The sequence below is a fragment of the Candidatus Bathyarchaeota archaeon genome, from assembly GCA_025059045.1.
Lineage (GTDB): Archaea > Thermoproteota > Bathyarchaeia > Bathyarchaeales > DTEX01 > JANXEA01.
Genome location: JANXEA010000014.1, coordinates 57,672 through 114,030, shown reverse-complemented (window position 1 = coordinate 114,030; position 56,359 = coordinate 57,672). Strand labels below are relative to the sequence as shown.

At 47.0% G+C, this 56,359-nt stretch carries 59 protein-coding genes and 3 tRNA genes (1 of these 62 running past the window's edge); 35 read left to right on the top strand and 27 right to left on the bottom strand.

Going from position 1 to position 56,359, the window contains the following annotated elements; all coding sequences use genetic code 11:
- The coding region (locus tag NZ952_06000; GenBank protein MCS7120735.1) for a hypothetical protein at positions 1-341 on the bottom strand (341 nt) is incomplete at its 3' end.
- Between the two features lie 180 nt (positions 342-521).
- Here NZ952_06000 and NZ952_05995 point away from each other — a divergent pair.
- From NZ952_05995 to NZ952_05985, 3 genes are all read left to right on the top strand, one after another.
- Entirely contained in the window at positions 522-797 is a 276-nt protein-coding gene (locus NZ952_05995) for a hypothetical protein (protein MCS7120734.1), read from the top strand.
- Between the two features lie 198 nt (positions 798-995).
- Complete coding sequence (gene melA, locus NZ952_05990; protein MCS7120733.1) at positions 996-2,300, top strand: alpha-galactosidase; 1,305 nt, start codon at positions 996-998, stop codon at positions 2,298-2,300.
- A 27-nt stretch (positions 2,301-2,327) separates the two neighbouring features.
- Positions 2,328-2,804, top strand: coding sequence for a hydrogenase maturation protease (locus NZ952_05985; GenBank protein MCS7120732.1), 477 nt, complete (start codon positions 2,328-2,330; stop codon positions 2,802-2,804).
- Between the two features lie 10 nt (positions 2,805-2,814).
- On the opposite strand, the gene NZ952_05980 is transcribed toward NZ952_05985, so the two are convergent.
- From NZ952_05980 to NZ952_05960, 5 genes are read right to left on the bottom strand one after another with little or no spacing between them, the layout of a single operon-like run.
- Positions 2,815-4,263, bottom strand: coding sequence for a Ni/Fe hydrogenase subunit alpha (locus tag NZ952_05980; protein ID MCS7120731.1), 1,449 nt, complete (start codon positions 4,261-4,263; stop codon positions 2,815-2,817).
- The gene (locus NZ952_05975) at positions 4,256-4,801 is read right to left on the bottom strand and encodes an NADP oxidoreductase (protein MCS7120730.1); all 546 of its coding nucleotides are present in this window, start codon (positions 4,799-4,801) and stop codon (positions 4,256-4,258) included. Before NZ952_05975 ends, NZ952_05980 begins: the two co-directional genes overlap by 8 nt.
- 1 nt (position 4,802) lies before the next feature.
- Positions 4,803-5,507: a bidirectional hydrogenase complex protein HoxU gene (hoxU, locus tag NZ952_05970; protein ID MCS7120729.1), complete on the bottom strand. Its 705-nt coding sequence runs from the start codon at positions 5,505-5,507 to the stop codon at positions 4,803-4,805.
- 21 nt (positions 5,508-5,528) lie between these two features.
- Positions 5,529-7,160 (bottom strand): SLBB domain-containing protein, encoded by a 1,632-nt coding sequence (locus tag NZ952_05965; GenBank protein MCS7120728.1) that lies wholly within the window; start codon positions 7,158-7,160, stop codon positions 5,529-5,531.
- Positions 7,157-7,633 (bottom strand): NAD(P)H-dependent oxidoreductase subunit E, encoded by a 477-nt coding sequence (locus tag NZ952_05960; protein MCS7120727.1) that lies wholly within the window; start codon positions 7,631-7,633, stop codon positions 7,157-7,159. Before NZ952_05960 ends, NZ952_05965 begins: the two co-directional genes overlap by 4 nt.
- 212 nt (positions 7,634-7,845) lie before the next feature.
- Here NZ952_05960 and NZ952_05955 point away from each other — a divergent pair.
- A tRNA-Ile gene (locus tag NZ952_05955) sits at positions 7,846-7,938 on the top strand.
- Between the two features lie 233 nt (positions 7,939-8,171).
- Here NZ952_05955 and acs read toward each other — a convergent pair.
- The 4 genes from acs to NZ952_05935 all read right to left on the bottom strand — a co-directional run bounded on the left by acs (position 8,172) and on the right by NZ952_05935 (position 13,631).
- On the bottom strand, positions 8,172-10,145 hold the full coding sequence (gene acs / locus NZ952_05950; GenBank protein ID MCS7120726.1) for an acetate--CoA ligase: 1,974 nt from the start codon (positions 10,143-10,145) through the stop codon (positions 8,172-8,174).
- A gap of 137 nt (positions 10,146-10,282) precedes the next feature.
- Positions 10,283-12,175 carry a hypothetical protein gene (locus NZ952_05945; protein ID MCS7120725.1) on the bottom strand — a complete coding sequence of 631 codons (1,893 nt, stop codon included), beginning with the start codon at positions 12,173-12,175 and terminating at the stop codon, positions 10,283-10,285.
- 135 nt (positions 12,176-12,310) lie between these two features.
- Positions 12,311-12,385 (bottom strand) — tRNA-Val (locus NZ952_05940).
- A 928-nt stretch (positions 12,386-13,313) separates the two neighbouring features.
- Positions 13,314-13,631, bottom strand: coding sequence for a hypothetical protein (locus tag NZ952_05935; protein ID MCS7120724.1), 318 nt, complete (start codon positions 13,629-13,631; stop codon positions 13,314-13,316).
- Between the two features lie 166 nt (positions 13,632-13,797).
- Here NZ952_05935 and NZ952_05930 point away from each other — a divergent pair, with 166 nt between their 5' ends.
- From NZ952_05930 to NZ952_05890, 9 genes are all read left to right on the top strand, one after another.
- The gene (locus NZ952_05930) at positions 13,798-15,447 is read left to right on the top strand and encodes a TCP-1/cpn60 chaperonin family protein (protein ID MCS7120723.1); all 1,650 of its coding nucleotides are present in this window, start codon (positions 13,798-13,800) and stop codon (positions 15,445-15,447) included.
- 133 nt (positions 15,448-15,580) lie between these two features.
- Positions 15,581-16,744 (top strand): MFS transporter, encoded by a 1,164-nt coding sequence (locus NZ952_05925; GenBank protein MCS7120722.1) that lies wholly within the window; start codon positions 15,581-15,583, stop codon positions 16,742-16,744.
- An 88-nt stretch (positions 16,745-16,832) separates the two neighbouring features.
- Complete coding sequence (locus tag NZ952_05920; protein ID MCS7120721.1) at positions 16,833-17,390, top strand: pyruvate ferredoxin oxidoreductase subunit gamma; 558 nt, start codon at positions 16,833-16,835, stop codon at positions 17,388-17,390.
- Positions 17,383-17,670, top strand: a complete 288-nt coding sequence (gene porD / locus NZ952_05915; protein MCS7120720.1) for a pyruvate synthase subunit PorD — start codon at positions 17,383-17,385, stop codon at positions 17,668-17,670. The genes NZ952_05920 and porD overlap by 8 nt, the downstream gene beginning before the upstream one ends.
- A 2-nt stretch (positions 17,671-17,672) precedes the next feature.
- A complete protein-coding gene (gene porA / locus NZ952_05910) occupies positions 17,673-18,851 on the top strand; it encodes a pyruvate ferredoxin oxidoreductase (protein MCS7120719.1) in 1,179 nt (392 codons plus the stop codon).
- Complete coding sequence (locus NZ952_05905) at positions 18,852-19,772, top strand: thiamine pyrophosphate-dependent enzyme (protein ID MCS7120718.1); 921 nt, start codon at positions 18,852-18,854, stop codon at positions 19,770-19,772.
- Positions 19,773-19,928: 156 nt separating this feature from the next.
- Positions 19,929-21,122 carry a nicotinate phosphoribosyltransferase gene (locus NZ952_05900; protein ID MCS7120717.1) on the top strand — a complete coding sequence of 398 codons (1,194 nt, stop codon included), beginning with the start codon at positions 19,929-19,931 and terminating at the stop codon, positions 21,120-21,122.
- Positions 21,123-21,203: 81 nt separating this feature from the next.
- Positions 21,204-21,512 (top strand): translation initiation factor, encoded by a 309-nt coding sequence (locus tag NZ952_05895; GenBank protein MCS7120716.1) that lies wholly within the window; start codon positions 21,204-21,206, stop codon positions 21,510-21,512.
- A 24-nt stretch (positions 21,513-21,536) separates the two neighbouring features.
- A complete protein-coding gene (locus NZ952_05890; GenBank protein ID MCS7120715.1) occupies positions 21,537-21,770 on the top strand; it encodes a hypothetical protein in 234 nt (77 codons plus the stop codon).
- Here NZ952_05890 and NZ952_05885 read toward each other — a convergent pair.
- A complete protein-coding gene (locus NZ952_05885) occupies positions 21,767-22,672 on the bottom strand; it encodes a transcription initiation factor IIB (protein MCS7120714.1) in 906 nt (301 codons plus the stop codon). The genes NZ952_05890 and NZ952_05885 overlap by 4 nt on opposite strands.
- Before the next feature lie 333 nt (positions 22,673-23,005).
- Between NZ952_05885 and NZ952_05880 the strand changes: the two genes are divergently transcribed.
- From NZ952_05880 to NZ952_05865, 4 genes are all read left to right on the top strand, one after another.
- Positions 23,006-24,115: a nucleotidyltransferase domain-containing protein gene (locus tag NZ952_05880; GenBank protein ID MCS7120713.1), complete on the top strand. Its 1,110-nt coding sequence runs from the start codon at positions 23,006-23,008 to the stop codon at positions 24,113-24,115.
- A 60-nt stretch (positions 24,116-24,175) separates the two neighbouring features.
- Positions 24,176-24,601 (top strand): hypothetical protein, encoded by a 426-nt coding sequence (locus NZ952_05875; GenBank protein MCS7120712.1) that lies wholly within the window; start codon positions 24,176-24,178, stop codon positions 24,599-24,601.
- Between the two features lie 61 nt (positions 24,602-24,662).
- Positions 24,663-24,738 (top strand) — tRNA-Gln (locus tag NZ952_05870).
- A 166-nt stretch (positions 24,739-24,904) separates the two neighbouring features.
- Positions 24,905-25,363 (top strand): pyruvoyl-dependent arginine decarboxylase, encoded by a 459-nt coding sequence (locus NZ952_05865; GenBank protein MCS7120711.1) that lies wholly within the window; start codon positions 24,905-24,907, stop codon positions 25,361-25,363.
- A 6-nt stretch (positions 25,364-25,369) separates the two neighbouring features.
- Here the strand turns inward: NZ952_05865 and NZ952_05860 are convergent, their stop codons facing one another.
- The gene (locus NZ952_05860; protein MCS7120710.1) at positions 25,370-25,867 is read right to left on the bottom strand and encodes a 50S ribosomal protein L15e; all 498 of its coding nucleotides are present in this window, start codon (positions 25,865-25,867) and stop codon (positions 25,370-25,372) included.
- A 180-nt stretch (positions 25,868-26,047) separates the two neighbouring features.
- On the opposite strand from NZ952_05860, the gene NZ952_05855 reads away from it, so the two are divergent.
- The 4 genes from NZ952_05855 (at position 26,048) to radA (ending at position 28,804) form a co-directional block, all read left to right on the top strand.
- Positions 26,048-27,226 carry an AAA family ATPase gene (locus NZ952_05855; GenBank protein MCS7120709.1) on the top strand — a complete coding sequence of 393 codons (1,179 nt, stop codon included), beginning with the start codon at positions 26,048-26,050 and terminating at the stop codon, positions 27,224-27,226.
- Complete coding sequence (locus NZ952_05850; GenBank protein MCS7120708.1) at positions 27,216-27,512, top strand: hypothetical protein; 297 nt, start codon at positions 27,216-27,218, stop codon at positions 27,510-27,512. The genes NZ952_05855 and NZ952_05850 overlap by 11 nt, the downstream gene beginning before the upstream one ends.
- Before the next feature lie 105 nt (positions 27,513-27,617).
- Positions 27,618-27,836, top strand: a complete 219-nt coding sequence (locus NZ952_05845; GenBank protein ID MCS7120707.1) for a hypothetical protein — start codon at positions 27,618-27,620, stop codon at positions 27,834-27,836.
- A 2-nt stretch (positions 27,837-27,838) separates the two neighbouring features.
- Positions 27,839-28,804 carry a DNA repair and recombination protein RadA gene (gene radA / locus NZ952_05840; GenBank protein ID MCS7120706.1) on the top strand — a complete coding sequence of 322 codons (966 nt, stop codon included), beginning with the start codon at positions 27,839-27,841 and terminating at the stop codon, positions 28,802-28,804.
- On the opposite strand, the gene NZ952_05835 is transcribed toward radA, so the two are convergent.
- On the bottom strand, positions 28,805-29,866 hold the full coding sequence (locus NZ952_05835) for an L-threonylcarbamoyladenylate synthase (protein ID MCS7120705.1): 1,062 nt from the start codon (positions 29,864-29,866) through the stop codon (positions 28,805-28,807).
- 135 nt (positions 29,867-30,001) lie between these two features.
- On the opposite strand from NZ952_05835, the gene NZ952_05830 reads away from it, so the two are divergent.
- Positions 30,002-30,412, top strand: a complete 411-nt coding sequence (locus tag NZ952_05830) for a hypothetical protein (protein MCS7120704.1) — start codon at positions 30,002-30,004, stop codon at positions 30,410-30,412.
- An 84-nt stretch (positions 30,413-30,496) separates the two neighbouring features.
- On the opposite strand, the gene NZ952_05825 is transcribed toward NZ952_05830, so the two are convergent.
- The 4 genes from NZ952_05825 to dph2 are packed head-to-tail and all read right to left on the bottom strand — an operon-like array spanning position 30,497 to position 33,129.
- Entirely contained in the window at positions 30,497-30,787 is a 291-nt protein-coding gene (locus NZ952_05825; GenBank protein MCS7120703.1) for a DNA-directed RNA polymerase subunit L, read from the bottom strand.
- 21 nt (positions 30,788-30,808) lie between these two features.
- On the bottom strand, positions 30,809-31,390 hold the full coding sequence (locus NZ952_05820) for an exosome complex RNA-binding protein Csl4 (GenBank protein MCS7120702.1): 582 nt from the start codon (positions 31,388-31,390) through the stop codon (positions 30,809-30,811).
- Positions 31,391-31,447: 57 nt separating this feature from the next.
- Positions 31,448-32,089, bottom strand: coding sequence for an METTL5 family protein (locus tag NZ952_05815; GenBank protein MCS7120701.1), 642 nt, complete (start codon positions 32,087-32,089; stop codon positions 31,448-31,450).
- A 26-nt stretch (positions 32,090-32,115) separates the two neighbouring features.
- A complete protein-coding gene (gene dph2 / locus NZ952_05810) occupies positions 32,116-33,129 on the bottom strand; it encodes a diphthamide biosynthesis enzyme Dph2 (GenBank protein MCS7120700.1) in 1,014 nt (337 codons plus the stop codon).
- A 236-nt stretch (positions 33,130-33,365) separates the two neighbouring features.
- Between dph2 and NZ952_05805 the strand changes: the two genes are divergently transcribed.
- Complete coding sequence (locus NZ952_05805) at positions 33,366-33,695, top strand: hypothetical protein (protein ID MCS7120699.1); 330 nt, start codon at positions 33,366-33,368, stop codon at positions 33,693-33,695.
- Positions 33,696-33,896: 201 nt separating this feature from the next.
- Here the strand turns inward: NZ952_05805 and ppsA are convergent, their stop codons facing one another.
- From ppsA to NZ952_05790, 3 genes are all read right to left on the bottom strand, one after another.
- The gene (ppsA, locus tag NZ952_05800; protein MCS7120698.1) at positions 33,897-36,296 is read right to left on the bottom strand and encodes a phosphoenolpyruvate synthase; all 2,400 of its coding nucleotides are present in this window, start codon (positions 36,294-36,296) and stop codon (positions 33,897-33,899) included.
- Positions 36,297-36,301: 5 nt separating this feature from the next.
- Entirely contained in the window at positions 36,302-36,814 is a 513-nt protein-coding gene (locus NZ952_05795; GenBank protein ID MCS7120697.1) for a 50S ribosomal protein L16, read from the bottom strand.
- Positions 36,815-36,886: 72 nt separating this feature from the next.
- On the bottom strand, positions 36,887-37,456 hold the full coding sequence (locus NZ952_05790; protein MCS7120696.1) for a hypothetical protein: 570 nt from the start codon (positions 37,454-37,456) through the stop codon (positions 36,887-36,889).
- A 288-nt stretch (positions 37,457-37,744) separates the two neighbouring features.
- On the opposite strand from NZ952_05790, the gene NZ952_05785 reads away from it, so the two are divergent.
- Complete coding sequence (locus NZ952_05785; GenBank protein ID MCS7120695.1) at positions 37,745-38,905, top strand: aldo/keto reductase; 1,161 nt, start codon at positions 37,745-37,747, stop codon at positions 38,903-38,905.
- 68 nt (positions 38,906-38,973) lie between these two features.
- Here NZ952_05785 and purB read toward each other — a convergent pair whose 3' ends face one another.
- Positions 38,974-40,344, bottom strand: coding sequence for an adenylosuccinate lyase (purB, locus tag NZ952_05780; GenBank protein ID MCS7120694.1), 1,371 nt, complete (start codon positions 40,342-40,344; stop codon positions 38,974-38,976).
- Between the two features lie 159 nt (positions 40,345-40,503).
- On the opposite strand from purB, the gene NZ952_05775 reads away from it, so the two are divergent.
- On the top strand, positions 40,504-41,571 hold the full coding sequence (locus NZ952_05775; GenBank protein ID MCS7120693.1) for a histone deacetylase: 1,068 nt from the start codon (positions 40,504-40,506) through the stop codon (positions 41,569-41,571).
- Positions 41,572-41,576: 5 nt separating this feature from the next.
- On the opposite strand, the gene NZ952_05770 is transcribed toward NZ952_05775, so the two are convergent.
- The 5 genes from NZ952_05770 to NZ952_05750 all read right to left on the bottom strand — a co-directional run bounded on the left by NZ952_05770 (position 41,577) and on the right by NZ952_05750 (position 46,490).
- Positions 41,577-41,759, bottom strand: a complete 183-nt coding sequence (locus tag NZ952_05770; protein MCS7120692.1) for a 4Fe-4S binding protein — start codon at positions 41,757-41,759, stop codon at positions 41,577-41,579.
- A 102-nt stretch (positions 41,760-41,861) separates the two neighbouring features.
- Positions 41,862-43,604 carry a hypothetical protein gene (locus tag NZ952_05765; protein MCS7120691.1) on the bottom strand — a complete coding sequence of 581 codons (1,743 nt, stop codon included), beginning with the start codon at positions 43,602-43,604 and terminating at the stop codon, positions 41,862-41,864.
- 165 nt (positions 43,605-43,769) lie between these two features.
- Entirely contained in the window at positions 43,770-44,114 is a 345-nt protein-coding gene (locus tag NZ952_05760) for a DUF2095 domain-containing protein (GenBank protein MCS7120690.1), read from the bottom strand.
- Between the two features lie 44 nt (positions 44,115-44,158).
- Complete coding sequence (locus NZ952_05755; GenBank protein ID MCS7120689.1) at positions 44,159-45,700, bottom strand: radical SAM protein; 1,542 nt, start codon at positions 45,698-45,700, stop codon at positions 44,159-44,161.
- Positions 45,701-45,851: 151 nt separating this feature from the next.
- Positions 45,852-46,490, bottom strand: coding sequence for a 30S ribosomal protein S3ae (locus tag NZ952_05750; GenBank protein MCS7120688.1), 639 nt, complete (start codon positions 46,488-46,490; stop codon positions 45,852-45,854).
- A gap of 148 nt (positions 46,491-46,638) precedes the next feature.
- On the opposite strand from NZ952_05750, the gene serS reads away from it, so the two are divergent.
- The 10 genes from serS to NZ952_05700 all read left to right on the top strand — a co-directional run bounded on the left by serS (position 46,639) and on the right by NZ952_05700 (position 54,841).
- Positions 46,639-47,925, top strand: a complete 1,287-nt coding sequence (gene serS / locus NZ952_05745) for a serine--tRNA ligase (GenBank protein ID MCS7120687.1) — start codon at positions 46,639-46,641, stop codon at positions 47,923-47,925.
- 252 nt (positions 47,926-48,177) lie between these two features.
- Positions 48,178-48,816 (top strand): 30S ribosomal protein S5, encoded by a 639-nt coding sequence (locus NZ952_05740; GenBank protein ID MCS7120686.1) that lies wholly within the window; start codon positions 48,178-48,180, stop codon positions 48,814-48,816.
- 5 nt (positions 48,817-48,821) lie between these two features.
- Positions 48,822-49,301: a 50S ribosomal protein L30 gene (locus NZ952_05735; protein MCS7120685.1), complete on the top strand. Its 480-nt coding sequence runs from the start codon at positions 48,822-48,824 to the stop codon at positions 49,299-49,301.
- A 13-nt stretch (positions 49,302-49,314) separates the two neighbouring features.
- Entirely contained in the window at positions 49,315-49,755 is a 441-nt protein-coding gene (locus NZ952_05730; GenBank protein MCS7120684.1) for a 50S ribosomal protein L15, read from the top strand.
- A 57-nt stretch (positions 49,756-49,812) separates the two neighbouring features.
- Positions 49,813-51,243 carry a preprotein translocase subunit SecY gene (gene secY / locus NZ952_05725; GenBank protein MCS7120683.1) on the top strand — a complete coding sequence of 477 codons (1,431 nt, stop codon included), beginning with the start codon at positions 49,813-49,815 and terminating at the stop codon, positions 51,241-51,243.
- A gap of 8 nt (positions 51,244-51,251) precedes the next feature.
- Positions 51,252-51,749 (top strand): EMC3/TMCO1 family protein, encoded by a 498-nt coding sequence (locus NZ952_05720; GenBank protein ID MCS7120682.1) that lies wholly within the window; start codon positions 51,252-51,254, stop codon positions 51,747-51,749.
- 29 nt (positions 51,750-51,778) lie between these two features.
- A complete protein-coding gene (locus NZ952_05715; GenBank protein ID MCS7120681.1) occupies positions 51,779-52,408 on the top strand; it encodes a cytidylate kinase family protein in 630 nt (209 codons plus the stop codon).
- A gap of 65 nt (positions 52,409-52,473) precedes the next feature.
- Positions 52,474-52,758, top strand: a complete 285-nt coding sequence (locus tag NZ952_05710; protein ID MCS7120680.1) for a hypothetical protein — start codon at positions 52,474-52,476, stop codon at positions 52,756-52,758.
- A complete protein-coding gene (locus NZ952_05705; GenBank protein ID MCS7120679.1) occupies positions 52,751-53,521 on the top strand; it encodes a lipoate--protein ligase family protein in 771 nt (256 codons plus the stop codon). The genes NZ952_05710 and NZ952_05705 overlap by 8 nt, the downstream gene beginning before the upstream one ends.
- Positions 53,522-53,644: 123 nt before the next feature.
- Complete coding sequence (locus NZ952_05700; protein ID MCS7120678.1) at positions 53,645-54,841, top strand: NAD(P)/FAD-dependent oxidoreductase; 1,197 nt, start codon at positions 53,645-53,647, stop codon at positions 54,839-54,841.
- A 62-nt stretch (positions 54,842-54,903) separates the two neighbouring features.
- Here the strand turns inward: NZ952_05700 and NZ952_05695 are convergent, their stop codons facing one another.
- Positions 54,904-56,359: the 3' portion of an aldehyde ferredoxin oxidoreductase gene (locus NZ952_05695; GenBank protein MCS7120677.1), read on the bottom strand. The gene runs 422 nt beyond the window's last position; the window shows 1,456 of its 1,878 coding nt (coding positions 423-1,878); the start codon falls outside the window, past its right edge — the gene reads right to left on this strand; it ends in the stop codon at positions 54,904-54,906.

Sequence of the window (56,359 nt, the reverse complement as noted above, 5' to 3'; positions counted from 1 at the left end):
GGAAGCGATCTTCCTATTGGGTGCATGAAATAGGCTAGAAGCATAAACGCGTAGAGGAGGAGGACCCCGCGCCATTTGCCTCTGGCTAAGAATCCAGTGGCAAGTACACCTATAGGCTCAGCGACTATGCCGAAGACCAGGTATTCATTGGGCCTGATGGATCTGGCGATGGCCCCTCCTATCAGCGCGGTAAATGCCCCAGCATATGGACCAAGTATGATTCCCTCAAGGGGTTCAAGATAGATGGCCCAGTTTCTCCAGAGCCCAAATGACATTAAATATAGAATGGCATGTAATGAGGCAAAAACAGCGATGAGCGCCGCGGATCTTGAGGGGATCATAACAGCCCAATAGGTGCAGCTAATAGAAAAGTGTTATCGATAAGAATGGGTTGTTGCAATTAGTAAGAGGCTCCATAGTGCATGGTTAATCCGCACATTACTTCATGCCAAAAAATTGGGGCTTAGAATATAGGGTTGCAACCAATATTTTAAATACATGTTATGCCTGAATATTGGGTCATGGATATAAAGAAAAGGCTGTTCAGGCTTTGCTCCTCTTTCGGATACAAGCGTTACTTCACGTTACTCATGTTCATAACAGAAGGTATGGCGTGCATTAATATAGTATTGATGTTTCTCTTCAGGGAGTTCTTGGCGGCTATAGTGTTGTGCGGCTTCATAGCTCTAATCTTCACTGTGATAACGATGGGGCTTCATATACTTGTTCGCATTGAGGAGACTAGGGAGTGGATGGTGGCGCAGAACATACAAAACAGCGCCAAGAACATGACATGAGCAATGAATAGTTTAATCAAGAAGACTTTTTCCCAATATCAACTTGAATGGGCACCATCATATTATTGTAGCTGCTTGTTTAACGAACTTTGCCGTCCATTCTGCATGCTGAACGATTTTTTAAGCGAGCTTAGAGGATGAAAGACTATTTAGAAGATCACATAAAGTTCTTAGCGAATGGTGTGGAGCTGAACCAGCATGATTAGGATTACTTATCTTGGGGCTGGAAGCGGCTTCGTCCCAGTTCTCAGTAAGGACATCTTCCAGATTCCTGGGCTTGACTGTGGGGAGCTATGTCTCGTAGATATTGATCCGGAAAGGTTGGAGCTTTCTCAGAAGGCAACGGAAGTAGTTAATGAGAAATTGAAGAAGAGGTGGAGAATTATCGCCTCTACTGATCGGGAAGAGGTTATGGCCGGTTCCGACTTTATAATTAACTCAATCGAGGTGAGCGGGCTTCAAACGGTTAAGTATGATTATGAGATCCCTCTAAAGTATGGTGTTGATCAGTGCATCGGGGACACGACTGGTCCAGGAGGGATAATGAAGGCTCTCAGGACAGTTCCCGTGTGGCTTGAGATTCTTAAAGATGCGGAGAGGCTCTGCCCAAATGCTTACGTGTTAAACTATACGAATCCGATGTCGATCATGATGCTTGCTGCTTTTCGCGCTTCGAAGATGAAGGCTGTGGGTCTATGCCACTCTGTTCAGGCAACATCGATGGATCTGGCCCGATACCTTGGCGTCCCCTATGATGAACTTGAATGGAGGTGCGGCGGAATCAATCATATGTCATGGTTCACGGAGCTTAAGCATGACGGCGTGGACATGTATCCTACTTTGAAGAGGAGGGCAAGGGAGGACCCATCACTATACGAGAAGGACCCGGTGAAATTCGAGATTCTATTCCACTTCGGATATTTTGTCACGGAGTCGAGTGGTCACATGTCAGAGTATGTTCCATACTTCAGGAAGAGGCCTGACCTCATAAAGAGGTATTGTAGGGAGGGATATCTTGGCGAAAGCGGTTTTTACGCCAAGAATTGGCCGCGATGGAGGGAGGCTACGGATGAGAGGCGGAGAAGGATAATTGCTGGATTAGAAGAGCCTAATCTAACGAGAAGTGTTGAGTATGCATCCCAGATCATTGAGAGCATAATATTTGACCGATACAATGTTATATATGGAAACGTTGCCAACACTGGGCTTATAACCAATCTTCCCCAAAATGAGGTTGTGGAGGTCGCCTGCCTAGTTGACGGTCAGGGTATCCATCCAATGTACTTTGGGGAGCTGCCCCCTCATCTCGCAGCGCTCAACAGGGCTCAGATGGCCGTATACGATTTGACGGTCAGGGCCATAATGAACGGGAGCTACGAGATGGCTGAGCGGGCGTTGATGCTTGATCCGTTGACGGCATCTGTCTGCTCCCTTGAAGAGATAAGGAGAATGTTCGCTGAGCTCTACCAGGCGGAGAGAGATTATCTGCCGAAATTGGATTAGGCATGCGGCTTAGAGGCGGGATCGCATATGCTGCTTGATGATCTAAGAGAGTGGCTTGCCGGGGCGGGCAGGATTGTTGTTTTGGGTGTTGGGCATCCTTTACGCATGGATGATTTTGTCGGTGTTGAGATAATACGTAGACTGCGGGGGAAGGTGTCGGAGAGGGTTAGGCTTATTGAATGTGAGGACTCTCCGGAGAGCTTCCTTAATGATGTAATAGAATTTTCTCCGAGCCATATTCTCATCGTAGATGCTGGGGAGCTCGGCTTGGGGCCTGGTCAAGTGAGACTTGTTAGACCCGAGGAATTGCCCCAGACCCGCGCCTATTCTACACACTCTCTCCCTTTAAGTATATTCTGCACACTTATTGCTAGAGAGCTTGGGGTAAAGATTGCCCTCTTGCTGATTCAGCCAATGAAGACCGATCTTGGCGAGGGATTAACACCTCAGGTCTCTGCTTCAATGCATAAAATAGTTGATTTACTCGTCACAATTCTACAATAAGATCTGTCCATTAACGGCTGATCTGATCTAAGATGTGCCCCTCATCATCCACCAGCTTAACCTGCAGGGGCATCCTTCCCACCTCATGGGTGGCACAGCTTAGGCATGGATCTAAGGCTCTGATCACTGCTTCAATCCTGTTCAGCAAGCCTTCATCCAGCCGTCCTCTGCGGATATACTTCTTCGCAACCTGGGCTATTGCCTTGTTATAGGCTAGGTTATTGTGTTCCGTCGCTATGATGAGATTCGCCCAGGTTATTAGGCCTTCCCTGCTAATCCTGTAATGGTGGATTAGTGTTCCCCGCGGCGCCTCGGCGACGCCTATCCCCTCCATCCTATTTGCTGAGGCCTTTGCCTGCACATGATCTGAATGTGTTGCCGGGTCTTTTAAGATCTCATCAACCTTCTCAATGCAGAAGAGGATTTCGATTAGACGTGCATAGTGATACATGAATGTGCTTTGGACAATTCCATTCCTTCCGAACTTCCTATATTCTTTGAGCTCAGCGTCCGCGAGAGGTGTTCCGCATCTAGAGGAGACGTTAAGCCTCGGCAGCGGGCCGACCCTATATATGCCGTCAGGGTAGCCTACGAGCTTTAGGTAGGGCACCTTCATGTATGTCCAGGGCTCCACCGCTTCGCCTATATACTTGGCATAGTCCTTCGGGTCTATATTATCCTCGACGACGCTGCCATTCGGGTCAACTATCCTCAGCGGGCCATCATAATGTTCAATCTCGCCATTCTGGGTCACCATCCCAAGATAGTAGGTTGGAAAGTTGCCGAAGCTTTCAATCTCCTCATCTAATATTTCCAGTCTTTCTTTGAAGTTTGATAATGTTTCAGAGACAATTCTCAATGCTTCAGGAAGGTCTCTTTGAATGGCTTCAGCCTTTTCCCTCTTAAGCGGTGAACTTACACCGCCAGGCACAACCCACTCGCTTGAGTGGATCCTCCTTCCTGACAGGCTTTCTATGATCTCTTGGCCGAACTTCCTCAGCTTGATCCCGTCGCGTGCAATCTGGGGATACTTCTCCATCATGTAGAAGATGTTTCTCTTGGCGGGTTCTGCATCCATCCCAAGAAGGATGTCGGGTGAAGAAAGGTAGAAGAAGCTTAGGGCGTGGCTTTGAATGATCTGACCCATATGCATGAGTCTTCTAAGAAGTACCGCAGTCTGCGGAATCGTGACCGCTAGAATATCATCGCATGCCTTCACAGATGCAAGTAAGTGGCTGACTGGGCAGATTCCGCATATCCTCGATGTTATGCTGGGCATCTCATAGAATGGGCGTCCCTCGCAGAACTTTTCGAAGCCTCTGAAGTCTATAACTTGGAACCTTGCATCCTTCACTGATCCTTCTCTGTCTAATCGAATTGTTACTTTTGCGTGCCCCTCTATCCTGGTTACAGGGGCTATTGTGATTTCATGTTCTGATGGCCTAGGACTTCTAACCATACTTGCATTTTCCCTCCATGTTCGGTCTTCTTCCAGCCAGAATCTCGGTTAAGATGTAGTTTATCAGATCTGCTGATGGGGGGCATCCTGGGACATAGAAGTCTACCTCGACAAATTCATGTAATGGCCTTGCATTCTCAAGAAGTTTCGGGAGATCTTCACTCGGGATCTGCGGCTTATTATCCACATTCTCCATATATGCTCTTTCAAGGACCGATTGCACACTTTTTTCGAGAGCATTCCTCAAGCCCGGTATGTTCCCTGTCACGGCGCAGTCTCCCAGTGAGACCAGAATCCTAGTTCGCGCTCTTATATTCCTTAAGAGGTCTGCGTCCTCCTCATTTCCGACGGCACCCTCCACCAGTGTCACGTCAACGTCATCGGGGAATATTTTTGCATCCATTAGCGGGCTGTAGACCAATTGAATCTTCTCGGCTAATTCTATGAGGCGCTCGTCCTGATCGAGGAAAGACATGTGGCAACCTGAACAGCCAGATAACCAGGCGGTTGCGAGCTTGACCTTCCTTTTCTCCCCCATGCTAACGTTTCCTCCTCTCTAGAATAAAGGATGGAATGTTCTTTGCCCTTGTCGTGGAGACTGGTTCACCTTTGATGTATATCGCGCCTACTGGGCAGACCTTAGCGCATTTTGCGCATGAGGTGCAGGACTCTGAGGAGCCCCATGGGTCGTCTAGATCAACAATTACCTGCGAGTCTTTCCCCCTCATCTTCAAATCTAAGGCGTGAACACCCTCAATTTCGTCGCAGACCCTTATACATCTTGTACAAAGTATGCATCTGTTCGGATCCAGAAGTAATCGGCTATGTGATGAATCTACTCTGTACCCGGTCCAGCGCCTGTTAAATCTGAGATGATCCACGCCGAGTTTTTGGGCTAATTCCTGCAGCTCACAGTTCCCATTAGCGACGCAGACTGCGCATGCATGTGCGCTCTCTGAAAGCAAGAGTTCAACGATCATCTTCCTGTACTCTCTTAGCTTAGGCGATTCTGTTATGACCTCCATTCCAGGTGCGACTGGGGTTGTGCATGCAGCGAAGAGTTTAGTCGACCCTTTAATCTCGACGATGCAGAGGCGGCATCCCCCGAAGGCTGAGAGACCCTCAAGATGGCATAGCGTCGGTATCTCTATCCCAGACTTCTTGGCAGCTTCGAGAATCGTTTCACCGTTTAGCGCAGTGACCTCCTTTCCGTCAATCTTGAGTTTAATGGTTACTTCACTCATTCTCCTTAACCTTCCATAATATTATTCTTTGAAGCATCTTCCTGAGGGGCACTTCTTCTCAACGATGTGCGCGGCATACTCGTCTCTGAAGTATCGAAGCGTTGTTAGTACGGGATTGGGCGCCGTTTGGCCGAGTCCACATAAGCTTGCTTCCTTTATCATGTTGCAGAGCTCCTCGAGAGTCTGAAGGTCTCTCATCTCCGCCTCTTTATTCATTATCTTATCGAAAATTGATTTCACCTTGAATAGTCCGACCCTGCATGGCACACATTTTCCACATGACTCGTCTACACAGAATTCTGTGAAGAATTTTGCGGTGTCAACCATGCAGGTTTCATCGTCCATCACTACAATGCCGCCTGAGCCCATTATGGCCCCAGCCTTGGTTAGAGATTCATAGTCGATCGGCAGCGAGAGCATCTCCTCAGGAAGGCATCCTCCTGAGGGCCCACCAACTTGAACGGCCTTAAATCTCCTTCCTTCTGGGACGCCGCCGCCGATCTCGAAAATTACCTCGCCTAATGTGATTCCCATAGGAACCTCGATCAGCCCAGGATTGTTAACTTTCCCGGTTAGAGAGAAGCATTTTGTGCCGCTGCAGCCAGGTGAGCCGATCTTTGCGAACCATGCCCCCCCATTCATGATGATAACTGGGATATTCGCCAATGTCTCTACATTCTGGATGAGTGTTGGCTTCTTCCATAGGCCTGAGGTAGCAGGGTATGGAGGCCTCGGGGTGGGCATGGCCCTTCTACCCTCAATTGAGGCCAATATCGCCGTCTCCTCTCCTGCCACGAAGGCCCCTGCTCCCAGTCTCAGTTCAATATCGAAGTTCAGGTTTAATTCCAGAATATTTTGTCCAAGGAGGCCGAAGGACCTCGCCTGGTCAATCGCCTTTCTAAGGGTCTGGATTGCAAGGGGGTATTCCGCTCTGACGTATATGTAGCCTTGCTCAGCGCCTACTGCGTAGGCAGCTATCAGCATACCCTCCAGTATTGAATGTGGATCCGCTTCGGCAAGTGTTCTATTCGCGAAGACGCCGGGATCCCCCTCATCCAGGTTTGCGACGACATATTTAGGTCTGCCAGTGGCCCTTGCTACAAAACTCCATTTCTGGCCTGTTGGGAAACCAGCCCCGCCTCTTCCTCTAAGACCGCTCGCGGAAACTTCGTCAATGACGTCCTTCGGCGTCATCTTCTCCAGGCATTTTATCAGTGCGAAGTATCCTCCAACAGCCAGGTAATCCTCAATCCTGAATGGATCAATCTTGCCAGCGTTTCTCATCACGATTTTAACCTGCTTCCTGAAGAAGGCCTCATTCTTGTAGAGTAGCCGCTCGACAGGCTTTCCCTCTACTATGTGGCTCCTAACAATCTCTTTCGCATCTTCTGGTTTAACATTCTGGTAGAGGTAGTCGCCTGGTTCTACAACTACTGCTGGACCAACATAGCATGTTCCGACACAGCCAGTTCGACAAGTCCTGCATATATCATCTACTCCGAACTCTTTCAAGGCATCTTCGAAGGCTTTCAAAACCTTTGTTGCGCCGAGCGGGAGGCAGCCCGTTGAGCAGCATACGTTTATTCTATAGCGGATGGATTCTCTCTTTCTGTGTTCCTCCTCTGCGATTTTCAGTAATTCGGCGACTTTCATTTCCAGGCCTCCAGACGCTGCCTAATCTTATTTATCGTAAGATCTTTCGTCGCCTTTCCGATATGCTCATCATCGATAATAACGTTTGGGGCCATGGCGCATGCGCCGATGCATCTCGTGATGAATACTGAGAGTCTGCCGTCAGGGCTTGTTTCGCCGCGTTTAACATTGAATTCACGTTCGACTGCGGCGACTATTTCTTCGACGCCCCTGACGAAGCAGGCGGTTCCATAGCAGAAGGTCACTACATGCGCCCCTGGCTTCTTAAGCTTAAAGAAATTGTAGAATGTTGCGACACCGAGGACGTGGCTCGGCGGAATCTTCAGCGCATTGGCAATATGAAGAAGGATCTCCCTGTCCAGGTAGCCGTAAATCTCCTGTGCGGTGTGCAGTATCTCCAGAAGGGAGTCTTTCCTGTAATTGTGTTTGGCGATTGATTGGTCAAGTAAGACGATCCGCCTATCCGCCTTCATATTAGAATGTGCCCCTCATCCCGCCGGATTGACATTAGCGAAGAGAGTAATATTATTTAAGGATTATCATCTTAATAGAGGAGTCGGGGGAGGAAACGCTTAGAAGCATATTAGTTTTTTAATCAAATGTTAGTGAAAAATGTCCAAAAAGGCCTAGGCGCGGAGGAAAATTCTTAAGTAAGGAGCTGACCGATATTTTCTATGACAGTTATGGGCCCGTAGCTCAGCACGGTTAGAGCGGCAGGCTCATAATGCCTGGATGAGAAACCTGTTGGTCGGGCGTTCGAATCGCCCCGGGCCCACCAAGTTTTGGCGGGTCCTCTTTTCCTATGCTGTCCCAGATTATGTGTAGGCTATGTCGTTTTTGCTTGCTTCACACTTGGCCATAATTGTTTGAGCGATTAAAGTCCGCGGAGACCTTTATTCCGCGACAGGCAGCCGCAAAATACTTGATCAATCTTATTCAGGAACTGCTAACTATGCTCTTTGCAATAAATGATATTACATAAAAAAAAATTAATGGGGTTGTCGAGGATGTTTATGGTGATCCTTTATAGCCTACTTTCTGCTTAAGCGCCTCTACTGACTCTGGGTTCATTAGGGTTGAGATGTCGCCTATTGGCTGATTGCTGGTTAAGGCTTTAAGAATCCTCCGCATGATCTTTCCGCTCCTGGTTTTTGGTAGATCGTCGACAATTATGACCCTTTCCGGTCTGGCTGTCGGGCCTATCGCCTTGTCCACTTGCTTCTTCAGTTCAGCCTCAAGCTCAGGCGTCGGGTTGTATCCTGGCTTTAGCGTGACGAAGGCCACTGGAACCTCGCCCTTGATGTCATGCGGCGCCGCGACAACCGCGCATTCTACGACCGCCGGGTGAAGTGCTATCGCATTCTCAACTTCTGCCGTTGATAATCTATGGCCTGCAACTTTCATGACATCGTCGACTCTTCCAGTTATCCTAATGTTGCCCATGGAGTCGTAAATGTACGCGCCGTCGCCTGTGAAGTAATAGTTTTCGCCGTATGGGCCGAAGTACTGCTCCTTGAACCTCTGCGGATCCTTATAGATGGTTCTGAACATTCCTGGCGAGAAGGGATCCATCTGGACGAGGAATCCGCCTTCACCTATACCCGTCGGCTTTCCCTCCTCTGTTAGGACGGCAAACCTTGTTCCTGGGAACGGCCTTCCGGCTACGGTGGGTATGAATGGGCCTATTCCCGGCAGGGAGTTTATGAGCGTCGCGCCTGTCTCTGTCTGCCACCACGTGTCAATTATTGGGCATCTGCCACCGCCTACGACGTTGAGGTACCATAGCCAAGCCTCCTCATTAATCGGCTCGCCGACCGTGGCAAGGATCCTTAGGCTGCTTAGGTTATGCTTCTTAACCCACTCATCGCCGAATCTCATCAGCATCCTGATTGCGGTTGGCGCGGTGTAGAAGACTGTGACCCCATACTTCTCAACTATTTCCCACCATCTGTCAGGGGCTGGATAATCTGGTGCACCCTCATATAGTACGAATGTTGCGCCGTTCATGAGGGGTCCATAACAATTGTATGTGTGGCCTGTGATCCATCCGATGTCGGCCGTGCAGAAGAAGACGTCATCGTCGTGTAGGTCGAAGTCCCATTTTGTTGTCCAGTATGCCTGGACGGTGTATCCTCCAACATGATGCTCAATGCCCTTCGGCTTACCTGTCGTTCCGCTTGTGTATAGTATGAAGAGCATGTCCTCGCTGTCCATGACTTCTGGCTCGCAGTACGCTTCCGCATCCTTCATCAATTCATGCCACCAGTAGTCTCTGCCCTCAACCATCTTGACTTCGCTGCCAAGCCTCTTAACGACAACGACTTTTTCTATAGATGTCCCCTCAACACCTGCATCAGCGTTCTCCTTTAGATTGACGGGCTTTCCTCTTCGGTAGTATCCGTCCGCAGTTACCAGGACTTTGGCCCCAGCGTCTATCATTCTGTCTCTGAGGGAGGCTCCGCTGAAAGCTGAGAATACGACGCTGTGAACAGCTCCTATACGGGCGCAGGCAAGCATTGCTATCTGAACCTCTGGGATCATTGGCAGGTATATGCCGACCCTGTCGCCCTTCTTGACGCCCAGCTTCTTCAGTACATTGGCAAACTTGTTTACCTCTCGGTAAAGGTCGTAATAGGTTAGGATTCTAGTCCGCTCATCAGTTGGTTCAGGCTCCCATATTATAGCCGCCTTGTTTCTCCTCCATGTTTCTACATGCCTATCAACGGCGTTATAGCAGATGTTCAGTTTTCCGCCTATAAACCATTTATAGGATGGGGGGACCCGCCTGTAGGTTTCGGTCCACTCTTTGAACCATGTTATCCCATCCTTAGCGAGTTTCGCCCAGAAGCCAACAGGGTCTTTCGCTGCCTCCTCATATATTGATGGGTCGCTTACCCATGCCCTTTTCTTCATCTCCTCGGAGGGCCAGAAGACGTTCTTCTTTTTCGGGTCTTCCACTATCCACTTAATTGGTTCTCTGCTCATTTCTGCTTCACTCTGATCCATTTTTTGGGTTTGTTTTTGTTATCGTCATGGGAAATATAAACCTTTTTCGAATTGTTAAACCAGTAAGAACAGATTATGAATGGAATATGAATGAGGAAGATGTAGCCTTTCTAAGTCTAGATGAAGTCGGCGAGCGTCCTCTTCTGCTCATCCTCGAAGGAGAGGCCCATCGGCCTGAAGACTTGGCTGAGGGCTGACTTCAGGTTTCTTACATAACTTTCTATGTCAACTTCTCTTAGATCCGTTACTAGGTGGGAGGGTTTAACCGTGAAGACCTTCCCTGCGAAGGTGAATGGCTTAACCTTTACAAAGGAGACAATGTCTCCATGCCGCAGACCCTTACCAAGCATCATGAATTGGATGGCGGACTGGTATGGTTGATGCATCGTCTCTCTCTCCGCTCTCTCCAGAGGCTCAAGATGCAGTCTGACATTATATTTGAGGTCGCTTATCGGGATTCTTCCAGCTCTCAGATCCGCTATAGCGTCCGTCACCGTCTGCCTCATCCCCTGCTTCGCCGCTTCAAGATCTGCCCAGTTTTCAACATTTACGAGATGGCTGACGCATTTGTTGAAGACGTTCTTTATGAAGTTTGGCGAGTTGGCTTTTATAGCTGTTAAGCCCTTGATATCCGGCTGTCCGTCCTTCCTGACGCCGAAATAGGCTTTCATAGCTCTTGTGAGGATGCAGACGCTGTAGATCTTGTCCAAAGCCAGGCCTAGGCGGAGCCTTTCTCTCACCACCCCTATGAGCTGCTGTACCCTAACCTCATCGGGGTTGTTGATGAAGAGTGAGTCGGTGTCGCCGTAGAGCGGTTCAAGCCCCATCTCCTCAGCGATGCTCCAACTCTCCTTAAGGGCGTATCTGCCGTATGCTGTTATTGATTCGGCAAGGGCTGGGCATGCTAGTCCTCTTATTCTGACTGTAACGCCGTAGCTTGCGACCAGTATCAGCTTCAGGAGCCTTGATGCTGCTTCGGCCAGCCTCCTCTGCTCCTCAGGAATCTTTGGGTCTCTCGAGATGGGCTTGAACCATTGGACTCTAAGATCTCTTAGAGCCCCGATTAGTATGGAGTAGACGCCTCTCCTTCTCGTGCAGACATGGTGCTTGGCGCCTGGAACCCTATTCCCCGCGCATTCACCGTGGTTGCAGTCTATTGTCTCATATGACAGGTTGTAGGAGTCGATGATGCTTGGGTATAGGCTCTCGAAGTCTAGGACGTAGGTGTTGAAGTATGTTCCAGGTTTAGGTGGCAAGGTTAAGCCGCCTGGAATGCTTCTTGGAGTTTCGCCCTTCCTAAGCTCGTTGTCAGCTGGGATCAGGGTATTCTTCCTTCTCAGGTATGAGTGGAGAATGGATTTTATCCATACGCTGACCTGGCGGCTTGAAAGCGCGGATGGCAGTGGGATGTTAGCCAGGCGGGATAGCATGAATGCTAGGTATAGGCTTTCATAGCCTATATCTTGCCGTAAACCTAGCTTGTTGGGGGAGGTCTGCGGTATCGGCTGGGAGCAGAGTGAGAACCAGAATTCCAGCATCTCATACTTGAGGGGGTCAGCATCCCTAAGGCTTGAAAACTTTTCCCGAAATCTTAGTTTGATGTCCTCATCTACGTCTGTTGTTATTGTGGGCTTTCCGTCAATGGTGTGCATTGCGCCGAAAACCAGCCCATTATCATACACGTAGCTTGACACGTAGGGAACCTCGCTTTCCCATCCGCTCCTGAGAAGCCTGGAGACTACTTGAAGTTGAGAGGGATCTGAGAGCTCTACCCTAAGTAACTTTCTAGGCTTTCCAGAGAAGAGATCAATCTTCTCCCCGACGCTTAAATTTGCTGAAAGGTCTTTCAGGGACTCACTGATCACGCCGCTAACATCCGGCACTGTGAAAAAGTATGGTTTGTAATTCTCATTCTCAAACTCTATGAGGCCGTCTAATTCTGGGTTATAGAAGAGTAGTCTAACAATGTTCTTCTCATTAGATCCATTAATTAGGTAGCATCTGCGCAAATATTCCTGCCTCGGATAAAAGATTTGAGCACTCAAGCCTTAAGTATTTTAGTTGCCAGTTAAACCTCTAACTTCCTTTAACTTCAAATCCAAAAAATGCGCTGAAAAAAACAGGTAGAGCAACCAGAAAATAAGTGGGCCGGGCCAGACTTGAACTGGCGACCTTCTGCGCGTCAGGCAGACGTCCTAACCAGGCTAGACGACCGGCCCATTGAACTAGTTTACTGTTACCCAGCACATTTATTTATCTTTTGCAACAAGCTCCAGCGAATCTTCCCCGGAACATCAGGCCTGAACCCTCTAAACGTTTGACGTAGCGGCACATATTGGTAAGATGATCCCGCCAAATAAAGGTGATTTTCCGAACGTAGAGAATCCTTACAACGCCAAAATTCAAATAATTAGATGTTAGTGTCTTCCCCCATCTTCGATTCTCCACAGTCACCCTGACAACACTTCCGCAGCCCTAAAAAACGAAAAACACGAAAACATACCATAAAAGCCTTAGAGATTCGCCTAAAGGCGACTATTCCAGATTATTACATTGATTAAGATGCTTCTTCTCGACAAATCGGTCTTTCAATTCCCTTTATGGGATTTTTCGTCTTCAAACCCGAGGCGGTTTTTTGGAGCTTTCGGTCTTTTACTGGGTAATTTTCGCGTTGATTACATCTATTTTTCGATTATCTTCTATTTGTAACTTTCCTTATAAAGATAATCGATCTGTTATCATCTGCTTTAATCCAGTCTTCAGGATATACCTCGGCTTTAGTATGATTGCATAAGGATTCCAGAAGATCTTTCCTTAACATTTATGAGATATATGGGAGGATTTAAGGCATCTAAGGGTAGAGTTGCTGATAAACAGAGCTGATAGGCATGCAATCGGCATAATAGCTCGTTTGAGTAATTTTGGTCTTCGTCTATGTAAGAACAGAAAGACCTTATTTAGAGGTATTGAAGATCATTTTCCAGAACCCTTGTACAGTAGACCCGCAGAGGTCAAATCCTAATCAGAGTATATAAACACCTAGGAGGGGGTGATCGAAAATAGAGAGATTTTTACTTCTATTTTCTAGGTACAAGCGCAAAAGCTCAGGCAGGAAGATATGATGTTAAAGGCATGCGGCGCCAAAGTTCACCTGCCGCCTTCATCCTTATCTTCTTCAATTATCGGTTTCGTCGAGATCTCCCTAATCAGCGGCCGGCCCCCCTCTATCTCAATCTGCGCATTAGGATACTGCCTCTCAAGCTGCCGTCTCAACGTGTTCACGTCCACACCTTTCCCAGCCCTAACATGGACCTTTGTCCCCTGCGGAGTCTGCGTAACGCTTATGGAATAGCCGCTCTCAACTTCTTTACCTTCTCGCATATCCTCAAAGATCTTGTCTATATCCTCAAACAGGGAGCTGCCAAAAAACTCGTCAAACAAACTGCGTTTCTTCCTATCCTTCATTTATCTCACCGGTGCCTACACTACAAAAATCCTTTACCTCCAGACTTAAACTTGACGGTTCCGCGGAGCCAATAATCCGCTTACCAGTTTAGAAAAGTATATAAATTCGACCTATTCTTCATAGCATAAAAATATTTAATTATCAACATACCTGGAGGAGATATCCATGTCCACCGCTCAGGGAATTCCGGTCCTGATCTTAAAGGAAGGGTCAACAAGATCCAGGGGAAAAGAAGCGCAGCACAACAATATAATGGCCGCCCGCATCATAGCAGAGGCCGTTAAGAGTTCCCTAGGACCAAAGGGAATGGACAAGATGCTGGTGGACAGCCTAGGAGACGTCACCATAACAAGTGACGGCCGAACCATACTAGACGAGATCGACGTTGAGCATCCGGCAGCCAAGATGATGGTTGAAGTTGCCAAAACCCAGGATGACGAGGTTGGAGACGGAACAACAAGCTCCGTCATCGTTGCTGGGGAGCTCCTGACGAAGGCGGAGGACCTCCTGAACAAGAATGTTCACCCAACTATCATCATCGACGGCTACAAGAAGGCGGCTGACAAGGCACTGGAGACCCTTGAAAAGATCGCCATCAAAGTAGATCCGCTCGACAAGATATACCTCAAGAAGGTCGCAATGACAGCTATGGCGAGCAAGCTAGTCTCCGAGAACCGTGAACTGTTAGCAGACATAGCCGTCGAAGCAGTTCTCCACGTGGCCCAAAAAGTTGGAGACAGCTACAGAGTCGACTTAGACGACATAATGGTCGAAAAGAAACCGGGAGAATCCATTACAGAGACGAAACTCATAAAGGGTATTGTCCTCGACAAGGAAGTTGTACATCCAGGCATGCCGAAACGCGTCGAAGAAGCCAAGATAGCGCTACTGGACTGCGCACTAGAGGTTGAGAAGACAGAATTCGACGCGAAGATCAACATCGAGACACCGGAGCAGATGGAAGCCTTCCTCCGCGAAGAAGAGAACATGCTCAGAAACATGGTTGAGAAGATCGCTGCAACCGGGGCGAACGTGGTCATATGCCAGAAGGGCATAGACGACATGGCCCAACACTTCCTAGCCAGAAAGAAGATACTCGCCGTGAGGAGAGCCAAGAAGTCAGACATGGAGAAGCTCGCCAAGGCCACTGGAGGAAAAGTTGTAACCAACCTGGAAGACTTGACAGAGAAGGATTTAGGATACGCCGCCCTGGTAGAGGAGCGAAAGATCGGAGATGACAAGATGACATTCATAGAGGGATGCAGGAACCCGCGGTCAGTCGCCATACTCATTAGAGGCGGCTCAGAGAGGATCGTAGACGAAGCTGAAAGATCCGTCCACGACGCTCTCTGCGTTGTAAGAGACGTGGTCCAGGAGCCGAAGGTGGTTCTCGGAGGCGGCGCGCCGGAAATCGAGGTTGCAAAGACCCTAAGAGAATACGCGGAAACCCTGCCCGGAAGAGAGCAGCTCGCCGTCCAATGCTTTGCAGACGCTCTAGAAGTCATTCCAATAACTCTCGGCGAAAACGCAGGCTTAGATCCAATCGACATAACGTCGGAGCTCAGAGCGAGGCATGAGAAGGGAGAGATATGGGCCGGAGTCGACGTCTTTGGAGGAGACGTCAAGGACATGCAGAAACTTGAAGTCTACGAACCGCTGGCAGTGAAGAAGCAGATAATAAAGTCTGCAACCGAAGCTGCAACAATGATATTAAAGATCGATGATATCATAGCCGCGGGGAAGATGAAGCCTCCGAAGACGCCTAAAGGGGAAGAGGGCGCACCATCGGGCGGCTATGGCGGCGGCGAATTCTAAATAACGCTAAATCTTGCACATTCCCCGCTCTTCACCCACTTTTTTCTCGAGACCCACAGGTATCACATACTTCTTAACACTTTTTCTCTTCTGGAATAGAGAAATCTGTTTATAGCCTTGAACCTGTTAACTTATGCGCGTGAACAGCGAAGATGCAGAGCATCCCAAATCCGGAATCTCAGAGACCTTTCTCTATCTTGACGTATTCGCATTTCAAATGCTTGCAGGCGTAACAAGCCTAGCAGTTCCAATCTACGCAAACATGTTAAGGGCCTCGCCCTTCCTCGTAGGCATCATAGGCTCGACTGGCGGTCTCATATACTCCTTCATGCCGCTCATCTCAGGCATGCTTTCAGACCGTTTCGGAAGAAAACGTTTTGTCTACCTATCCCTCCTCTCTTTCGGGCTTTCCTGCATACTCTACAGTCTCACCAAAGATTCAATAATACTCATCATGGTGAGAGGGTTGGAAAGCCTTTCAGCCGCAATCTTCTGGCCATCAGTAGAGGCGCTTATTGCAGATCTTCATAGTGAGAGACTCGAAGAGACGCTGAGGAAGTTCAATATTTCTTGGAGCTTAGCCATGCTGCTCGGCCCCCTAATAGGAGGAATGCTGATTGAAAGGTTTTCTATACTCTCGCCCTTCATATTCTCAACAGTCCTTTCAATACCCCTAGGCATCCTAAGCCTTATTTTCATTATGGAGCAGAAGAAAGAGCATGAGAGGGCCTCATTCAATATGATGCTAAAAAGGGAGATGAGATCCGCCAACCTTGCATTCGCATCAATCATCCTCTTCTCCACAACGGTTGGGATAATAACCTGCCTCTTCCCATACCACGCAACAGATTTGAACTTTCCGCCATATGAGATCGGCTTCATAACATTCTCATTCGGCGCCGCGAGGGTCCTCACATTCCTAAAAGCAACGAGGATAGAGGCAAAGATTGGAAAGAACGGAATGTTCCTTCTTGGATCATTATCCCTCGCCACCGCATCCCTCATCACCTCACAGGCCTCAACCCCCCAATCTTTCACCTTCTGTTTCATAGTCTACGGTTTCGGCGCAGGCCTATCCTATGCGGCCTCAATATCATCGCTCTTCAGACTATGGAGCCAATCAAAAGCTTACGCAGCAGGAATATTCGAAAGTCTCATTGGGCTGGGATACGTCATCGGGCCTCTGATAGGCGGAACCCTCTCAGAATCCGCCCGAAACGCGCCATACCTATTCAGCTTCACCCTCAGCTTCCTCGTGCTCCTCCTCCAGACAGCACTCTGTAAAAGGAGTGAATAACGTTCACTTATAGGTAAAGTTATAAGTTTGATGTATTTCCCATTAACCATAAACCTGGAGTGAAAAACGCGTACAGGAGGGCGCTTACCTGTTAAGCGAGATTAGGTGGCATGGAAGAGGAGGACAGGGAATAGTCACCGTAAGCCGGCTCCTAGCATATGCAGGCTTATATGACGGCAAATATGTTCAGGCATTCCCAGAGTTCGGCCCTGAGAGGAGAGGAGCACCGGTCACAGGGTACACGCGAATATCAGATGAACCGATAACCATCCACAGTCACATATATATGCCGAACATCGTGGTCGTGGTTGACCCAACACTGATCGGCGCCATAGACGTGACAAAGGGGCTGGTTGAGAATGGAACGATAATCGCGAATACTGATAAACAACCTGAAGAACTCGGGAGGAGACTTGGGGTTAGGAATGCCCGAGTCTGCACGGTCGACGCGGTCAGAATCGCGCTCGATATTCTTGGAAGACCAATATACAATACTGCGATGCTAGGAGCACTTGCTAGGGGCGTCAAACTTGTAACCCTAGAGTCAATCAACAGGGTGATTAGGGAAAGGTTTCCAGGAGCCGTAGGCGAAAAGAACATAGCGGCTATAGCCAGAGCATATGAGGAGGCGAAGATCGTTGGGTGAAGAGAAGAAACCCGGTTGGAAAACTGTTCCCATCGGCGGCATACTCTTGGAGCCAGGTTCCGCAACGAAGTATAAGACCGGAGACTGGAGAGCCTTCAGACCAGTAATAGACACGAATAAATGCGTCAACTGCCTCATATGCTGGATATACTGCCCAGACGGGGCGATAAAACGCTTAGAAAAACACGTCACCGTAGATCTAGATTACTGTAAAGGATGCGGCATATGTGCAAATGAGTGCCCAGTCAAGGCGATAACGATGATAGAGGAGAAGAGGTGAGCATGAGTAAACTTATCGGTTTAACAGGCGATGAAGCGATAGCCTACGCGGTTAAGCAGTGCAACGTAGACGTCGTCGCAGCCTACCCCATAACACCGCAGACGATAATCGTCGAAGCCTTCAGCGAGTACGTTCATAACGGTGAAGTAAAGACAGAGTTCATATGCGTAGAATCTGAGCATTCAGCTCTCTCAGCCTGCATAGGCGCAAGCCTAACTGGAGCGCGAGTCTTCACAGCAACTTCAAGCCAGGGCTTAGCACTAATGCATGAAATGCTCTATATCGCCTCTGGCCTAAGGTGCCCAATAGTCATGGGTGTCGTCAACCGCGCACTTTCAGCGCCCATTAACATTCACGGCGACCACTCGGACATGATGGGCTCCCGAGACTGCGGCTGGATTCAGATATACGCGGAGAATGTGCAGGAAGCCTATGACTGGACAATTCAAGCCTTCAGGATAGCTGAGGACAAAAAAGCGCTACTCCCAGTCAGTGTCAACATAGACGGCTTCATCCTCTCCCACGCCCTCGAAGGTGTAAAGACCCTAGACGATAAGGCAGTTGACAGTTTTGTTTCAACAAGAAAGGCTGAGATAACGCTTGATCCTGCCAAACCCATAACCGTGGGCGCACTATGCCTCACAGACTACTACTTCGAGATGAAACGCCAGCAAGTCGAGGCCATCAAGGAATCAAAGGGGGTCATAAGCTCAGTTAATGAGGCATACGAGCAGATTTCTGGAAGAAAGTACGGGATTATTGACACCTTCGGAATTGGGGATGCTGAAGTAGCAATACTCTGCCTCGGAAGCACCGCTGGAACAACAAAATATGTGGCGGACAGCATGCGCAAGAAAGGCTTCAAGGTAGGCGTCATAAAGCCCTGGATATATAGACCATTCCCAGCCGAGGAGATCGTCAAGGCAACCGAAAACCTGAAGGCCCTAATAGTTCTGGACAGGGCCTGCAGCTTCGGAGCACCCTACAACCCACTCTGCAGCGACGTTATCTCGGCTCTATATCAGGCGGAGAGGGAATTGAAGGTGATTAACGTCGTATATGGGCTAGGAGGAAGAGATATCGCACCATCCGACATTAGAGGCCTCTTCGAGGAAGGCCTTGAAGTATCCAAGACTGGAAAAGTGAATGAGCCAGTAAAATTTGTTGGGGTGAGAGAATAGATGGTCACATTAAAGGAGCTGACGACGGAGGAGCTCTTCACTTCTGGGCATAGACTCTGCGCTGGATGCGGCGCCGGAATAATTGTACGTATGACTATGAAGGCGCTTAAGAGACCAACGATAGCCGTTAATGCGACAGGATGCTTAGAGGTCTCATCCACCATCTACCCATACACCTCATGGAGAATCCCATGGGTCCACATCGCCTTCGAGAATGCAGCAGCCGTCGCCTCAGGCATAGAATCCGCCGTCAAAGCCCTGTCCAAGAGGGAAGCCTGGAATAAGGATGTTGATGTTATAGCATTCGCAGGCGACGGTGGAACCTTCGACATAGGAATCCAGGCGCTGTCAGGCGCCATGGAAAGAGGGCACGACCTCGTTTACATATGCTATGACAACGAAGCCTACATGAACACTGGGATCCAGAGATCCGGAGCGACACCACATGGAGCATCAACTACGACAAGCCCGGCTGGAAGGGTGATCCCCGGGAAACCCGAGTTCAAGAAGGATCTTATAGGCATATGCGTGGCCCATGGCATAGAATATGCGGCGACAGCTTCACCTGCCTACTGGAACGATTACATAACAAAAGTTCAGAAGGCTCTTGACGTGAAGGGGCCGGCAGTCATCCACGTGTTTTCACCATGCCCTCTAGGAATGAGATTCGACTCTGACAAGAGTATTGAGGTGGCAAGACTTGCCGTCCAAACACGATACTGGCCAGTCTACGAGTTTGAGAGAGGAAGGTATAAACTTAACATAAAGGTTCCGACGCCTAAACCGGTCTCAGAATTCCTTAAGGTTCAGGGCAGATTTAGACACCTATTCACACCTGAGTTTCAACATGAGGTCGAAGTCATCCAAAGATGGGTTGACGAGAACTGGAAACGGATCACTTCCCTTTGTGGGGAAGCATAGAACACCAATCGAAAACATAACAGCCTAGTATCCCTATATTTTTATTCCACTCTACATCATCCGCATCCAAGCCGCACATATGCGTAGGAAAACAAGTTTTTAAGGCCAGACTGACATATCCTTCTCAATCAATACCCATTCGGATAGGTGTAGAATTTGAGGCGCTTCTATTACGCTGACGACGAAGAGATAAAGAATGGGAAGACAACAGACATATACTTCGTAAGGACGAAGCAGATTCTACAAGCCAAGAAGAAGGATAGGGTTAATGTTGTGGCGGAGGTAACTGCCGGAGGATTACCGAAGGGATGGGAATGGGCAGTCCTATGCGGGATTGAGGAGGTCGCCAACCTCTTTGAGGGATGCCCAGTTAACGTGTACGCGATGCCGGAAGGAACAATCTTCTTCCCACATGATTACAGGGGCTTTAGGGAACCAGTCCTATATGTTGAGGGGCCATATGGCGAGTTCTGTCTCCTAGAAACCCCGATGCTCGGCATGCTCTGCCAGTCTACTGGAGTTGCAACACAATCTGCGAGGGTGAGAAAGGTTGCGGGAGATAAGCTAGTCATCGCCTTCGGCATACGCAGGATGCATCCGGCAATAGCGCCTATGCTTGACAGATCCTCCTACATCGGCGGGCTTGATGGAGTGTCAAGCGTGATAGGGGCTGAACGCATCGGAATCAAGCCGAGCGGAACCATGCCGCACGCCCTAATCGTAGCGTTGGGAAGCCAGATAGAAGCTTGGAGATCATTTGATGAACTGATGCCGGAGGATGTGCCGAGAATCTGTCTAGTGGACACATACCTAGACGAGAAGGTTGAGGCCATTATGGCGGCAGATGCTCTAAAAGATAGGCTCTACGGCGTAAGGTTAGATACCCCAATGTCGCGTAAAGGGAACTTCGCCGAGATTGTGCGCGAAGTAAGATGGGAACTTGACCTCCGAGGATATAAGCATGTGAAGATCTTTGTCTCAGGAGGCCTAGACGAGGAGTCAATCAGAATTCTGAGAGATGCTGGCGCCGAGGCCTTTGGTGTGGGGACATCTATAAGCAACGCCCCAACAGTTGACTTCGCAATGGACATTGTGGAAGTCGAGGGAAGATATGCGGCTAAAAGGGGGAAATTAAGCGGGAAGAAACAGGTCTGGCGGTGCAAAAAATGCTTCGCGGACACTGTGCAACCATCATCCGAGCAGTCTCCAAAATGCCCAAGATGCGGCGGCTTAACTTACCCAATGCTTAAACCACTCATAAAAGATGGAAAGATAGCGTGCGAGCTGCCCACCCCTCAAGAAATCCGCGGATACGTCCTCGAACAATTAAGGTCTCTTCCACCACTATGAAGAGTGGTCAAACCCTAAAGTCTTAAATATCCCCCAATCATCTATATTGGTTGAGGCGATAAAGGAGCAAAGACCAGAGTAATGGTTGACATCTGTCCAAAGTGTGGTCTTCCTAAGGACATCTGTGTTTGTGGAGAGATCAGTAAGGAGCAGCAGAAAATTATTGTCCGGGCGGAGACAAGAAAGTTCAATAGACCAATGACGATTATCGACGGCATAGACAGTAAAGACATTGACCTCGGAAGGCTCGCGCAGAAATTAAAAAGCTTCTGCGCCTGCGGTGGAACAGCCAAGAATGGGCAGATAATGCTGCAGGGGGACCAAAGAGAAAAGGCATACGAGTTTCTCATTAAAATGGGTTACCCTGAAGAAAATATCGAAGTGCAATAGGCAGTCTGGCGAGAAGAATCTCTCATGAAGGTGCTTAAGCGAATAAGATCGCTATTTAGAATTATTGCGCATCGTTCCCCGACATCCACCACCATAAAAGCTTGCCCACGCTGTGGAAGCGTCAACATTAAATTGTCCAGCAAACTTGACGCTTGGCTCATTCCGACAAGATACATCTGCCTAGAATGCGGCTATATTGGCCCACTAATTTTAGAAATAGAAAAGAAGATGGGTAACGAGGATAAATCTGAAGTCTAATCAGGGATTTCCAGGTTCAGCAGCTTCTTAAGATTCTTAAACCTATTCCTAACAGTGACCTCTGTGACGCCTGCAGCGTCAGCGATCTCCTTCTGGGTCTTCTTTTCGCCGGCCCTCTTACATGCGATATAAAGAGTCGCTGCGGCAAGCCCCATCGGATCCTTTCCCGCAGAAATATTTTTTTCTTTAGCCTCGCTCAAGATTTGAACAGCTATCGACTGTATGTGACCCGGTATCGCTGCTTTCTCAGATATTTTTGATATGTATATGATGGGATCAGCGATCGGCATCTGAATATCAAGCTTACGCAGCAGAAGCCTATAGCATCTAGCAACATCCTTCTTCTTAACCAAGCTTGCTCTTGCAATCTCCCTCAAATTTCTAGGCGTGCCAGTCGCCCTGCAGGCTGCATAGAGGGAAGCGGCCGCGATAGCGGCGATAGACCTTCCTCTAACAAGACCCTCATCCAATGCTTTGCGGTATATGAGCGCAGCCTTCTCCTTAACCGCTGAGGGTGCTGAAACCTTATCTGATAGGCGGTCAAGTTCAGTCATTGCCTGAGCAAGATTCCTATCTATAGATGAGTGAACCCTAGATCTTATCTGCCACTTCCTCAGGCGCCACATCTGGAGCCTCGTCGATAGTGGAAGCTTCCTGCCAAACGCGTCGCGGTCAATCCTATCTATAGACGTTGATAACCCCTTGTCATGGACCGAGTATGAGGTGGGTATGCCAACTCTGCTGCGGGACTCCTTCTCCTCCTGTGTAAACGCTCTCCACTCAGGCCCCTCATCCATCATAATGTCCTGCACAACGAGCCCGCAATTACCGCATATGGTCTCTCCACTATCGTAATCGTGAATTAGGTTTGTACTCTCACATTCTGGACACTTGCTGGCCATTATCTGCCTCTGAGGCTGAAGTTCCTTCTTCTCCATCTCGGTCATACCCTCCATTATTATGCCTAAAGAGTAAAACGGATAACCTCACAAAACGTGATTCTTCACCTCCCGTTCTCCGGGAGATCCGAATCATCAGTTAGCTCATTAGCCCCGTTTTGACCGATACTATGCGGGGCTTCTAATATTTAAATTTTTCGGTCGGCCTAAATATTTATATGACCAAACAGGCAGCACTCAACATGATGAAAAGTCTCCTCTGCCCGTAAAAACTACATAAAGGGTTGAAACTTTTATACTAGAATGACGAGAGCTAGAATGCGGCGAGGGAAAAGATTGGGAGATTGGCCGGAGAAAGTCGGTTCAGTAATCCAAGAACTTCTAGACGATCTGAAGGCTAGAGATAGCATATCAGGGGTCTGCCTTTTCGGAAGCTGGAGCAGAGGCGAAGCAGTGTCAAGCAGCGACATAGACCTATTAATTGTGGATTCTAGGAATCTCGGCTATGAGTATGTGGAGCGCGCTGAGATCGACGGTTTCTTTATAGATTTAGACTTCGTCCCGGAGAGATGGGTTCTAAGGGAGAACCCTCCCGAGATAGATCAAAAACTATTTGAGGCTGAGATTCTCTTCGACCGTAAAGCGAAGCTTGCCAAGGTCAAAGAGCTGATTCTGAATACCTACCGCAAGCCTGAAAGAATAGATCTGCGCACAATGGATTATCTTACTGAAGCGGACATATACCTGAGCAGAGGCTTCTCATCCTACAATAAGGGTGACCTTAAGAGCGCTAAGGTAAGTGCGGCAGCGGCACTAGATGCAACGATGAAGATTCTAATAGAGCTGAACAGGCTGCCGATTTCAAATAGCCGCTTCGTCAAGCATGTAAAGTCATCGGCTGAGCGGTTTGAAGCCTCCAAGCTCCTAGAAGATTACCTTAGAATATCGTCGCTCACCCAAGCTGAAGAGCAGGGATGCGAGCGGATCCTCTCATCTCTAACCGACGTGTGGAAAGCAGCTTCAGGCTTCGTCCATTCAAATTCCTCAACAGTGAAGACCCTGCACCATAAGGTTATGAACTCGCTGAACTATTATTGCAGGGAGAGTTTTTGGAAGGGATTCTTTAACCGTGCGCAATCTCTCATAGAGGACGCCTACTTCGAAGAGGCCGCTCACTACATGATTTCAAGCTCCCTCCACATGCTCGAGAACTTTGCGTGGCTTGTCTCCGTAATCGAGAATAGGAGATTTGACTTCACAACACTATTCCGATTCTTAGAGGATTCCGTGGCATCGCCAAGCATCATCTATAAAGGGGCCGTAGAAGCTTTCGGGGTTGAGGATGTAAGAGAAGCCTATGTGGAGGAGGCTCTCAGAAGGGTTAAAGAAATCATCATCGGAATAAGGCAGAAAAGGAGAGAAATGATTACGGTCCTCTTCTCATAAATCCCATCAATATTCTTAATTAGGCGAACACAATACTCTCCTCTAAAGAAGCTGTCAAATATGGGTTTCACACCAACAGAATACGTGAATGTCGCCAGCCTAAAACCCAACTTCCAAGACCTAAACCTCATTGTAAAGGTCGTGAGCATTTTCCCAACATTCTCGATCCCGGCGAAGGGGATTACAAGGCAACGGCTGGTTACGGAGGTGCTTGTAGGCGACGAGACTGGAACAGTCATCCTAACCCTTCGCGATAACACATCCCTAAAGCCCGTGGTAAACGAGGTGATCGAAGTCAGAGGGGCCTACACAACACTATACAAGGGCCGATTAAGACTGAACGTGGCTAGAGGCGGCTTAATACGGCGAATAAGCGGGGAAGATTTGAAGGTTAACACAAAGAATAACCTCTCAGAAAAGACGTACATACAGGTTCCATGGCACCTATCCGAGAGCAGACCGTTCAAAAAGAAGCGGAGACATTAAGCAGCGGCGAGAACAGAAAAGTATTTTATGAATTAGTGGCTCAAATAGATTCTGATATTTAAGCCCGGTGGTGTAGCGGCCAAGCATCGGGGCCTCTGGAGCCTCTGACGGGAGTTCGAATCTCCCCCGGGCTACCAAAACTCTTGAGATCAATCAATATGCCCATTCTTCTCAGCATTTTTTATTATCGGATTGGACTGTTTCATCATTCTGACGCGTTCCACTATGCGGATTGATCGCAAAACTAATATTCTCCATTATTTTAGGGATGAACACCGCTCCATGTGAGTAGAGGTGAATAAAGTGATCCCTAAGTCCTTTTTTGTGACAAGCGGCAAGGCTGTGAGTAAGGTCTCAACACTCAACGCGTTTGACCTTGCCTTGAAGGCTGCTGGACTGTCGGAATGCAATATTGTTAGGGTAAGTTCCATAATTCCGCCGAACTGCGTGGAGACCAAGCCTAAAAAGATCCCGGTAGGCTCGATCACTTATGCCGTTATGGCTGCTGCTGAGGGAACTGGGGGGACAATAAGCGCTGGGATCGCCTACGGAATAGACGAGGAAGAGGGATACGGCTTGGTCGCCGAAGCGTACGGTTGTATGGATCAGGCTTCCCTGAGGAAGGAGCTTGAGAGAAGGCTTGCTGAGATGGCTAGGGTTAGAGGGATAGAACTTGATAACACAAAATATCGGATTGAAACCCTCGAGGTTCCAGAAGGCTCACATGGCAGCGTTTTAGCAGCCCTTGTCTACATTGTCTGAGAATTCTTAGGCCATAAGGCCCCTCATTTTTCTACCTGCGCTCGTTAAGCCTCTGAAGACTCTTCCCCTTCCTTTTCCAAGTTTGAGCTCGGGCAGAAGGGTTCTATCAACGAGTATAACCTCAAACCACTTATACTTTCCATCCTGCCAGACCCAGTAAGAGTTGAGAACTTCGAGGTTTGGGAACTTTCTCGCCGCCCTCTCCTCGGCTATCAGCCTCATACTCTTAGTAAGCTTATACTTCTCAACACCCATCCTTTTCTGTCTTCTTCCAGACCTCGGCCTCTTTTTTCTCATCCCAGCCCTTCTAACCCTGACCCGGACAACAACGTAGCCTGGCTTATCCTTATAACCCAGCCTCCTAGCCCTGTCAATTCTAGTTGGCTTTTCAATCCTAATTATTGCTGGCTCCTTCCGCCACTCTATAACCCTCTCCCTCATCAAGTCTCTTATAAATGAGGAGTCAGGATCCTTCCAAGCCTGTGCGAGATACTTATACGCCACAGCTGCATCGCACCCCAAGATGAGGCAATGGTATAAGCAACTAAAATTTATACTTTCCGCACAACTATATGGAATTTTTCAAGCTCCTATAAATTTAGGTGCAACTCTGAAGGCTCATCATCCTTTATAAGATGCAAAGAATAAGAATAACTGTTGAGAAAGGAGGATCCATCGATCTAATTGGCAAGCAGCCTAATATTTAAGGATAGGAATAAGCTTTCGCCGCATTATATACCCAAGAGGCTCCCACACCGTGAGGACCAGATAAACATTCTCCTCTCAATATATGGGGGCTTAATCAAGGACATAAATAACGCTTATCCACGTTTCGTTCAGATTATTGGTGACACCGGAACCGGAAAGACATGTACAACCATAAAGTTCGGCGAGCATCTTACGCAACAGGCGAAGAAAGATAGAATCAATTTGAGACACGCTTACATCAACTGCAAAGTTGAAGGAACCACAAAATTCGTGTTATTCGGCAACTTAGTGAAGAAGGTTGCCCCAGAAATCTCGACAAGAAGCCTAAGCCCGGAGGAGATGATGAGAGAGCTGATTAGATACCTGAGAGTGAACAACCAGTATCTAATCCTCTCCTTCGACGAGATCGACTATTTCCTACAAATAAACCCGAAGGAGCATCTTGTCTATGATCTGACACGCATAACTGAGATAGACCCGGGAAGACCCTCACCCATCATCGGCATAATCTTCATAGCAAGATCACTCAAGTGGCATGATCGTCTAGATCCTGCGGAAAAATCAACCCTCGGCATGGGAGTCATCAATTTTCCAAGATATAAGGGAAAAGAGATAAGAGACATACTCCAGGATAGGGTGGACGAAGCATTAAAGCCTGGCGCCATAGATGATGAGACATTAGATCTCATATGCGATATAACGGCCAATCCGCCCGTCAACGGGGATATCCGGGTGGGGCTAGATCTTCTATATTACTCTGGTAACTTAGCTGAAAATCTGGGTGTGGGAAAAATTCTGCCCGACCATGTCCGAAAGGTCTACGGCGGCGTAAACCCGGCCATAACAACCGAGGATGTAATGAGCCTAGACAATGATGGAAAAATGATACTCCTCTCCCTTGCACGATGCCTAAGGACGAGTAAGGCGGCATACGTCGGACTGCGCGAGATCAGAAACAGTTACAACATGCTATGCGAAGAATACAACATGAAACCCTGTGAAAAATTTGAGGAACATCTTCAAGATCTCATCTACAGAGGAATAGTGGAGATGAAGTCTCTTAGTGAAATCGGGATTTCAGGCGCCTCAGCCCTGGACCTTGACAAATTTTTGAGCAACTTGATGGAGAAATTGAAGAAGACTGATGAAGACTGAAGAAGATATATGGAAAAAACTTGAGGATGTGCTCGGAGGAGGAAGCGCTTTCAGAGTCATATTACATCTGGCGCTGAACCCTAACCAAGCGTTCACGAAGTACGCTTTGGTTAAGCTGACCGGGCTGCGCACACCTGCCGTCGACAACCAATTGAAGACTCTTGTAAGACTGAATATGGTCAAAGAATATCCGTACACACCCAAGACCTACAAAATTAATCTGGACGATGAATTAGCGAGAAATATAATTGAATTCTTGCAGAAAATCAAGTTAATAAGGGGGTAAGACCTGGAAGCGAAGTCGATATCTGCGCCCCACCCCTCCCCCAGAAATCACCGATCCCTTATATACTCTCTACTTCTACATTCCCACGGAAGGCGATCAGTACCAATGAATAGAAGAAAGAGGCCACAATCCAATGCGGCTGCGAATCTTAGCGTAGAGGGAACAGTGGGACATTTAGAGGAAGTGTGCAAAAATCCGTGGGACGGAGAATGCAGAAGCACAGATATAGCCCTATACATCATGTATAAGGGAAAGCAGCTTCCAGTATGCAAGAAATGCTGGAAGACAATATCCTCGAAGAATATTGAGTGGATGTATGATTAAAAATGTCTGAGGATATAGAATCTCTAGACGGTGTAGGCGTATCAACCGCATCCAAACTTAGGGCAGCAGGCTACTCAACAATAGAATCTATAGCCGTATCACCCCCGCAAGAGATCATGGAGAAAACCGGGATAGGCTTCAATACAGTGCTAAAGATACAGGAAGCAGCAAGACAGATAGTAGCGGTCGAGTTCCAGACTGCCAAAGACTTCTATGAGAGAAGAAAACTGATGAATAGATGCACGACCGGAAGCAAAAAACTTGATGAGATTCTCGGAGGGGGAATCGAGACACAAGCCGTCACCGAACTCATCGGTGAATATGGATCGGGTAAGACGCAGATCTGCCTAATGCTTTCCGTCACTGCACAACTGCCGCCGGAGCAGGGGGGCCTGGGGGGAAATGTAGCGTTCATAGACACTGAAGGAACATTTGTTCCCGAAAGAGTTTACCAGATTGCATCGGCAAGAGGTCTGGATCCAAATGCGGTTGCAAGCAGGATTTATGTTGCAAGAGCCTATAATAGCAGTCACCAATGCCTGTTGATTGACAGTCTATTCTCATTATGCCCCCAGAATAACATTAAACTGATAGTTGTCGACAGTATGATCAGTCATTTCCGCGGCGAGTATCTTGGCAGAGAAAACCTTGCCGAACGCCAGCAAAAGCTTAATCAGTACCTGCATAAGATCCTTCGGCTTTCCGAAGCCTTTAATGTTGCCGTGGTAATCACGAATCAAGTCCAAGCGAACCCTTCAACATTCTTCGGCGACCCCAACAGGCCTGCCGGAGGAAATATAATGGCCCATGCCTGTACGCATAGAGTTTACCTTAGAAAGGGGTCAAAGGGTGTGAGGGTTGCGAGGGTTATCGACAGTCCATATCTCCCTGAAAACTCGGCGAGGTTCATCATCACAGAGAAGGGGATCGAGGATGCTGAAGGGGAAGTCTCCGAAGACGATTTTTAACTATTCCGCCCTGACTATATTGAAGCCTGAAGCCTTTCGAAGCCTATTCATTACGGCGAGTCCCAAACCCTCCTCCGAAACACCTTCAGCTATTATAACGTCGACTCCATCCTTATCGAATTCACGGAGAACCCTAAAAAGATTCCTTGCAATCTCGGCTAGATCCTCCCGCCTTCCAAATGATTTAACAGTATCGGCAGTTAAGCACTGGGTTCTTTCCTCTGTGCAGAGTACACCTACCTTCAGCCCTAAGCTTTTATAATGGTTGACCAGCTCCTGAACCTTCCTCAAGGAAGCGTTAAGATCTCCCTCCACGACGATGAGCTTAGCGTTCGGCGCATAATGCCTGTGCTTCATGCCGGGCGAGCGTGCCACATCAACTGGAACATTCTCTTTAGCCAAGGCGGCTGGATGAAGCCTGACGTTCTCGATAACTCTCTTTATCTCTTCGTAAGGAACCCCCCCAGGCCTCAGTATCTGCGGCGGATCTGAAATTAAATCCAGAACAGTCGATTCAACCCCAACCCTGGTGGGCCCGCCATCCAACACTAAATCTATTCTCCCGTCAAGATCTTTGAGAACATGTTCGGCTAGGGTTGGGCTCGGTCGCCCCGCAAGGTTGGCGCTTGGAGCAGCGATTGGGACACGTGACTCCCTTATTAGTGCTAACGCAATCTTTGAGTCAGGCATTCTTATTGCGACCGTTGTCAACCCCCCAGTAGTGATTCTCGGCACAATCTCGGATGCCTTGAGGATTAATGTTAAAGGGCCGGGCCAGAATATGTCTATTAGTTTTTCGGCTGCCTCGGGGACCTCCTTAGAGACTTTATAGACGTCAGGAACGTCTGCTATATGGACGATTATGGGATTATCTAACGGTCTCTTCTTTGCCCGGTAAATATCTTCTACGGCTCTCGGATTTAATGCATCTGCCCCTAAACCGTAGACAGTTTCTGTAGGAAAGGCTACAAGGCCCCCTTTCCGAATAACATCGGCAGCTATCCTAATCGCGTCCAATTCTGGTTTTTCGCTGTCAACCTTAAGAACAATCGTTTTCTTCATCTGCACCGCCATGTAAACCTATGCCTCTGTACATGCTGGAACATTAAGGGATACTATCGGCCCATATGCTTGTACTCTCAAGTCATCATATCTCAATCCAAAACTTAAAAGCTTCCTTTAGGAAAAAATTCTATCATGAGTAGTGGAGCAGAGCCTCGTAGACTAGGAGTCTTCAGTTTCGCGCCAAAGCATGAGAATATATCCGCGGTACTTGAAGATCGGGATCTGGCCTCATTGGGGGACGCTTTCGTCAATTTTCTCTATTCTTTAGCTCTTTCAAAAAAGTGTGGAAGACCGGTTGGTAGGAAGGTGGATAGCTCAGTTCTCGCTTCGGCGCTGCGTAAGGCTGACCTTCGAAAGTTTTTGCCGTCTAGGACTGATAGGCACAGGCAAGCAGATGCCGCGGAATCTATTATACTATATGGCTGGATGTCGGGGGCGGTAGATCTTGAGGAAGCTATCAATATAATTGAGAGTGGCGATTCGGAAGTTGACGCTTTTGCCATCCTCCTACGCCTGTCCGCTAAGAATTTGAATGAAAGATGAGCGATTTTTTTTCTTAGAGGCCCCGGCTTTTTTCCATCCTAATAACTTGCTGCTCATATGGCGATAATTAAAATTATCCTTCACCTACTTCTTCCATTCCTCTAATGCTTTGAGGAAATTCTCATTCAACATTCTTCCCCTTTCTAATATCTTATCAACCGCCTCTTTGACCGCATCTGTAGGGCTCTTCCCATTTCTCGTCTTTATCAGCATAACCGGGTTCGAAACCAGCGGATGCGGAATATCATAGCCCGCAAATTCAACATAATCGTCTTCAAGAAGAACCGACTCTAAAAGGTTGCATAAAGTGTGCCCTTCACCCTCAATCTCAATCTTCAACTCGTTCTGCGTCCTCTTCAATATCTTTAACTGCAAGACCGCCGCCTCCACATATCTTTACATGCTGACCGTACCATAATCATTTGCGATCTTACGCTTCTCAGATGTATTGCATGATTCGCATCTAAGAATCTTTCCCTTAAGCACTAGTGGTCCTCCACATTGGGAGCATAGAGCAAATATGACCCCTAGATTGTCACCCTTAGTAGTGAGATGAAATGTTCGATTCTTGTTGCTTATGACTTTTGCGCGAATCACATCTCCGAGCCTGAAGCAATCAAGAATGTTTTCAGCATACCTGAAGCTAACGTCCGAGATATGCAAAACCCCCGTAAACGATCCTGATATGAATTTGCGGCCAACTTTTGAGATGCGTACGAAAGCCATCGAGCTTTGCACGCCCGTGACTTCGCCAATAACTATGCTGCCAACTTTTGGGATGTTGTGATTACGTGCAGTCGGGTAGACGGAGATCCTCCTGTTTGCAAAATCGAGAAGAACAAACCCAACATTAGTCGAACGTATTATGCCATTATCCACCTGAGTCCCCGAGTATGGTATAAATTCTTCAATAACACCTATCTTCTCCCCTGGTGTTACAAAGTAGCCGCTCTCTCTGCCTAGCTGTTTGACGGCCATTTCGCCTACTCCTTCTCCTACTCCCTGTTCATCCTGTCGCTACTTTACGACACTGCGCTACATATTAGCTTTGCTCCTTGCATCTGACGCTTTTCTAATTATCCTGTAAAGATCAGCGTTAACCGAGTATCGCCTCATCCTATGAAAACTGAAAGTCCGCCTAATGGTAATGGTCAAGCTGTAAACTTTGTCAATATGCCCGCCAATATCAGGTATTTTGCTGCTGAGAAAGTTTCGCACAGACTCGCTGCCTTTATGTAATGAATAGATGACGTCGCCGATCTGCAGCGCCTTCTCTAGAAAGTAAACATCCGCCCCTCTTTTCCACGCTCCAAAAGGAGGGTTCATGAGTACTGTGTCAAAGTGTCCAGTTACGCAACTTATGTCTCCGGCTACCAGGTCGACGTCCGCGGAAACCTTTGAAGCGTTCCTTTTAGCAGCTTCAATAGATTTCTTGTCAACATCAACTCCAACAACCCATCTCGCCCCAGCTATCGATGCGCCTACCGCCAGTATGCCACTCCCGCAGCCTAGGTCGATCACATTCTTTCCGCGTATGTCGCCGTATACAAAAGATGCGATGTAGATGATCTTGGCTGCGCTTCCAGCATCAAGCATATAGCTCTCCCATTCAAGTCTCGGTTCTGGAATCGGATCTAATTTGGAAAGCAGAATCTCTAAGCGCTTTTTCCTGATCACCTAAGACCCGGCCTTCGATGAGTGTCTCAAATAACTCCCTTCTCCATTAATTCCTGCCAGCTAATCTTTCCAATCGCAACATATGCCTCTTCAACTGTGAGGAGCGGTTTGCTGAATGATGTAGTTTCATCTAGAGATAGGCGTGGGCACGCCGTATTCACGAATGCGTCAATTGTTGTAAATTGCATTAGCTCCTGCGGGGTTATCTCCCGTAGACAGAGAAGTGCCGCCTTTTTGCCGCTTTCTTGTATCTCATACTTCACCTTGAGGGCGGCATCCATTCTACATTGCCCCATCTTCAGCCCAACAATCACGCCGAAACTGTCCGCTCTCCTCGCTCTATATATCTCATCCCAACGTCTCTTCATAATCTCCTTCCACTCATCACTCAATAGGTACGCGCGATTTTCGTAGGGATCCGCAACTGCGATTGGTTTCTTGGTTACGAGGCATAAGCCTAATGCATGAAATCTTCCTCCGCCTATAAACAGGAAGGCGTCAACTTTGTCTGTGATGATCTTGGCGCTGCTGTAGTCGCAGCCTAAGACTTGCCCTGGATAACTCATATGTCCCGCTCTTCCAATGTACACGATCTTTCCAGCATCTTCAAGGACCCTCTTTGCCCCTTCAATCCTGTCAACGTGCTGAACGGTTGTGGCCAATCCTATTCTCGTCCATGGCTTGAGGAGATTAAGCGCCTTTCTAATGGCTGGCAATATATCAACTGTGGCCTTAGCTTCAAAATAAAGGACAGGAACATCAGCCTCTTTTATTTCTATCATCCTGGTGTGCCCATAATGGATAAGGAGATCTGCCTTGAGAGCGCGAGCCTCATGCAGGGCCAGATCGCAGCCGCCATAACATGGATCGCCCGATATTATTGCAATGGCGCCAGCATCTTCAATGATTGAAGCCAATCTTGGCCCTTCACTCTTAAGGCCGTCCGGTAGCTGAAGAAGAACCCTCTTCGCCCCCCTCTTGTTAACCTCCTCACGCAGCCTCTCCTCGTTAAGATCGAATCCGCTTTTTACTCTATCCATATTATTCCACGCATAATCACGGTTGTCTCCAATATTTTCAGATAGTCCTTTTCACTTAAACATTGTTTTACCTCAATAATTTATCCGGATGAGAAAACTCTGCTCTGCCTTCGGCCAGATGGAGATCCAATGTATCATCATTTCTCATTTTCTTCTGCCATATATGCTGTCGTAAAATGAATTGTAAATTCATAATGGCTTTAATGTTGGTGTGGCTAATATTTTAACGAAATCTTATGAGAGAATGTTATAAGGTTGAAACATGCCTAGACATTATGCGTGAGATACAGAGGGAAAGAGATTTTGCTCATCTAGAAAAAACCTTGAATCTCTCACCTTTGCTCCTTAAGAAATATTTAAGTCTCCTTAGATCCCAAGGCATATTGAAACCTTCTAGGTCAAGTGAAAAGGGGAGAGGATACAAGTTAACATCGAGGGGGTTTGAAGTCCTCTCAGCATTTGAGGAGCTGAAGGAATACGTTCTGTTTAAACGTGCCGTTGATATGCCGAATTCAACGATCATCAATTCGGGTAGGGAATCTACCTTAGCTCTCTCAGAACTTTAACGTATTTTTTGCATACGTGGCAGTAGGTGTGGCTGTCTCTGCGCAGCGGGGTCACCGCCACTATTTCATGTCCGCAGTCAAGGAGATATCTGGAGCATAGGCTCATAACAGAGAACCCTGCCGTTAACTAATCGATGAACACTCTTCTTTATTATTTCTAAGAATTAAAAATTTGAGGGAAAAAATAGCGGTTTTTCGGGATTATTCAGAATCATCTAATGGAATATCTAGGTCGGGGTCTTCCCGCGGCCCTTTTCCAGTGGCTTTCTCCAGCAATATTTTTTGTTCAATCATGGCGACGAGTTTCCGTGTTGAGACGACGACGTCAGGATTAACTGAGATGCTGTCGATGCCGCTGCGGACCAAGAACTCCGTAAACTCTGGGTATACGCTTGGCGCCTGTCCGCATATGCTAACAGTCTTTCCGTCGCGGTGGGCGAGCTTTATGAGAAGCCTGATCGCACGTTTGACGGCTAGATTTCTCTCGTCAAATAGGTGCGCGACATTTTCGTTATCCCTGTCGCATCCAAGCACCGTCATTGTTAGGTCGTTGCTTCCAATGCTGTAGCCGTCTACATACTTATTGAACTTGTCGGCTATGAGACAGTTGCTAGGTATCTCAGCCATCAGCCAAACTTTGAAGTCTGGTCCACGTTTAAGGCCCTGCTCCTCGAAGATCTGGTTGATCTTTTCCATCTCCTCAGGTGTTCTGCAGAATGGAATCATCACCCAAAGGTTCTTGAGGCCGAACTCTTCTCTAACCTTCTTGACCGCTTGGACCTCAAGCTTGAAGGCTTCAACGTATTTGGGATCATAGTATCGCGATGCGCCTCTCCATCCCATGAGGGCTGAAGGTTCTATTGGCTCATATTTGTCTCCGCCCTTCAGCTCTCTATATTCGGATGACTTGAAGTCGCTGAAACGCATTATTACTGGACGCGGATAAAATGCTGCACATATCTTGCGAAAAGCTTCTGCAAGCCCATTTACCACCTTCTCAGGATGGCCTGTCTCAATTAGGTATAATGGGTGCTCGCCTATCTCGCTTGTCCAGACGAATTCCTGTCTCAGAAGGCCTACACCATCAGCGGGCAGGGCTGCCACCTTCTCAGCAATCTCAGGCTCTCCAAGGTTGACGTAGATCTTCGTCCCTGTCACTACATATGGTTCCGCGACCGCGACGGCTGCAGTAGGCGCGGCTCTCGCTTCAGAAACCTCTTCTAGCACACCCTCGTATACGACTCCTAGCTTCGCGTCGACGGTGACCATTGCTCCGTCTGGCAGATACTCGGTTGCGGGTTTCCCTTTGGAAGATGTGCCCACAATGCATGGTATGCCAAGTTCACGGGAAACTATTGCCGCATGGCATGTCATCCCACCAGAGTTAGTCACTATAGCCGCTGCTTTTCTCATTGCTGGAACCCAGTCGGGTGCAGTCATCTCGGTTACCAGTATCTCGCCCTTCTGGAACTCATTGATCTTGTCTACTGTCGGTATTATATGCACCTTACCGACAGCGATGCCGGGTGAGGCTGGTAATCCTTGGACCAGCACTTTCCTCTCTTTTGTAGGGACAATCTCCGCTGGTTTAGCCTCAGCAGCCGCTTTAAGTGCCCATACAGTCTCAGGTCTAGCCTGGAGAATGAACAGTTTGTTTGTTCTCTCGTCGAGAGCCCACTCAATATCCATCGGCTTTTTATAGTGCTCTTCTATAGCAATCGCGTACTTTGCCAATTCTTTTATCTGTTCGTCTGTTAGAACCTGCTTGTTCTGAAGTTCAGGTGGCACAGGCTGTTTCTCTGTTCCGCCTTTTGGAAGCCTGACGAGCTGAACAGTCTTCGTCGGTACATTCTTCTTCACGATCTCGAGATCGCTCTTTCTGACGTAGTATTCGTCGGGGGTGATTGTTCCCTGCACGATGAATTCTCCTAGGCCGTATCCGGCTTCTATTAGGACTACGCTTTTATCTCCGCTTGCCACGTCGAGGGTGAATATTACGCCGCTGGCCTTACTGTAAACCATCAGCTGGACGATGCTGCTCAAGGCTACGGCCATATGATCGAATCCCTTCTGGATTCTGTAGAATATCGCCCTATCAGTGAAGAGGCTGGCAAAGCATTCTTTTATCTTCTCGACAACCATTTCCGGCGTGTGAACATTAAGGTAGGTTTCCTGTTGACCGGCAAAGCTAGCGTCCGGCAAGTCCTCAGCCGTGGCTGAGCTTCGAACAGCGACGAATGGATCTTCCTCGCCGATCCTCTTGGCCAACTGCTTGTATGCTTTTACTATCTCTTTCTCGATCTCCTCGGGCATCTTGGCAGTAGCAATCATCTTCCTAATCTTTGCGCCTACTTTTTGGAGGGTAGCTGTGTCATTCGGATCCTTTAATTCTTTTAATGCTTCAGCTATCTTCTCATCGAGCCCATTTACTTTTATGTAGTGCCTGTATGCTTCGGCAGTCGTTGCGAATCCATATGGAACCGGGACCCCGGTTCTTCTGGTCATCTCTCCGAGGCTAGCGCTCTTGCCTCCTACTAGAGGCACATCCTCCATCCCGATCTCGTCGAACCAGAGAACATATTTTCCTTTCTTTTCTGACATGGCTTTCACCCAGATATAGCATCTTTTTCCAATTTTTCAACAACTATTCTATAAGTTAAGGGAAGTTTGGCGGAGGCTCTTCTTAATGCCTCCTTCGCTGCCTCCACTCCGTTATCTCTGACCTGAACGGTGATTACGGGCTGATTGGGCTCCACCCTAGCCGCTCTACCTATCGGCTTTCCAAAGGCCTTTGTCATCCCCTGCTGTAGTCTATCTGCATGCGCACCGAATATCATCTTGTTCTCTCTGAGAACAACGTGCGGCAGTGGGAGAACTCTCATGTAGAAGCTGTTGCCCAGCTTCTCTTGTAAGTAACGGTTTGAGGCAACTCTAGCCGCCTCTAGGGCGTTGTGGCGGATTTGAACCCTGTTTTCTGAGAGAAGTGTGACCTGATAGGTGTAGTCGCCGTTTGGGTCGCCCATAGTGAACCTTGTAATCTTAGGCTGTGGAGCCCCGTGTATATATTCTACTCTCGTGTACGGTGCGCCCTTGACCTCTCTATAGTTGCGTGCCTTCATTGCCCATTCCTCTCAGCATACAAACAGGAGAGATATTTAAAATCTTCGTTTTCAGCTCCCTACAATTGATTACTATTCTCTTAGAGGCTTATTTCTGAACCAGATTTTTACCAGATCATCGTAATTTGGAAACACATCCCTGAGGATTGGAATGTATATCTCTATCTCCTCATCACTCATGTACTGAAACTGATACTCCCCAAGATATGGTGACGGCTTACCTATTCGTGTTATAAATTCAATGTGCATCAACGGGTCACCCCTCTTAATGGTTATGGGCGACCGGTCATTTGAGAGGTTAACGAGTTCCAGGGCCAGCCTCCCAACAAACCCGCTGTGAACCTTCGCTGCATTTAGAAAAGATAAGCCCGCCCTCCCATACTTGCTCTTGGCTGTTAGATGAGCGACGTAATTTGGAGGCGTGAAAACTATCTCCTTCGATATTAGATTCTTATGTTCAAGATACTGGAGCGTCGTCTCCTCTTTGACGGTTAAGACATAGCCATCCCCGTCTAAAAGGCTCATGTCAAATGGGTAAACGCATTTGTACCTCTCAATCAGCTCTATAAGTTTATCTTTGCCAATTATGCACATGGCACTTCCCTTTAAAGGAAGCAGTTCGAAGAGAATTCTATACTTCAACTTAAAAATCTATCTAAAAATCCTCACTCCAGCACGCTCATGCCCCAAGTATAGTTCGAATCATTTTAAACCCTGCCCGTTTAAAATGAACACGAGCACCCTGTCAAAAATTTCGTTATAATGGTCGCTTTCTCTTCCTTACGATTATGTTTCCATTATGGTTGCAGACATTTCAAAGCCTGTCTCTACAAGTTAGCATATTTCCTCAACTGCAGGGGCGACTTTTGCAATGTTTTAAGAATACATATAAGTGATAGAAAACTTAAGATTGGTTTTTGAGTGGTGGGCTTGAGGTATAGAAGGTTTGGCAGATTAAACTGGATGGTCTCTGTGCTTGGTTTTGGAGCCATGAGGCTGCCTATACTTGACGGCGACCCTAGCAAGGTGAATGAGCCTGAAGCTATAAGGATGATTAGGTATGCCATTGACCATGGCGTGAATTATGTTGACACCGCATATCCATATCATGGCGGGAATAGTGAGGTTGTTGTTGGAAAGGCTTTGATGGACGGTTACCGAGAGAGGGTTAAAGTCGCGACAAAAATGCCGATGGGCAGGATTAATAAACGTGAGGAGTTAGACCAGATTTTCAATGAACAGCTGAGGAGACTGCAGCTGGACCATATTGACTTCTATCTTCTTCATGGGCTTAATAGGGAAAACTGGCGGAAAACCATAGACTTAAATGTGCTGGACTGGGCTGAACAACAGATCAAGGAAGGTAAGATCGGATATTTTGGGTTTAGTTTTCACGACGAGTTCGAAGTCTTCAAGGAGATAATTGACGGCTACAGCAAGTGGACATTTTGCCAAATACAGTACAATTATATTGATGTTGAGAGCAGCCGACGGACACCCGGAACCAAGGGGCTAAAATACGCTGCATCAAGAGGTCTCGCAATCGTGATTATGGAGCCCATAAGAGGGGGATTACTAGCTGTTACACCGCCAAAGGAGGTTCAAGAGATATGGCTTAACGCCGAAATAAAGAGGTCGCCGGCTGAATGGGCTATCCTATGGGTCTGGAACCATCCCGAAGTCTCCGTCGCATTAAGTGGTATGAGCACAATGGAGCAGGTCACAGAGAATATTCAGATTGCAGACCGCTCAGCCCCAAACATTCTCAAGCCTAAGGAGCTGGAAATAATCGCTGAGGTTAGAGAAAGATACCTCCGATACGGCTTTGTTGGTTGCACCGGATGCCAGTACTGTACCCCATGCCCACAAGGTGTCAGTATACCTAGCATCCTAGCCATCTATAATGAGGTCTTAAGATCCAATGATAGCCAAATGCCTGGAGTAATAGAACGATACAATGCATCAATACCGCCGGAGAATAGAGCCGATAGATGCGTTAAATGCGGTTTATGTGAGAGGAAATGCCCGCAAAACCTGCCGATCCGAAGGCTTCTCTCACAGATCCAATGGATCCTTAGGATGCCATCCTAAAAACTAATCCCTCATAAAGGAGGCGGCGGATTCTAACGGCATGCCGTATAGGTTTCCAAAGCATTCTTTTATGCCTCTAATCCCCTCTCCCTTCTCTCCGCCAATGTTTTCTCTATTGCTTTTTCAACCTGCATAACAGATGTTCCAAGGTAATTCATGGGATCAAGTGCCTCTTCTATTTCTTCAGGTGACAGGCGACTGCGCACCTCCTCATCCTGCAATAGAACCTGCTCTAGACTTGTCTTCTCCGCTATACTCTTAAAGGTTAGTCTGCGGACCAGTTCATGCGCCTTCTGCCTATCCATACCCTTCCTCACAAGAGCCATCAAAACCGACTCGGACATAGTTCTGCCCTCAGTAATGTCAATATTCCTCCTCATTCTATCCTCATCAACGCGAAGACCTGAAATAATTTTGATCATCAGATGCAGCATGTAATCGGTAATGATGCAGGCTTCAGGTATTATGAACCTCTCAGCAGAGGACTGGGTGAGGTCTCTTTCATGCCATGTAACCACATTCTCCAAGGCAGGTATAACCAGCCCCCGCATGACCTTTGCAAGTCCGCATATCCTCTCACATAGTTCAGGATTCCTCTTGTGGGGCATAGCTGAACTGCCAACCTGTCTCTCCTCCTCAAATGGCTCAAAAACCTCGGCTATCTCGGTCCGCTGGAGCTCTCGGATCTCGGTTGCAAACTTGTCAAGTGTTGAGGCTATGTTTGCCAGGAGTAAGATGAGCTCGGCGTGACGGTCTCTCTGGACAATCTGCGTTGAAACTTCAACAGAACTCAATCCCAGCCTCTCCATTACAAGCCTCTGGATCTCCATTGCATGAGGGCCGAATCCAGCCTGCGTCCCAACAGCACCGGTCATCTTGCCTACAAGAACCCTCCTCTTGCATTCCATGAGCCTCTGTATGTGCCTCGATACCTCTCTCATCCATACGGCGAGCTTAAGCCCAAAAGTGATTGGCAGAGCATGTTGACCATGTGTTCTACCCATCATGACAGTGCGCTTATATCGGTCAGCCGCCTTAACTAAGACAAGTTCTAGATCGTCAAGCTTCTTACCTATAATGTTTATAGCATCCCTTAGCTGAAGCGCCCTCGCAGTATCAACAATGTCATAGCTTGTTGCCCCAAGATGAATATATGCGCCGCTAGGCCCGCAAACCTCTGCAAAGGCACGTACAACCGACATTATGTCATGTTTAATCTCCTTCTCAATCTCCTTAATCCTCTCGAGCTTCACGAATTTAGTTGAAGCCATTTCGACAATTTTCTCAACGTCTTCACGTGGAATCGTTCCAACCTGCCCATGCGCCCATGCAAGGGCGGCTTCCACATCAAGTAGCTTTTGGACGTAATTCTCCTCCTCGAAAACCGAAATCATCTCCGGTGTCCCATATCGCCCAGTGTCAATTGGTAAGACGGGCATACAATATCACCAAGCCTAATTTAAACTCAAATACTAAGATGCCCATATAAAATATTAATCCCTTTCATCGTTCCCACAAACGTTAGACTCCACCACAATATTTGAGAAAAATAATTTAATGGGTGACCGAAACATCTATCAATCTTAAAGGAACACAAAATGAGGGTTACATCAATCATTTACGACGGGAAATACGTTGAACATAAGACGAGCCTTGGGCATCCTGAATCCCCGGAAAGATTAAGAGCGATCGAAAATGGTCTAAAGACGGCCAACATTTTAGGGGCAGAAACAATCCAAGTCATCAAGCCGCGATACGCTAGCATAGAGGATCTTCAATTAATCCATACCTCTGATTATGTAGAGTATGTTAAACAGTTATCTATGTCAGGCGGCGGCATCCTTGACCAGGAGACGGAGACAATCGTCTCCCCTGAAACCTTCAATGTTGCAAGGTTGGCGGCTGGAGGTGCATTAGAGGCTGTTGACATGGTAATGAGGGGAGACGCTCGCAATGCCTTTGTGATCTCAAGACCGCCCGGGCATCATGCTGGACGAAACTATGGCCTAGGGTTCTGCATATTCAATAATGTCGCCATAGCCGCCGCCCACCTCTTAAGAAACTTCGGCCTAACCAGAGTCTTGATTGTCGACATTGATGCACATCATGGAAATGGGACCCAAGAGGTTTTCTATAACACGGACAATGTTCTCTACCTCAGTCTTCATCAAGACCCAGGCCGATTTCCAGGCGTAGGCTTCTTGGAGGAAGTTGGAGAGGGAAAAGGAATCGGATACAACGTGAACATTCCGCTCCCATTCGGAACAGGAGACCTCGTTTACTGGAAAGCATTCAAGACGGTTGTCGCCCCCATAGCTATACAGTATGAGCCGCAGTTTATCCTGGTATCCGCGGGTTTTGACAGCTACTACAGGGACAGAATTGGTGAGCTATCTTTGTCAGCCCAAATTTTTCCGAAACTTTTTCAATTTTTAATGGAATTGGCTGAGAGGTTTTGCTCGGGAAGGCTTGTGGCGGTTCTAGAGGGGGGATATACATTATCCTTTTTAAGGAGAATCGTTCCAGCGGTTATTTCAAGAATGTGCGGGCTGTGGATGAATATTCGGGAGTCACGTCCACCAATAAACCCGCAAACACAGAGAAAAGCTGAAAAAATTTTGGAGGATGTTAAAAAGGTTCAGTCAAGGTTCTGGAAGATGGAGTAAGGCGCTTACTCAATCACTTGTATCGCGTTCTCAGGACACTGAGTTTCACAGGCCCTACATATTAAGCATTCATCAACCTTTACTGGAACAGATTTTCCATTTCTGATTTCATAGACTCCGACTGGACACGTGTCTACACATGTTCCGCAGCCAGTGCATTTTTCAGCATCAACCTTAATCTCAACCATCTTCTGCCACCTTTTAGGTCTGATGTCAATCTATACGCCGAAATAAAAACTTTTTGTGGAGATATCCATTAATTTTAGTTAATCTTCAATTACCATTCTCTTCTAAGCCATCATCTCACGAAATCTTAATAAGACATCCTCTATTGCCTGTTCAGCCCTTTCCCTTATTCTCATATACTCGGATACCAGTTTGCGTCGCTCCTCAGAGGAAATCTCTCCTCTCATAAATTGTTTCTCAACGTTCTCAATATTCTTGTTCATAGCCTCAATTTCGGCCTCCGCCCTGTCAATTCGTTTCAACCCCTCTACAAACGGACCGCCCGCCATCTCAACTTCTCTTCGCAACCTAGAAAGATCCCTTTGAACTTTCGAGAGTTGCTCATCATAAGAGCTCCTCTGCAACCTATACTTTCTTCTAGAAATTTTACCCTTCTCAGACTGCCTCTCCAACGATTCAAGCTCAGCCCTAAGTCTTATCTTCTCCTCATAAGTCTCAACGAATCCTCTCAAAGATTCCTTGGAAATCGACACCTTAACAGTGGCGATGGTGTGAGATACCCTATATAGACCGAATAATAAACATGCAAATATCGCCGCTACGCCTGTCCAGAGTGTAGGTCTAAAGGACGCCCAAAAGATCGAATATGCATAGGAAATACGGAAAAACCGTTCAAAGGATATCGTTACATTCTCAGCGGCGAATTCGATTTCAGGAATAAAAGACCATTGTCTCAGTTTTATGGGCCCCATTGGTGAAATGGTCGAATTCAAATATTGAGCCCCCTCTGGAAGTAGGACGGTCACTGAGAATCTATCAATTATCCATTCAGCCGGCCTGATCATAGTGACATTCAAAACGTACTCCTGCCATCCCAGCCTTGAAATATATAGATCGGATGGAAGCTGATATGATATCAAAATTTTCAGCACCCTATCTTTTTCTAACGTCTCCGTCAGCCTTATATCAACTTCAATATACTCTTCGGAATCTTTTTGGGAGATTTTAGACTGAGGAATCGCACCGTATATGTCCTCTGCATATATACTCGTGGCATTCTTAGGTATGGTGAAAGAGATTGACGAGAAGTCAGCTCCCCGGTTAAATATTCTATAAATGTCCGTTACAGTCAACTTGCCTAATGGATCCACCGTCACAGTTCTGCGTAGTTCATCAATATCCAACAATTTGTATCGTGTTGACGTGAATTCTAAGTAGAGGGATTCATCTGTGAGGGCGCTGAGTGGTGTTATCTCTCGAGATAATATCTTATGCTCATCATCTTCAGCTATAGTAAATGATTCCGGAGCATATAGTATGCTGGTTTCTGAGGGAAGTAGGACGGTCAAACTGCATGAAGCAGCTTCTGTTTGAAGAATCGGGTAGAGAGAAATGTTTAGGGAATACCATGATTGATTATATATTATCAGGTCCTTAAATATGGATGTTACAGTGAAAGAGTAAGCGCCTCCGCGGCTTACATCAATTGGCTTGGAAAATGAGATACGCAGCCAGAAATATTCGTCGCCAACAATCACATCCAATCCAAGTTTTCCCTTGGTGTCGTTTGAGAAGGCTTGGAGAAGATTTCGCGCGTAAACGCTGCTGAATCCATATTGGAAATTGGATATCTGGGCGATGTCTTGATTCGGATTAGTGGACAATGTGAATATGTCCTTAACTATTAACGCGCCCCCATTCTCTACAATTATAACTCTGCCAATTCTGATGGAGGGGTATTCCGTGTTCTGGTTTGCGGGAGAACAATGGAAAAATTGTGAGAGGAATGTTATGAAGATAAATGATGCGAGAGTCAGGCGGGATAAGGTCGGCAACATTTTATTCAAATCTCTTCATCCTCTTCATTGAAGCGTTTTATAGGGTTCTATCTTCGTCTTCTGCTTTTTTAAGCTTACTCGTTCAATCAAAGCGATATTGATTTGAATTTTTTTTGTAGGGTGATGTATGCTGGGAAGACCCGAGGATAGCTGATCTAACCCTTTAAAACTCGCTTAGTAGCCTGCTTTTTTCAAGTAGTAATCATTTTCTTTTTTGGGACCAAAGCTTCTGACACCTCTTTCTTTGAGCTGCTTTCTCAACCTCTCAGCATACTCCTCACTGATTTCCTTTTTTATCTCTAGATAGGATATTATTTCCTCGGCTTGCTTCTCGTTGTCGCATCTTCTAAGAAAATCGATAACATCTGGGTCATAGCCCTCAAACATTCGGGAAGGAGCATTTTCCGCAACTTCATTATTGAATTTGACTGACGTTATGGTGACAGAATGCTCGCCCTTCTCCATCTCTTCGGCCAGATGTGGAAACATTTTCTTGAATCTCTCTTTTTCTATTCTCATTCTTTCATCTTCTCATCAATTATAGAGAGCAGTCTCTACGCCTTTTATTTAACAATATTTGCGCCCACATTAATGTTCTTCCATGGAATATACTCGTCAATATTCCTGTCACGTAAATATTTTTCTAAATTTATTCCACAAGTCTTCAAGGATCTTCTCCAAGCGCCCAGTCCGCCGCCATATCTAGCAACGAGCTCCACCACATCACCTAGCCTACGATCGCCTAGGCTGAGGAGAGACTGGATCTGGGCATAACGTGGATCCAAACACTCAATTGTGATGCGCCTGTCACCCCTCAGCTTCGCTCTCAACAGTCTCAAAACGCTTCTTGTATACGCAACGGACGGAGGATTTTCGTTCTGAAAAGGTGTATGAGGCTTCGGGATCAATGGGTTAATGCTTATGTGAACCGCTTTTGGACCGTAACCAGCATCTGCAATCTTCTTAGAGAGTTCAGCAATAGCTTCAACGTCTTCCCTCTCCTCAGACGGCAATCCTATAATGAAGTATAGCTTTAAACGTCTGATTTCATGGCGCAGCAATATTTTTACGGCATCTACCATATCCGCTTCACTCATTCTCTTGCCTATTATCTCCTGCATTTTAGGCGTAGCCGCGTCTGGCGCAAGTGTTACATTTCGCTGCTGACCCTTTCTAAGAATCTTGGCCAAATGTTCTGTAACATTCTCAGGACGTATGGAGGGGAGAGCAAGTCTAAGCCCAGAAGATACAATGTAGTCGCAGAGATCCTCCAAATATTTATAATTGAATATGCTGGCTCCGATCAATGAGACTTTGTCTACAGGAGTGCGGCGTATCCCCTCTTCTATTATTTCCTCCACCTTCTCTAGGCTTCTTTCCCTTTGAGGAAAGCTTATGTGGCTGTAAAGGCAAAACCTGCAAAATCGGCTGCAGCCTCTTATAGGCTCGATTGCGAAGGATTTTCCGAAAACTGTCATGTAAGGGCTCTTTTCATTCACAATGGGTATTTGCTGTTCAATAGGAAAGAAAGCGCTATTAAAATCTCGGCACCACACCCTATCAGTTTGGTTTGAAATCTCGGGCACATATACGCCCTTTATATCCGCTAATTCTTCGACGCCGCTTTTCGTGTCTTTCCAGGACTCTATTCTATCAATAAGTATGTCGATTACGGGCTCAGCCTCGCCTATTAGGAAGAGGTCGAAGAATTCTGCAAGCGGCTCCGGATTAGAAGTTGCGCAAGGTCCGCCTCCGATTATAATTGGGTCAGTAGCGGATCTCCTATTCCGGCGTGGCTGAATTGACGATTCAATGAGCATGCGAATGACGTTTGGATAATCCTCCTCATATTGCAGGGTAAATGCGATTACATCGAATTTTTTGAGGGGTTGATTTGATTCTAGGCTTCTAATAGGCTCATCTGATGTAGGCATGAAGAACCTTTCGCATAACACATCCTCTCGGCTATTTATCAACCCATACAGCAACCTAACTGTCAGTCCACTCATTCCCGCCCTATACACGTTTGGGTAGCATAGAGCAATCTTCAGGTCAACCTTTCTCCAGTCCTTCTTTACAACATTAAGCTCAGGCACAGAGTTCATTATCCCAGCAACCAATCCCTATACGAGTTGAATAACATGGCCGATTAATAAGATAGTGGGCCTAGGATAGTTTCGCTCCCTAAAAACAAAGAAGATATTATTAAATATACTCATTACCTACTGATTTAAAATGATGAGTGCTTCCCTATCTTTATTCAACTGCCTCAGCATGCGCCTCCGCAACTAATTCGATCTTCCTCTCAGGCTCTAATGATGGTTTAGAGATAAGCTTAGATTTTCTAATACCGACATGGCGGAGAGGCGCTATCTTTTTAGCCTCATTATAGATGTCTGATGCCATTTTTCCTAAGACAGCTTCATGAACAAACTGATCAAAGCCGAGCGAAACTGCCTTCTCTTCTATAATTCTTCTCATAATTATGCGTATCTCTCTTTCTTGCGAGGTTTTTATTCTACTTAGCGTGAATGCGCATGCCGAAACTCTCAGTCTATAACCGTCCTTCGTGGTTACATTGAGGATGCCGTCAACACGCGTTGTCTTCCTTCTAACCAAGCTTCTAAGGTAATCTCTTGAATACTCATGCCCCTTGAAGATTGTGAAGGCCTGTTTACCCTCAACCGAAACTATCTGGAAATACATCTTCAAATATTGATGGGCAAAATCTTCAGTGATGTCATACAGGGTGCACTCTACAACTCTGCCTATCAGCTTTTCAGGCTCGTCGCTAGGTATTAAACCGACCTCAACATTTCCAAAGTATGGCGGGGTGAGTACCGTATACCACTTCTTGTTACGCCATTTGTCCTTAACTTGTCCTCTTTTGGACATTTATGGCCTCCGAAGAGACTTACATATTTGTCAAGGCTGGAGTATTAAAATGTTTAGGATGAATAAGTTGGCGGGCCAATATGACAGGTCAAGATATATACGGCTTCGATTCTTTTCTCCTTTGTAAATCTACAAGAGATGGTGTGAGATGATTGATGTGAAGCTTATCAGGACTTCGCCTGAGCTCGTAAGAGCGAATTTGATGAGGAGAAATGACCCTGAGAAACTGCGCCTGCTAGACGAGTTCATAGAACGCGATAGAGAATGGAGATCCCTCCAGACTGAGATCAACGAGCTAAGAAGAAGAAGGAACATACTTGACCAGCAGATCGCAAAGTTAAAGAAAGAGGGGGGCGACTTCACTCAGCTTCTCAAGGAAGCAGACATGATCCAAGACAGGATAAAGGAACTCAACACTCGCGTTGAGGAAACAAAGCGAGAGTCAAGATACTTGCTTATGCGTATTCCAAACCTACTTCATGAGTCAGTTCCCTTCGGCAAAGATGAAACCGAGAACGTGGAGATTCGACGTTGGGGGTCGCCTCCTAAATTCGACTTCGAACCTAAGAATCACTTAGAAATAGCGAAGGGCCTGGGCTTGATCGATGAGGAAAGAGCCAATAAGGTTGCTGGTACAGGATTCTACTACTTGAAGGATGAATTGGTGCTGTTGGATCTTGCAATCCAAAAATTTGCAATAGATTTCTTGATGGCTCGCGGATACACTTTGATCGAGCCTCCCTACATGCTTAGAAGGGAACCTTATGAGGGGGTTACAGACCTTTCAGACTTTGAAACGGTAATGTATAAGATAGAAGGTGAGGATCACTACCTCATCGCAACCAGCGAACACCCAATCGCAGCAATGTATATGAATGAGACTTTAGACATGGATGAGCTGCCCAAAAAGTTCGTCGGGATCAGCACGAATTTCAGAAAGGAAATAGGGGCGCATGGAAAATACACTAAAGGATTGTTTCGAATGCACCAGTTCAACAAGATCGAGCAGTTCATCTTCTGCCTACCAGAGCAGTCTTGGGAACTTCACGAGGAACTCCAGCGGAACTGTGAGGAGCTATACCAGAAACTCGGGCTCTGTTACAGAGTTGTTAACACATGCACCGGGGATATTGGGTCGGTGGCCGCGAAGAAGTATGACGTTGAGGTTTGGATGGCAGATGGAAAGTTTAGAGAATCCGGCTCTAACTCCAACTGCACAGACTACCAAGCGAGACGCTTGAATATAAAATATAGAGAGGGGCCGGGCAAACCGCCCAAAGGGTTCGTGCACACATTGAATAGCACGGCATTAGCAACAAGCCGAACGATGATGGCCATTCTCGAGCAGTATCAATTAAGGGATGGTTCAGTAATTGTTCCAGAAGTTCTAAGACCGTACATGAATGGAATAGAAATTCTTAAGAGGAAAAAGTGAATGACTACCTTCTACGGAGGGCCGCGAAAGAATCCTATACCCTCTGTTTTCCCTCAGAAAGTTCGGTAAATAGTTAACATTCTTCGGAGAAATCTTTTCTCCCAAAGAAAAATTGTAGATGTTCCCCATCGCATAATAATTAGATAAGTTTAAATTTATAATTCACGTTGATTCAGTAAAAATTTAGGTCAACCATCGGTAAAAGTCAAAATGGTTAAGCAGGTTAGGTGACGTACAGCCTGGGTGAAAGTCTTGATTAGAAGCGAGGAAAAGACGGAGAGACTTGAAGAATGGGTTCCGCGTACTAGACTTGGAAGACTAGTTCTGGAGGGTAAGATCTCTTCGCTTGAGGACCTATTCGCTGAAGGACAGATGATCCGTGAACCCCAAATTGTCGATCTTCTTGTTCCCAATCTGGAGGAAGAAGTTATAAATGTAAGCCTCGTCCAAAAACAGACTGATGCAGGTGAAAAATCAAGGTTTAAGGCGGTCGTCGCCGTGGGGAATGGTAACGGCTGTATTGGATTGGGCTTTGGAAAAGCGGAGCAGGTTCGCACCGCAATAGAGAATGCGGCTAAGGATGCGAGGCTCAACATAACCATCGTAAGAAGAGGATGTGGGAGCTGGGAATGCGGATGTGGGCAACCCCACTCACTCATGTTTGAAACCTCTGGCAAATGTGGCGGTGTAAAGATTAGAATAATACCTGGACCTAGAGGCCTTGGGCTCGTAGCAAGCGAAACTGCCAAGGTGATTCTCAGGCTTGCAGGGATAAAAGACTGCTGGACTAGGAGCTATGGATCAACGAAGACAATTCCATCCTTTGCCTATGCAGTCTTTGATGCGCTGAAGAAGACATACAGCGTAGTCACTCCAACGGATTGGGTGTGATCGAATTGGAGAAGGGCCAACGATGCATAGCAGTGGTCAGAGTTCGCGGTCAAGGCGATGTGAGAGGTGAGATAGAGGATACGATGAGAATGCTTAATCTTAACCGCATCTATCATGCAACGATAATCGATGATAGGCCTTCATATCTTGGAATGCTTCATAAGGCCCAAAACTATATTACATGGGGAGAAGTTTCCAAGGAGACGCTTTCCCTGCTTCTGAGCCGGAGAGGTAGAACATTGGGGAACAGGAAGTTGACTGACGAATTCCTGAAGACTATGGGTTACAATTCTATTGAAGATCTTGCTGAAGACATTTACAGTTTGAAAGTTGAATTTAGAAAGCTTGAGAAGGTTAAACCTATATTTCGTCTTCATCCGCCAAGGAAGGGGATGCGGAGCTCAGTAAAAAAGAGCTGGAAGAGCGGAGGAGCAACTGGATATAGAGGTGAAGCCATAAACGATTTGCTCAAGAGGATGATGTAGAGGGGGAAAGTCTTTGCCGCATAAGTTGCGTAAGATTAGGAAGATGCGTGGATCCAGAACATGCGGGTATGGGAGAGTGGGGCAGCATAGAAAAAGCGGGTCAAAGGGGCAGCGGAGGGTCGGAAGGCACAAACATGGATGGAGCTACATACTGAGATATGAACCAGATTATTTCAAGAAAAAGAAGCTGAAATCATTAAAGAAAATTGAGGAGAAAGTGTTAAGTTTAGATGACCTCCAAGAGATTGCGTCTAGGGTTCTGCCTAAAAGAGCATCGGGGGTCATCATTGATCTTGAGGATATGGGCTACACTAAACTCTTAGGCGAGGGAAAAATCACTCTGCCAATAACAGTTAAGATACCTTCCTGCTCTAAAACAGCACTAAAAAAGATAGAGGAGGCGGGCGGTAAAGTATTAACAGACATTGAACAAAACCTTGACGCAGGCGGATAATTACTCGGCAGAGATTTTTAGCAATAACGAGTGTAAAGAATTGTGTGAGGGGAAAAATTGACTAGCAAGTTCCTAAACGCTTTCAGGCCCCTCATAGTTTTGGTTCCGGAGGTTAAAGCGCCCGAGAGAAGGGTGGGTCTCACCGAGAAAATACTGTGGACGGCGCTTGCGGTAATAATATACCTTATTATGAGCGAAGTTCCGCTTTATGGTTTATCCGGCGCGACAGGTGAAGGTCTCATCTACTATAGGGTGATATTCGCCTCAACTAGAGGAACATTAATGGAGCTTGGGATCGGCCCCATCGTAACTGCGGGTCTCATACTACAAATGTTAGCCGGATCGGGCATCATAAATGTTGACTTTTCAAACCCGGAGGACCGCTCCCTATTCACTGGTGCAAGCAAAGTCTTCTCCCTATTCTTCACAGCATTTCAGGCCTCAGCCTACCTATTGGGCGGTTTCTACGGCACCCTAAACCAAAAGCAGGCAATCGTAATCTTCTTCCAACTGCTATTCGCTGGGCTAATCCTAATGCTGCTAGACGAAATGATCCAGAAAGGTTGGGGTATTGGAAGCGGAATCAGCCTCTTCATACTCGCTGGTGTGGCCCAGAGAATAATGCTTGACTCCTTCTCGATAATAGAGGTTGGCGGAACAGAAGAGCCGGTCAGACGATACGGCATCATATCGGCTCTGATACAATCATTGGTAACGGGTGGGTCCCTTCAGCACCTCGTTCTCAGCCCCAGCGGTTACCCCAGCATAGTAGGCCTACTAACAACTGTAGGTATCTTCCTCTTTGTTATATACGCGCAGGGTATAAGGGTTGAACTTCCTATAGCTCACGCCTCATTCCGAGGCTTCAGAGGGAGATACCCAATCAGCCTACTCTATGTTTCAAACCTTCCAGTCATCTTCGCATCAGCCCTCTTCGGAAACATCTACGTCTGGTCCCAGCTCCTTTGGAGCCACTTCAGGGACAGCGAGTGGGCACCATTAATCAACGTGCTGGGCAAGTTCACAATTAAGGATGGAGACCTAATTCCCACAGACGGCCTTGCATATTATGTCACAGCGCCGACACGTGGCTTCCTAGAAGTAATTGAGAATCCACTTAGATACATCGTATACGCAATCTTCTTAATCGCCTTCTGCATACTATTCTCATACATATGGCTTCAGGTAGGAGGCATAGATCCGAGAACAATCGCAAAGCAGCTTGTAGATTCGGGGATGCAGATACCAGGATTCAGGCGATCGGACAGAACAGTGGAGGTCGTACTAAAGCGGTATATTCCAACAGTGACTATATTGGGCGGATTGATCGTTGGGTTGCTGGCCGCCTTAGCCGACTTCTTCGGCGCTTTCGGCACTGGGACGGGGATACTGCTCTCCGTTGGGATAGTCTATCAAATCTACCAGCAGCTAATGAGGGAGCAGATTGAAGAGATGTATCCGGTCCTGAGAAGATTCTTAGGTGGCTGAGATAAGATATGTCGATAGCAGAGCAGATACTTATCCCGCCGTTTTCAACATTGCTTATACTCGGCGTGACTTTTCTCCTCTTCCTAATCACGATGCTGGTGAATCGAGCGCTCATGAATCCCAAACAGTTAGCAGCGTGGCAGGATGAGATTAACAGGTTTAACGCAGAAAAAGAGAGGGCTAAGAAGACTGGGGACAAGAAACTCATGTCAAAAGTTAAGAAACAGGAGAAAATTATCAATCAGATAGAGTCGAGAAGGCTTAAGCGTCAGATCATAGGATCCATGACGCTCGCATCGTTATATCTTAGCGCATGGTTCCTTCTTTTTTCCATTTATGGCACAGTCGGCGTTGCCTATGTTCCATTCTGGGTTCCCTTCATAAGCCCCTTCCCACCCTACCCATTGCAGCTATTTCTCTGGTATATTATATGCTCCTACTTTTCAAGTTCCATATTGAGCCGGATCTTTGGTCTTAGAACAGGGCTAAGCATGCAGCCAAGATAATTAGATTGACACTTCAAAGGGGTGAGAGTTTGACACAAGATATGCCGGGTCCATGCGTAAGAAAGCAGATGGTTATTTGTATATGCGGACTAGCCGGATCTGGGAAGAGTACGGTTGCAAAGAGGCTTGCAAAACATTATGGGCTCAAGTATTACTCTGGCGGTGACGCATTAAAGGCGATAGCGGCTGAAATGGGTTATAAGGTGACCCGCAGAGGTTGGTGGGAGAGCTCAGAGGGAATAAGGTTCATCGATGAGAGACAAAGAAACCTAAATCTCGACAGGAAAGTCGATGAGAAACTGCTAGAGTGGGCTCGTCTGGGCGGAGTTGTGCTGGACAGTTGGGCCATGCCATGGCTTGTAAAAGACGGGTTCAAAGTTTGGCTGGAAGCCTCGGAAGAGGAAAGAGCCAGACGCATAGCGATAAGGGATGGTATAAGCGTTGAAGAAGCATTGAAGTTTCTCCGCGAGAAAGAGGAGAAGACCCGAGCAATTTACAAGGAACTCTACGGGTTCAGTCTCGGAGAAGACTTTACTCCCTTCCACCTAATAATAGATGTGGAATCGCTGAGCAAGAATGAAGTCTTTCAGGCAATCCGTATGGTCATCGACGATCTAGTTCTGAGGCGCAGGCAAGAAAAGCCAGACATCCGCGTATAAAATCGTGGTCTTATTGAAAAGTATATATATGCTATGCCGCTAGAGCGTTAGGGAGGTGACTGCTTATGGGAAAAGCTGAATACAAGGTTTCAGGAGGAAAGCTTATCAGGGTCAAAGTAAGAAAAAAAGACGGCCTGATAGAGGAGATAAAGATCACAGGAGATTTTTTCATGCATCCGGAGGATGCCATAGAGATTTTGGAAGAGAAAATCAGATATCAACCCTTGGTGGAATCAAGCATTGCAAAAGCAATAGCAGAATTCTTAGAGACCAGTAAGGTTACATTGTTAGGCGCATCCCCTGAAGATCTTGCAAAATGCATAGTTATGGCTGGTGAAGAAGATGGCTGATAGTTGGCGTCTGCTCGATACAGGTTTGAATGATGCATTCACAAATATGGCTCTGGATGAGGCTATAGCGATTGCTAGGTCAATGAACAGGGTTCCGAATACCGTTAGGTTCTTCAGATGGGAGCCCCCAGCCGTCTCGATAGGCTACTTCCAAAGTATGGAGGAAGAAGTGAACATAGCGGCATGCGATGAAAGAGGGATCAACTATGTTAGGCGGAGGACGGGTGGAGGAGCCGTATATCATGATCGGGACGGCGAATTAACCTATAGCATAATAGTGAATGAGGATCATAGATTGATCTCCGGGGACTTCATAAAAACCTATGAGACCCTCTGTTCGGGGCTGACAGCTGGCTTAAGGCTTCTCGGGATCCCTGCAGAGTTCAAACCGATAAACGACATTGTTGTTCAGGGAAAAAAGATCTCTGGAAACGCTCAGACCAGAAGCATGAATGTTGTCCACCAGCATGGAACAATCCTAAGGGACGTCGACCCAAAACTTATGTTTACGGTTCTAAGAGTTCCAAGCGAAAAGATTCGGGACAAAATGATTAAGGCTGTCGAGGAAAGGGTCACATCCGTAAATGGATTTTTAGGAAGAGACGTGAGCTTCGAAGAGCTTAAGCGTGCTCTCATAAATGGGTTTGAGTCTTCTTTAGGGATCAGGTTAATCGAAGGTGAAGTATCAGATTTCGAGTGGCAACTAGCCTGTAAACTTCGATCGGATAAATATGCGACTAGGGAATGGAACTTTAAAAGATGATAATCAACGGCTCTTCTGCTCTTCTTAAACTAACCTCAAAGACCGCGGCAACTCCTCATACTGACTGTTCTACGCCAACCAAAAAATAACCGCATATAGCCTCATGTGGCTGAGGAAATAACCATGCGGTCCGAGTCAACAGACATCCTAATTATCGGGGCTGGCCCTGCTGGTTTAATCTCCGCATGTGAAGCGCTAAAAATAGGCGGGGCTGAGATAATAATTGTAGAGGAGCATGAGCAGATTGGTATCCCATGCCACTGCGCGGGTTTACTCAGCATATCAGGCCTTCAGAGGATAGGGCTATCTGAGACTGGAGATTATATCCAAAATTCAATTAGAGGCGCGCGTTTCTTTTCGCCCTCTGGGCTATCATTTCAGATAGAAAGAGATGAACCTATCGCATATGTTATTGAACGGAGTATGTTTGACGAATATCTTGCGACGAAGGCCCGTAACTCTGGTGCACACATCTACTTAGGTGTGAAAGTGAACTCCATCCAGAGGGAGGGTGGTGAATCTCTCGCGTACTACGATGAGGGGTTCATAAGGGCTAAGGTGGTAATAGATGCAGGTGGAACATCATCACTTATGCTTAGATTGTCAGGGCTTGAGACACTTAACATAGATGATCTTATACCGGGAATTCAAATGGATTTAGGCGGAATTGACGTTGAGCCGGAATACGTTGAGATACATGTCAGTAAGAAGATTGCCCCCTCATTTTTTGCATGGGTTATCCCTTTAACAAGAAAGGTCGCTAGAGTCGGCTTAGCATGCAAAGGAGGAAACCCTAAACTGTATCTAGAAAGGTTTGTCGAGAAACGTTTCGGAGATCTAAGGAACCTTGAAGTTATCAAGACCCGCTCAGGCCGTGTTGTGACATGCGGGCCAATCAAAAAAACTTATGATGACGGTCTACTAATCGTTGGGGATGCAGCTGGGCAGGTTAAGCCTACAACGGGAGGCGGAGTAATCCTCGGTGGAATCTGCGCTAGGATTGCTGGCAGAGTTGCGGTTGAAGCGGTTAATCGGGGAGATTTCAGCGGCGAATATTTGAGGGTTTATGAAGAACTTTGGAGAAGAGAGGTTGGAAAAGAGCTTAGTATAGGATATGCTGCCAGACGAGTGCTGAATCATCTCTCAGACGAGGTAATTGACAAAATATTCAAGATAATTGCCGAAGACGAAACGCTTCAAGAGTTGATCTCAGCCGAAGGCGATATGGATTTCCAAAGCAAAATTCTTTGGAAGATTGCGGCAAGGAGAGAGATACTCTCAATTCTCTCTTCAGCAATTAGATCCATTATTCACTTCTAAGCAACTACACTTAAATTTGCGGCCTATGCAAGTTGCCTACAATGTATTTTTTTATTGATTCATCATGATCCGTATAGACCCATCATCTCGAGTTTCTTGCTGACCTCGATTAGGCCTAAGCGCTCCAGCTCTTCTCCTTTCGGAACCCCGTTCTCATCCCACCCTACCTCCTCGTAATACTCCATTCTCATTTCTTCAAACCTTTTACGGTCAATTTTTCTTCCTGAGCACGGACCAGACTGCAACGGCTCGTAGAATCTCGGTGGGTTATCGTCATGGATCTTTGGATCCCATCTTAGGTCGGGTCCCCCTATCAATAGCGCTGCCCTCTGGATGTGAAGAATGCGTCGAGCCATAGTCCCAAACCACTCCTGGGGCTCGATTCTCCAACCAGTGACAGATTCATAGAAATTCCAAACAATCTCCTCTGGCAAACCAAATGTGTTGAACACGCATAGGACAGCTGAGTCGGAAAATATCATTCTAAATTCGCTGTTAGGATGATTCAGTGGCAGATAAGCGGTTGAAGAGTGATCTCCTCCCTGAACAGAGCATGCATATGAAATTTCAATCGGATAATCTTTTCCGCTCCTTATCCCATGAGCGCCTATGGCTATTCCCTTTTCGACAATCGCGTAGGAGGAAAGATCAACCCCCTTTATCTTACCCAATGCCTTTGCTGCTCGATATGTGCCCTCAGCGAGTATATCTCCAACACCTTTCCTAAAAGCGATATCTCTCAGCAGCGCCGCGAACGCATCTGTTTTCCCCCATCTGAGATCGATGCCTCCCAGATCATCCTTAGTCAATATTCCTCTTTGATAGAGTTCAGCTGCGAAGCCTAGTGCATTGCCAGCCTGTATCCCGCAGAAGCCTAGGTCGTCTATAAGTGAAACTAAATAAACATTGTCTTCCGGTCTGAATATGCCGAGATTCGGTCCGGCATAGGCCTGCAGTTCATAATCGGGGTTATCAGTGACCGCCCCCTTATACTGTCCTGTCTTAATATAAGCGATTTTAAGGCATGTTAATGGGCATCCGAAGTCGCCCCAGTAACGTTTAATCCAAAGCCTATCTTCAAACTCGGTGACCCCGAAGCTCTTTTCATCATGCCACTCATCTTGCCAATTTCTCACCGGCTCCGAGCTCTGCCTCGCCCCAACCTCATACCCTGCACTCCCCGTACCCCATCTCCTCATCCTAACATTTCTCATCAGGATTTTCGAAGATTCTTCGATGAGTCCCCTAACCCTCTCAATATCCTCTACATCGGGAAGGGGGCCTGACCCTTTAGCAACTATAGCCTTAAGGTTTTTTGAACCCATAACCGCTCCATATCCTCCATATCCTGCGGCATGCGTCCACTTAGTGCATACGGCGGCCAGCCTAGACATTTTCTCGCCTGCAGGACCTATGTAGATGACCGCCGGCTCTTTCGCCAGTCCCCTTCTTTCCATTCTTTTTCCGATTCTCTCCCTCACTTCCCTACTTAATATCGCTACAGTTTCCTTGCCGCCC

Bases quoted from the DNA above. Each gene is read 5' to 3' on its own strand.
- NZ952_05995 (MCS7120734.1), top strand. From the start codon at position 522: ATGGATATAAAGAAAAGGCTGTTCAGGCTTTGCTCCTCTTTCGGATAC.
- melA (MCS7120733.1), top strand. From the start codon at position 996: ATGATTAGGATTACTTATCTTGGGGCTGGAAGCGGCTTCGTCCCAGTT.
- NZ952_05985 (MCS7120732.1), top strand. From the start codon at position 2,328: ATGCTGCTTGATGATCTAAGAGAGTGGCTTGCCGGGGCGGGCAGGATT.
- NZ952_05980 (MCS7120731.1), bottom strand. From the start codon at position 4,263: ATGGTTAGAAGTCCTAGGCCATCAGAACATGAAATCACAATAGCCCCT.
- NZ952_05975 (MCS7120730.1), bottom strand. From the start codon at position 4,801: ATGGGGGAGAAAAGGAAGGTCAAGCTCGCAACCGCCTGGTTATCTGGC.
- hoxU (MCS7120729.1), bottom strand. From the start codon at position 5,507: ATGAGTGAAGTAACCATTAAACTCAAGATTGACGGAAAGGAGGTCACT.
- NZ952_05965 (MCS7120728.1), bottom strand. From the start codon at position 7,160: ATGAAAGTCGCCGAATTACTGAAAATCGCAGAGGAGGAACACAGAAAG.
- NZ952_05960 (MCS7120727.1), bottom strand. From the start codon at position 7,633: ATGAAGGCGGATAGGCGGATCGTCTTACTTGACCAATCAATCGCCAAA.
- acs (MCS7120726.1), bottom strand. From the start codon at position 10,145: ATGAGCAGAGAACCAATTAAGTGGATAGTGGAAGACCCGAAAAAGAAG.
- NZ952_05935 (MCS7120724.1), bottom strand. From the start codon at position 13,631: ATGAAGGATAGGAAGAAACGCAGTTTGTTTGACGAGTTTTTTGGCAGC.
- NZ952_05930 (MCS7120723.1), top strand. From the start codon at position 13,798: ATGTCCACCGCTCAGGGAATTCCGGTCCTGATCTTAAAGGAAGGGTCA.
- NZ952_05925 (MCS7120722.1), top strand. From the start codon at position 15,581: ATGCGCGTGAACAGCGAAGATGCAGAGCATCCCAAATCCGGAATCTCA.
- porA (MCS7120719.1), top strand. From the start codon at position 17,673: ATGAGTAAACTTATCGGTTTAACAGGCGATGAAGCGATAGCCTACGCG.
- NZ952_05905 (MCS7120718.1), top strand. From the start codon at position 18,852: ATGGTCACATTAAAGGAGCTGACGACGGAGGAGCTCTTCACTTCTGGG.
- NZ952_05895 (MCS7120716.1), top strand. From the start codon at position 21,204: ATGGTTGACATCTGTCCAAAGTGTGGTCTTCCTAAGGACATCTGTGTT.
- NZ952_05890 (MCS7120715.1), top strand. From the start codon at position 21,537: ATGAAGGTGCTTAAGCGAATAAGATCGCTATTTAGAATTATTGCGCAT.
- NZ952_05885 (MCS7120714.1), bottom strand. From the start codon at position 22,672: ATGGCCAGCAAGTGTCCAGAATGTGAGAGTACAAACCTAATTCACGAT.
- NZ952_05875 (MCS7120712.1), top strand. From the start codon at position 24,176: ATGGGTTTCACACCAACAGAATACGTGAATGTCGCCAGCCTAAAACCC.
- NZ952_05850 (MCS7120708.1), top strand. From the start codon at position 27,216: ATGAAGACTGAAGAAGATATATGGAAAAAACTTGAGGATGTGCTCGGA.
- NZ952_05845 (MCS7120707.1), top strand. From the start codon at position 27,618: ATGAATAGAAGAAAGAGGCCACAATCCAATGCGGCTGCGAATCTTAGC.
- radA (MCS7120706.1), top strand. From the start codon at position 27,839: ATGTCTGAGGATATAGAATCTCTAGACGGTGTAGGCGTATCAACCGCA.
- NZ952_05835 (MCS7120705.1), bottom strand. From the start codon at position 29,866: ATGAAGAAAACGATTGTTCTTAAGGTTGACAGCGAAAAACCAGAATTG.
- NZ952_05830 (MCS7120704.1), top strand. From the start codon at position 30,002: ATGAGTAGTGGAGCAGAGCCTCGTAGACTAGGAGTCTTCAGTTTCGCG.
- NZ952_05820 (MCS7120702.1), bottom strand. From the start codon at position 31,390: ATGGCCGTCAAACAGCTAGGCAGAGAGAGCGGCTACTTTGTAACACCA.
- dph2 (MCS7120700.1), bottom strand. From the start codon at position 33,129: ATGGATAGAGTAAAAAGCGGATTCGATCTTAACGAGGAGAGGCTGCGT.
- NZ952_05805 (MCS7120699.1), top strand. From the start codon at position 33,366: ATGAGAGAATGTTATAAGGTTGAAACATGCCTAGACATTATGCGTGAG.
- ppsA (MCS7120698.1), bottom strand. From the start codon at position 36,296: ATGTCAGAAAAGAAAGGAAAATATGTTCTCTGGTTCGACGAGATCGGG.
- NZ952_05795 (MCS7120697.1), bottom strand. From the start codon at position 36,814: ATGAAGGCACGCAACTATAGAGAGGTCAAGGGCGCACCGTACACGAGA.
- purB (MCS7120694.1), bottom strand. From the start codon at position 40,344: ATGCCCGTCTTACCAATTGACACTGGGCGATATGGGACACCGGAGATG.
- NZ952_05775 (MCS7120693.1), top strand. From the start codon at position 40,504: ATGAGGGTTACATCAATCATTTACGACGGGAAATACGTTGAACATAAG.
- NZ952_05770 (MCS7120692.1), bottom strand. From the start codon at position 41,759: ATGGTTGAGATTAAGGTTGATGCTGAAAAATGCACTGGCTGCGGAACA.
- NZ952_05760 (MCS7120690.1), bottom strand. From the start codon at position 44,114: ATGAGAATAGAAAAAGAGAGATTCAAGAAAATGTTTCCACATCTGGCC.
- NZ952_05755 (MCS7120689.1), bottom strand. From the start codon at position 45,700: ATGAACTCTGTGCCTGAGCTTAATGTTGTAAAGAAGGACTGGAGAAAG.
- NZ952_05750 (MCS7120688.1), bottom strand. From the start codon at position 46,490: ATGTCCAAAAGAGGACAAGTTAAGGACAAATGGCGTAACAAGAAGTGG.
- serS (MCS7120687.1), top strand. From the start codon at position 46,639: ATGATTGATGTGAAGCTTATCAGGACTTCGCCTGAGCTCGTAAGAGCG.
- NZ952_05720 (MCS7120682.1), top strand. From the start codon at position 51,252: ATGTCGATAGCAGAGCAGATACTTATCCCGCCGTTTTCAACATTGCTT.
- NZ952_05710 (MCS7120680.1), top strand. From the start codon at position 52,474: ATGGGAAAAGCTGAATACAAGGTTTCAGGAGGAAAGCTTATCAGGGTC.
- NZ952_05705 (MCS7120679.1), top strand. From the start codon at position 52,751: ATGGCTGATAGTTGGCGTCTGCTCGATACAGGTTTGAATGATGCATTC.
- NZ952_05700 (MCS7120678.1), top strand. From the start codon at position 53,645: ATGCGGTCCGAGTCAACAGACATCCTAATTATCGGGGCTGGCCCTGCT.